This window comes from Aliivibrio sp. S3MY1, assembly GCF_028765575.1.
In the GTDB taxonomy this organism is placed as follows: domain Bacteria; phylum Pseudomonadota; class Gammaproteobacteria; order Enterobacterales; family Vibrionaceae; genus Aliivibrio.
Genome location: NZ_JARACO010000020.1, coordinates 1 through 57,671 on the forward strand (window position 1 = coordinate 1; position 57,671 = coordinate 57,671).

Here is a 57,671-nt window from a genome sequence, read left to right on the forward strand (position 1 = left end):
GTTAATAACTAAAAAGGATAGTATTGCTAGTTTGTACCAGTCGGGGGCTTTACCAAGAAAGTTTTTGATAAATGCATTCCCTAGCGAAATAGACATGTGATTTTCTCTACATTGTTACATTAAACACTATAAAAATAAGGTTAAGTCGGGAGTTGATAATAATCGCCTAACATATTGTTATTAGTAAGGATAAACAACTATTTAGAAAAACAACAAAAACATGTTACTGCTTTGCCAAATAACTACCTATTAGTACCTAACCTTATACCAAACGGGGGGAACTTTACTCTTTATTAATGAATAGTCAATATTCGAAAAGAGGTAAATTGATCAAAATGTGCCTTTGGTCGATTTTATGATTAAAACTAAAGAAATGTATATAAAAAAACTATTGTTAGGCTTGAATATTCAAGTATTAATAAGCTTAAAAGTGAGGGTTATATGCCTAGTTAGCTGGTTAATTTAATAAGTGGTTAAGAAATTATTGAACTGGTGGTATGATGAGTGCAGTTAATTTATATAAAGAACGGATTGTAAACTTGTATGGTTATTAAGGCTAAAAGTCCTGCTGGATTTGCTGAAAAATACATTATTGAAAGCATTTGGAATGGCAGATTCCCTCCTGGTTCAATTTTGCCAGCAGAGCGTGAGTTATCTGAATTAATCGGGGTTACAAGAACAACGCTTCGCGAAGTATTGCAGCGTCTTTCCCGTGATGGTTGGTTAACGATCCAGCATGGTAAACCAACCAAGGTTAATGACTATATGGAGACATCAGGTCTGCATATTTTAGATACCTTAATGACATTGGTTGATGCGAATAATGCAACATCAATTGTTGAAGATTTATTGGCAGCACGTACGAATATTAGTTGTATTTTCATGAGACAAGCGTTTAAAACGAATAAAGAGGGCTCTTTGTGTACTCTTGATCGTGTGATTGAATCTTGTGAGCATTTATTAGCAGCTGATAATTGGAATGCGTTTATTGAAGAGTCCCCTTTTGGCGCTAAAATTAAAGCTGAAGTAAAAGAAGATAACGAAAAAGATCCAGTAAAACGTGAAGAAATATTGATTGCTAAAACATTTAACTATTACGATTATATGTTATTTCAAGGTGTCGCTTTTAAATCAGGAAATCAAATTTACGGACTGATTTTTAATGGACTGAAAAAATTGTATGCCCGTGTTGGTAGCTATTACTTTTCAAATCAAGAAGCGCGTGAGCTTGCATTGCAATTCTACCGTGATTTAAGACAGATCTGTGAAGAAGAAAGAAAAGACGCAGTAATGCCAAGAATGCGTCAATATGGTATTGAAGGTAATCTTATTTGGAATGAGATGAAATTGAATTTACCAAGTAATTTTAGAGAAGATGATAGTTAAGTATCAGTGTGAAAATATAAAAAAAACAGGCTCACAGCCTGTTTTTTTATACCTGTAATATAATTTTTCGATTTGTATATGACCTACTAACGTTAAACCAGAAGATCCTGATAATACTCATGCAATTATTAGATGAGCGTAACGTTGCAATTTTAGGTGGGATAACTTACCAAGCCACTACATTATTGGCTTATTTGAAATTGGTGGTGGTACAGATATAGGTATCCCCATCATGGTTTATATGCAGAAGCCGTTTGGAAATGACCAATTAGTAGGAGAGATTGGGCAATAACACCATTAATAGGCGACTCATATGATCGTGAACGTCTAAATAACCATTTATATGGTGCATCTACTGACGGAACACTACGAAGTGGTATTGCAGTATTGCAGTATTGCAGTATTGCAGTATTGGGTGTGGATTGGAATGGTCAATTCTTTGTCGGCTTATCTATTTATTTGCATTTAACACCGAATATTCGTGTGAATGGTGGTCTTAGATATGTAAATCTAGAAGAAAATTCAATGATAGAGCATACGACAAGCACAACGAGTAATTTGGGTGTATCATACTATTTATTAGGAGAGTTAAGAGAATAGAGTGGTGGTGAATGAATTTATTATGGTTTTGTTGTTTAACATTTGAGAATGAACATGAAATAATCTTAGAAACATTTAGATACAATAGAAAATACACTAATGATTGTGATATTTACGAATGTTTATGTATTTCTCTATATATCAGGTATAAAAAAACCGCTTATAAAAAGCGGCTCTTTAATATAAAGGTATTAGCTCTACACAAGGAATTCTTCTAAAGACTTACCAGCATCAAGTTGAGTTTGTAGTGCTGATGGGGTACGGCCTTGGCCTGTCCATGTTTTTTCAGCGCCAGCATGATCTAAAAACTTATATTTAGCAGGGCGTGGAGCACGTTTTTGTTTTGTTTTAACAGTAGTAGAAGACATAGTATCTAATAGGTCTTCTGGTGCGATGCCACTCTCGATCATCATTTGACGGAACTCTTCAAGTTTTGCTTGTTTTTCAGCAAGTTGAGAACGTTCTTCAGCTTCTGATTCTTGACGTTCTGCAACAACTGATTGCAGTTTTTCAAGCGCTTCTTCTAATTGTTCAAGTGTCATTTCACGAGAAAGAGCTCGTAGACTACGTAGGTTTAGTAATGTTTTAATAGTATCAGACATGATTGATTCCATATTTATTTTGATAATACATTTATTATATAACAAGAAAATAATATAACAAATATTTTGATAATGAAATAGAAAACGATATTAATAAAAATATTAAGAGTGTTTGTGGTTTATTGAATAGTTAACACAATATCTTTTAAAGTATCTCATTCTAATGATGTTGAGGGCTAATGTTAAAAGACTCATATATAGTATTGCAAAGTTGTGTTCGATCCGTACAATGGTCGCACCTAAACGGGTAGAGGCGCATTGCCTAAGAGTAGATTGTTAGAGGGTGATTCTGATGACAGCAATCGAAAGGAGTCAATGCCGAAGTTAATTACGTTAATCAGACGGATTTAGCTGGGGTTATTTCGAAAAGGAATAACACTGCCATAGTCAATTTTATTTTTTAACTATGGAGCGCTACTGTGGGGAGATGTTTTAACATTCACTTCCTTTAACGGCATTGCCGTATCAACAGTAGATCTCCAACCAAACTGGTTGTTGTAGATCATGAACTTAGCTGATTTTTCAAATTCTCCGATATCGATATTGCCCCCATTGGTTGCATTGGGTTTAGCCATTGTTACTCGTCGAGTACTACTTTCTCTTGGTGTAGGTATCGTTCTAGGCGCAATTTTGCTGTCTAATTTCTCCATTTCAGGCACTGCATCTTATACTTTTAGCTCTGTTAAAGGTGTTTTTATTGATGATGGTTCTATTAATACTTGGAATATGAGTATTGTCGCTTTTCTTCTTTTATTAGGAATGACGACAGCCCTTTTAACGCTTTCTGGTGGTACTCGAGCTTTTGCTGAGTGGGCACAAGCAAGAATTAAAAGTAAACGTGGCGCAAAACTTCTTGCTGCCTTCCTTGGGGTTTTCATTTTTGTCGATGATTATTTTAATAGTTTAGCTGTTGGTTCAATATCCCGCCCTGTAACTGACCGTTTTTATGTATCAAGAGCAAAGCTAGCTTATATCCTAGATTCAACAGCAGCACCAATGTGCGTATTAATGCCTGCATCAAGCTGGGGCGCTTACATCATTACTATTATTGGTGGTATTTTAGTTTCACACGGTGTGACTGAATATTCAGCTTTAGGTGCTTACGTTCGATTAATCCCAATGAACTTTTATGCAGTCTTCGCATTGTTAATGGTATTTGCTGTTGTTTGGTTCCAATTAGATGTTGGCCCAATGCGTGATCATGAAAATGAAGCAGCGCGTGGTAATGGCTTTGATGACCAAGCAGTTAATGCTGAATCTAAAGACCTAAATGAAGAGCTAAATATTAAAGAAAGCGAAACAGGGAAAGTATCTGACTTAATATTCCCTATTATCGTACTTATTGTTGCTACTATTTTCTTTATGATTTACACCGGTGCTCAAGCATTAATTGGTGATGGTAAAGAATTTAATATTTTAGGTGCATTTGAAAATACCGATGTCGGTGCTTCGCTTTGCTACGGTGGATTAATTGGTCTTGCCGCTGCTCTTATTACTGTATTCCGTCAAGATATCTCAGCAAAAGACATTGGAATGACAATGTGGATTGGTGCTAAATCAATGTTTGGTGCAATCTTAATTTTATTCTTTGCATGGACAATTGGTTCAGTAATCGGTGATATGCAAACTGGTTCATATCTATCAAGTTTAGCTCAAGGTAGTATTGGTATTCATTGGATCCCTGTTATCTTATTCTTACTATCTGGTTTGATGGCATTTAGTACTGGTACATCATGGGGTACGTTCGGCATTATGTTACCAATTGCAGGCGACATGGCAGGAGCCACGGATATTGCGCTGATTCTACCAATGTTAGGTGCAGTATTAGCAGGTTCAGTATTTGGTGACCATTGTTCTCCAATATCTGATACGACAATCTTATCTTCAACGGGTGCTCGCTGTAGCCATATTGACCATGTATCAACACAACTACCTTACGCATTATCAGTTGCAGGCGTTTCAGCCATTGGTTATATCGCACTTGGTTTTACAGGTTCAGTATTAATGGCATTTATTGCTTCAGCAGCCTCGTTTATCCTAGTGTGTATAGGCTTAATGGTTCTGTCTAAAAAAAGAGCCGTTACTGCTTAAGATATAAACTATCTGAAAAAAACCGACCTTAATGGTCGGTTTTTTTATTGCTTTTTAACTATGAAATCGCGATCATAACTTCTTATCTATCTTGATTGGAGTGCTTTGTGTCTCGCTATACTTTACCTATTATTGATAAACAATCTCCCTTTCAAAAAGAATTCGAAATCGTTATCCATGATCTTATTGGACATATTCGTTCTGCTGCACCTAAATCGGTTCATAGTATTTATTTATACGGCAGTGTTGCTAGACGAGAAGCAACTCCTGGGCGTTCAAATTTAGATGTTACTTTATTAACCACTGTTCCTTTGACAAATAAAGAGCAGACGTTAATTAATACGATTAAAGTGCGCTTCCAATCCAAATATCCTCAAATAACAGGTGTTACATTTACCATTGGTGAAACAACAGAAGTGTTGCAATTAGAATCCATATTTAGCTGGGGATTTTGGCTTCGCCATTGTTGTGTTTGTATTTTTGGTGATGATCTTTCGACTCGATTTGGTGATTTTGAACCAAGTTGGGAAATAGCCAAAAATATGAATATGGATATTGAAGAGTGGTTAGAGGTATATATAAAGAAAATCTCTGTGAGTCAAAATATCAATACTCAAGTTGAACAACAAAAAACCATTGCGAAAAAACTATTACGCAGCTGCTATTCATTGGTCATGCATAAAGATAAAGGATGGTATGATCATCCAATATTGTGTGCACGGAAATTCTTAGAGTATTATCCAGATAAACAAACAGAGATCGAAAGAGTCGTCATGTTATTAAAAGGACGAAAAATACCTAAGCGTTCAGCTATTGCGTTATTACAAGAATTTGGTAGTTGGGTAGTGAGTGAGTTTAACAAGACTGAAAGAAGAATAGGTTAAGAGTGAATTCACATCAGACTGGATTTTTACTTACCCGACAAAATAAAGAAATAAATTCACAAACCTTAGTTGATTTATGGGTTAAGTGTGATGGAAATATTGCACATTTACTTATTGAGAATGAGCTTGCTGTTGCCTTTATTTTACAAGAAAGATTGTTAGAATATGAGAGTTTATTAAAAAGTTATAATATTTCATACACGCTAAAAAGCACACAATTAACGACCTATCATCATCAACCTGTCCTTGGTATTTATTTTTCATCTACTTACCAAAAGCGACAGGTTGCTCAATATTTTGAGCAAGCTCAATTACCTATTTTTGAAAGTGATATTCGCTTGGCTGATCGTTACCTAATGGAGCGATTTATTTGTGGAGGGCTCTCTTTTATTGGGACGCCAATACAGAGAAAAGATCATATTGAATATCGTAATGTAAAGATTAAAGCCGCGCAGGTGACTCCTGTATTTAGTAAAGTCTCTTTAGATATAGAATGCTCTGAAAAAGGCATTTTGTATTCGGTCGCCCTGCATAGTGATCTAGACACTCGTATTATCATGATTGGAATGCCAGAAGAGAGTGAATTAGCGATTGAGTGGGTAGAGAACGAAAAGGCGCTATTACTATCACTGGAACGTTGGTTCCAAATTTTTGATCCTGATATCGTCATTGGTTGGAACGTGGTTAATTTTGATTTTCGTTTATTAATTCAACGAGCAAAATGGCATAACTTAGCGTTTCGAGTTGGGCGTGGAAACAGCACTTTATATTGGCGAGAGTCAGATAACAATCGTCAACAAGGCTTTCTTTCTTTTCCAGGAAGAGTGGTTCTTGATGGAATTGATGCCCTTAAAACCGCGACTTATCATTTTTCTAGTTGGTCTTTAGAGTCGGTGTCGCAAGAGTTGCTTAATGACGGTAAATCAATCCATGATCCGAGTGATCGTATGGGTGAAATTAACCGAATGTATCGCGAAGATAAACAAGCACTTGCTAAATATAACCTGCAAGATTGCGTATTAGTTACTCGTATATTTGAACATACAAATATCATCGATTTTGTTATTGAACGAACGAAACTCACAGGGGTTGAATTAGATCGTGTCGGTGGTTCGGTTGCTGCATTCACTAATTTATACTTACCTCGATTACATCGTTCTGGCTATATTGCCCCAAATCTTGAAAGTGAAAATTGGATAGCAAGCCCTGGTGGTTATGTTATGAACTCAAAGCCCGGCTTGTATGACTCAGTATTGGTGTTAGACTTTAAATCACTTTACCCTTCTATAATTAGAACCTTTAGGATTGACCCTCTTGGATTGATTGAAGGGCTAAAATTAGAAGTAGGAAAAGGTGAAGAATTCGCTATTGACGGATTCAGAGGTGGGCGGTTCCATCGAACTCACCATTTTCTTCCTGGGTTGATTGAATCTTTATGGTCTGCCAGAGATGTCGCTAAAAAGAATAATGAAAAAGCATTTTCTCAAGCAATAAAAATCATTATGAATTCATTTTATGGCGTATTAGGCTCATCTGGCTGTCGATTTTTCGATCACAGGTTAGCGTCTTCAATAACCATGCGTGGACATGAAATAATGAAAACCACCCGTGAATTAATTGAATCAAAGGGTTATGAAGTTATTTATGGTGATACCGATTCGACTTTTGTGACGTTAGGGCAGGAGATGTCTTCAAAAAAGGCCGATGAGATAGGCAAAGAATTAATTACTTATATTAACCAATGGTGGACACAACATTTACAGGATGCGTACGCCATAGATTCTGCATTAGAACTTGAATATGAAACCCACTATCGTACTTTTTTGATGCCGACTATTCGTGGATCTGAAACGGGGTCTAAAAAACGTTATGCAGGCTTGATTAGAAAAAATGGCAAAGAAGAAATTATTTTTAAAGGATTAGAAACGGTTCGTACTGATTGGACCCCGTTATCTCAAAATTTTCAAAAAGTATTGTTTGATAAAGTCTTTCATCAGCAAGAAGTAAAAGAATACGTACGTAATTATGTAGATGATACGCGCTCAGGTAAGTTAGATGACCAACTTATTTACCGTAAGCGGTTAAGGAGAAAGTTGGACGATTATCAAAAGAACGTCCCTCCGCACGTGAAAGCCGCGAGGTTGGCCGATTATTATCATCAACAAATGGGGAAATCACCCCAATATAAATACGGGGGCTGGATTGAGTATGTTATCACTACTTCAGGCCCTGAACCGGTAGAGTATGTAAAAAATCCAATCGATTACGATCATTATGTCGAAAAACAATTAAAACCGATTGCTGATGGCATTCTTCCTTTTATAGGGTTGGATTTTATGCAATTATCAGCATCGCAATTAGGTCTATTTTAACGATTGCTTTTATTGTATATTGATAAATATTTGATTGGATTTATTTATTTTTAATCGTGTGATATTTCGTTATAGATACCGTGTTAGATGGTAAATAACTACTAAAGTCAATACTATATAAATAGTAAAACTTTGCGTGAAAACACATAATCAATAGGCGACAACCTTATTTTTTAAGGTAAAATAGGCCATAAAATTTACCTCAGTCGAGGTGCGCAGTAAATTTAAGTCGGAGTGTCAGTTGTGATTAAAGTATTCCTTGTAGATGATCATGAGCTGGTTCGCACAGGGATTAGACGTATTCTTGAAGACGTCCGTGGAATTAAAGTAGTAGGGGAAGCTGACAGCGGTGAAGACGCCGTAAAATGGTGTCGAACAGAGCAGGCAGATATTGTCCTTATGGATATGAATATGCCTGGGATCGGTGGATTAGAAGCCACTAAAAAGATTTTACGATTTAATCCAGATATGAAAGTTATTGTTTTAACCATTCATACTGAGAATCCATTCCCAACAAAGGTCATGCAAGCGGGTGCCGCAGGCTACCTTACAAAAGGGGCTTGCCCAGACGAAATGGTTAATGCTATTCGTATGGTTCAAAGTGGACAACGTTATTTATCACCACAGATCGCGCAACAAATGGCATTAAGCCAGTTCACACCAGATTCTGAGAATCCATTTAAAGAATTGTCAGAGCGTGAATTGCAGATCATGATAATGATAACGAAAGGCGAAAAAGTGACGGATATTTCCGAGCAACTTAACTTGAGCCCTAAAACCGTAAATAGCTATCGTTACCGGTTATTCAGCAAGTTGAATATCAGTGGAGATGTTGAATTAACTCACTTAGCTATTCGTCATGGTATTCTAGATGCTGAGACGCTTTAGTGCCTTCTTTTGATTCAAAAGCTTTCTTAAAATCTGTTACCCATCAGCCTGGCGTTTATCGTATGTATAACGCTGAGGCTGAGGTTATTTATGTAGGTAAAGCAAAAGATTTAAAAAAACGATTATCTAGCTATTTTCGCGCAAATATCCCATCAGAAAAAACCAAGGCGTTAGTCAGTCATATTGACCATGTTGATGTTACGGTAACTCATACAGAGACCGAAGCTCTTATCCTTGAACATAATTATATTAAGCAATATTTACCGAAATATAATGTATTGCTTCGAGATGATAAATCTTACCCTTATATTTTTATTTCAAACCATAAGCACCCAAGGATCTCTATCCATCGAGGGGCGAAGCGCAAAAAAGGCGAGTACTTTGGGCCTTATCCTGAGTCCGGCGCAGTACGAGAAAGCCTTCACTTGATCCAAAAACTGTTTCCAATTCGTCAATGTGAAGATTCGGTTTATTCAAATCGTCAGCGCCCTTGCTTGATGCATCAAATTGGTCGTTGTTTAGCGCCGTGTGTAAAAGGCATTGTCAGCGATGATGAATATAAAGAGCAAACGGAATTCATTCGTTTATTTTTACAGGGTAAAGATAGACAAGTTATTCAGACGTTAGTTGAGCAAATGGAAGCGGCAAGCCACTCGCTGAAATTTGAAAAAGCAGCGGTTATTCGAGACCAAATTCAAGCAATGAGACGAATGCAAGAGCAGCAATATGTTTCTGATGACAGTGGTGATGACTTAGATGTATTAGGTTTTGCTATCGAAAATGGATTAGCTTGCGTACATTTATTGATGATCCGCCAAGGAAAGATACTTGGTAGTCGAAGTTTCTTTCCTAAGATCCCTGCGAAGACGGACAAAGAAGAAGTCTTCTCAAGCTTTTTAACTCAGTATTACTTAAACCATTCTCAAGGCCGTACCATTCCTAATCGTGTCGTGACAAGTTTTGAGTTTGATGGCGAAGGGCTAGAACATGCATTAACAGAATTGTCTGGGCGTAAAGTGCAATTTCAATTAAACCCCAAAGGAATAAAAGGGCGTTATTTAAAATTAGCCGATACCAATGCATTGACTGCGCTTACAAGTAAATCGAATCATAAGCTGACGATGTATCAGCGATTTAAACAATTAGAAGAAGCCTTGTCTTTAGTCTCAATTCAGCGAATGGAATGTTTTGATATTAGTCATACCATGGGAGAAAAAACCGTGGCTTCTTGTGTCGTTTTCAATCAGGAAGGACCAGTAAAAGCTGAGTATAGACGTTATAATATCACTGGGATTACGGGTGGCGATGATTATGCTGCGATGGCTCAAGTTTTAGATCGCCGTTACAGTAAGCACCTTGATGTAGATAAAATTCCTGATATTGTATTTATAGATGGGGGGAAAGGGCAGTTAAACCGCGCTTATGAGGTTATTTCTAAGCATTGGAATGATTGGCCAAAGCAGCCACTATTGTTAGGTATAGCCAAAGGGGTTACACGAAAACATGGATTAGAAACCCTAGTTAAAGTATCCGGTGAGGAATTTTCGATGCCAAGTGATTCACCTGCTTTGCATCTAATACAGCATATTAGAGATGAAAGTCATAATCATGCGATCAGTGGACATCGAGCTCAACGTGCTAAAGTTAGAAAAACTAGCACGTTGCAAAATATCGAAGGTGTTGGTCCAAAAAGAAGACAAGCATTATTACAGTATTTAGGTGGTCTACAAGAATTAAAAAGTGCAAGTGTTGAAGAAATAGCCAAAGTGCCGGGAATTAGCCTCTCTTTGGCAGAAAAAATACAGGATGCGTTGAAACACGGATAAAAAAAGCGCACCATAGACCTAGCGGACCAAAACTAAAGAATTATTATGCGATTAACGATACCAAATATACTCACGTTTATCCGACTTGCACTTATTCCAGTGTTTGTTGTTGTTTTTTACTTGCCTTATGAATGGTCAGCAGTTGCTGCAGCAATGATTTTCTGGGTAGCTGGCTTTACTGATTGGCTAGATGGATTATTAGCAAGAAAATTAGGTCAAACCTCTCGTTTTGGTGCTTTTTTAGATCCTGTTGCTGATAAAGTAATGGTTGCAGCCGCTTTAATCTTGATCACTGAGCATTATCATTCTATTTGGATTACGATTCCTGCAATAACAATGATTGGCCGTGAACTTATTATTTCAGCTCTCAGAGAATGGATGGCAGAAATTGGTAAACGTGCAAGTGTTGCGGTTTCGTGGGTTGGAAAGGTAAAAACAGTTTCTCAAATGTTTGCTCTATGGGTTTTGATTTGGCGTTATGATGATTGGATGGTATGGGTTGGTTATATTGCGCTTTATGTAGCGACAATTTTGACATACTGGTCTATGGTCCAATACTTAGCTGCTGCAAAAGATGATCTGCTTAATGCTGACGATTAGTTAGTTAATTGAGATGAAAAGCGAACTTAGGTTCGCTTTTTTTATATCTTAAACATAAATTATGTATAGTGATCTGATATCACAAGCTTTTGTATTGAATATTTTCTTGTAATCAGAGCGATTTCTTCAATTAACTTACTCGTTAAGCAGGCTAAATGTCTTGTTTTCGTTTGTTTTGCACTCACTTTGATCGCATTTTATTCAAACGAAACAAAAACACAAAAATAGTGTTGACTCTAAGTGCTGAATCAGTAAAATGCGTCCTGTACCCAAGAGGACGGCGGCAAATAAGCGGTTGGCCAATTGAGATTACAACGGCGCCTTGGCAGAGTGGCTATGCAGCGGATTGCAAATCCGTGGACCTCGGTTCGACTCCGGGAGGCGCCTCCATTCTCTTTTAAGAGATGACTTTGCGACACTAGCTCAGCTGGTAGAGCGCAACCTTGCCAAGGTTGAGGTCACGAGTTCGAGCCTCGTGTGTCGCTCCAGATTTTGTAAAAAGCAGTCACGTAACATTGGCAGACTGTTTTAAAGATGGTGTCTAACCGTTCTTTTTAGAACACATTGGTTAGGAGCATCGCAATAAAGAATTGCGTGCCCTGGTGGTGGAATTGGTAGACACAAGGGATTTAAAATCCCTCGGCGTTCGCGCTGTGCCGGTTCAAGTCCGGCCCGGGGCACCATCTATTAAAGTCTATATTGAAAAATATAGCATGCGACACTAGCTCAGCTGGTAGAGCGCAACCTTGCCAAGGTTGAGGTCACGAGTTCGAGCCTCGTGTGTCGCTCCAAATTGAGAAGCCCAATCAGAAATGATTGGGCTTTTTGACGTTTACAGCAGAGTAAAAAGAGGCTCGACTCATGATCTCAATAACTATCAACTCAACTGATAGAGCGTAACCTTGCCAAGGTTGAGGTCACGCCTAGCACCTCGAAGATCGGGAGCCTCGTGTGTCGCTCCAGTTTCTTTTTCAAGGTTATAAAAATGAGTGCACTCTTTGGTGAGAGATCTGATGCTGTTATATCGCCGTTATCAGTTCAATTGGTATTTATCTACAACCATGCCGATCACTACCATGTTATTATTGCCTCATGTTCATGCCTCGCGATGCTCAGTTCTGTTAAGCTAAATTTGAAAAGCCATTAATATTAAAAATGGCAGCGTATTAGGCTGCCATTTTATGAAGATGTTTTATTATATCAATACCATTAATTATTAGATAATGGTCACAACCATATCATTACTCAGAGCTTCAATCTCTGCTGCTAAGTTATTTATATTCGCTGATATCGGTAACTTTAAGCTTAATGTAGCGGTAAATACACTGGTGCCATTCGCTGGAACACCAATACGATGACTATCCATATCAATCAATTCAACCGATTCTTTTTGCAGTATATTACTGATGTCATTGACGATACCAGCTCTGTCTTCTGCATCTACTTTCAATTGAGTATGTTGACTCTCAATAATCGTTTCTAATGCGTCTGTAAAAGTAACCTGTAAGTCATCTTGTGAGGCAAAGTAGTCTTGGATCGCTTTTTTATGAGCGGTAGGGACTTCTATTTTAATGACTGCAGAAATATGAGCATCTAGGTAATTGATTTTACTTACTAACCACTTTCCCCCTTCTTCATGAGTCACAGAAGCCAAGCGTTTAATTAGATCTGGGCTAGAAATTCCAACAAAAGCAGCAATAAATACACTTTTCATAGTGAGCCTCCAACAGGGTTATTATTGTTCTATTTCATAAAAAATAACTTTAATATCAGTGTAGACGTCCTATTATGAAAATGTTTGATAAACATCAACATATTAACCGCTCAAATAGATCAACTTCAAAGTTTACTGTTCTATTTTGTCTATTTTGTCTCTTTTGTCCTAGTACTTAATATTTCTGAAAGAGAGTGCATTTCTGGTAAAATTTGATGAATTAAATGCAGTTGTTGCAATACCATTCTTACTGAATCTTCATCTTCATCGCGCCATTCAGAAAGTTTTCTTTCAATGCTCTCTTCTGCAAAAATATTTAATCTATCACTGCAATCTGTATTATTGAGTTGGCATTGAATTTGATTTAAATGCGCATGAATAATACGGTGAGATTCGGCCACTAACTGATGTGTGTCTTCATCTTTTAAGCGCGTACGATGAGCACCAAGAGCTGAAATATAACTTAACATTGCATGGCATAAGCAAAGAAAGCGGAATGATTCATCAACTGCGGTTTGATACTTACCCGGCTCAATCAGCATATTACTAATAGCAGAACTAAGTGCCGCTTCATTATTGTGGGCTTGTCGACGAGACAAACGGTATTGTAAAGAATCTTTTTTGCCTGCTCGATATTGCGAAATTATATTGGCTAAATAATCCTGATGGGCATTCACCGTATCAGCCATAACTTTATGTAAACGTTTAGATTGCCAGTCGGGTAAGATGTAGGTTACTGCAACTACAGCTAAAATACAGCCAACAATAGTATCCCCTAATCGAGGCAGAATAACCGCATAGCCTTCACCTAATTGGTTAAAACAGAACAGAACCAAAATGGTGATAAAGGCCGTTGCAAAGCCATAGTTAGCAAGACGGAAAGTAAAAAATAATACTCCGGCTATAACCATAAGAACCAGTTGACTATCAAGAGATGGAAATAGTACTAAGAGTGCAGTCCCTGCTAATAAACCAATAATGGTTCCTGCAACACGAGCAACAAGTTTTTCTTTTGTTGCACTGTAGTTTGGTTGACAAACAAACAAAGTGGTTAATAAAATCCAATAACCATGTTCTAAATCAAATGCTTGAATAATGCTATACCCAGCAGTGAGAGCGAGAGCCATTCTAATCGCATGGCGGAATAGAACGGAATCAGTTGTCATGTTCGCTTTTAAACGCTGCCACATTGCTTTTGGCGTATGTGCAATTTGATCTGCTAATACTGTATCTTCTTCGAGTTCTAAGCTGTGTTCCGGGTTACTGATATTGGCAAATTGGCGCTCGACTGTCGCTAGATTATTAAATAAATACTCAAGCTGAATAACAGACAATCGCCATTCTGGTCGTTGTTGTTCTTTCAATGCAATTAACGATTGTTGTAACTCATCGAGTGCAAAAATTGACGTTTGAGCATGTTGATAAGGCAAGCCAAGTGATAAGCAGCGCGCAACTTCCTTACAGGCTAGAGATTGACTATGAAGCAAATGCTTAAAACGAAAGAGAATATCACTACGATTAAACATATTTGCAAGATCTTGATAGCGATAGTGGCTAGAGCTAACGCGCTCATGAATATCTTGTGCAATGAAATAGATCTTTAAAAATCGGTCACTGGCACCAACAACATGTCCGCCTTGAGCTCGGGTGAGTAACGACGCTTTACTGTTATTTAATGCAGTTACCATCTGAGCATTATTTTTGGCTTCTTGAAGACGGTAAGGTTGAGGCGTTAAGTTCGTCGCTGGGTGAAACAGTTCACTTTTAATATCTAAATATCTTGCCATGGTTTCAAATACGGTAGAGAGATTTTGTTGCACTGGCTGCAAAGGCCAGAAAATCTGCCAAGTAAGTGATATGGAGTAATACCAAGCGGCACCTCCTAGCAATAGCATCGGTTGATACCAAAGATTTGGACTATCAGCAGCACCCAGCATGGTATAAATAGCAATGAGTAATGAACCAAACGCGATACTGGCGTAACGAGGCCCCAATGCTCCGAGCATAATAAAGGAAACCGTTGAACAGAAAAGCCCAATCGCAAATAAAATAGGGGTGTCAAAAAGTAGCTCGATAGAGAAAGCAGCAATAGCAAAACAGATAAAGGTTAAAAAAAGCGCTTTAAGTCGGCCTGAAAGCTTATCTTCTGTTTCTGCTAAAGCGGCGGCAATTATCCCTAGGATTAAAGGGATAATTGCCGTGTTTTGCTCTAAATACCAACATGGAATGACAGCGCCGACTAAAGCGAGTAATACTCGAACGCTAAAATTGATGGTTTTATTGGCCCAGTATTGGCGAAAAATTTGGCGATAAGTCACAATAGGTATTATCTAACGAGTGGAAAAAATCCATCATAACAAAGTCCTATCGATAAAAAAGTATAAGAGACTAAATCATTGTCTTAATACTGATCTGGGACAACAAAAAAAGAACCTGATATCCTAGGCGCTCTTCGAGTTAACTTATCTTTAGGTAGTATTGAATCATGCAGATCAAAGCAACCACTTTCGCTCAGTGGTTAGTTCAGGGTGACTATTATCAGCTTGAATTAGAAGCAGAGCAGCTGTTGTTTACCTCACATAAATTCCAAGTATCGGTGCCATTTGATAAATGGAGTGGGAAGGTGACTTTTCAAAGAGGGTTAGTTTGGGGTTCTCTTTGTTTTTACAATCGTAATGATCAAATTGCATGGCGAGTTTCAGGCTTACCGTGGCAAGAGTGTGATGCCATTATTAATACGGTTTTAAATGCTTATTCCGATTGGAAAGAATCTAAGATAGCGATGTTAAATCAACTCAAACCACAAATGCTGGACTTGGTAGAGAGTTTTGCTTCTCAACGTCGTTTTCTTAAACAAACTGAAGCCCTAATGATGATTGAAAACCTGTATGATCTTTTTGAGCAAACAGGCCTTTCAATACCTCTGGCCGAACAACTTCAACCAGATTGTATTGCTCCGGTATTAAATTGGCTTACAAAGCCAGAAGAGCAATTAAAAGAGCTGAATGAAACTTGGTTAGAAGCGCAAAAAGTAGAATGGAAAGAATTCTTTTCTGAATGTGAATCTCAACCATTAAATGAATCTCAACAAAGTGCCCTATTATTAAATGAAGATCATACCTTAGTATTAGCAGGGGCGGGTTCAGGTAAAACCAGCGTACTTGTAGCACGAGTACGCTATTTAATTGAAAGTGGTCAAGCCCAAGCTGATGAGATTTTATTGCTTGCTTTTGGTCGCCAAGCAGCTCAAGAAATGTCAGGTCGGATTATTGAAAAGCTGGGGTTTGATATTGGACAAAAAGTAAAAGTAGCCACCTTTCATCAACTTGGCTTAGATATTATTCGTCATGTTGAATATCAACAACCAAAACTATCTTGTTTAGTGAGAGATGTTAAGTCACGTAAAGAGTGGTTTAGTCATGTTCTTGATTCGGAATGGAAAAATTCAACAGCAACCAATCGTTGGAAAACACACCTTAAAAAGTGGCCAATAGCCTACTTAAGAGGTGATGTTGATTTAAAAGAAGAATCGCATAATGAAAAATTGCAAGAATGGTTATATAAACAAATCTGCCAATTGAATGCATTACAGCTTGATAAAAAAGAGATCATTGAACGAATTGAAACGCATATAGATGCTGCTCGTTTAAAAAGTGAGCTAAATATTGTTTGGCCATTTTTTAAAGCGTACGTGCGGACGTTAAAGCATGAAGACGCGATTGATTATGAATTGATGATTTCAAAAGCGAAGCAATACATTAATGACAAAAAATACGATTTGCCTTGGTCTTTTGTGATGGTCGATGAATATCAAGATATTTCGCCTCAACGTTTGGATTTAATTGAAGCGATTTGTCATAATGAAAATGCTCATAATACCAAAGCAACTTTGTTTGCTGTTGGTGATGATTGGCAAGCTATTTATCGCTTTGCAGGGGCAGATGTGTCGCTAACGACTGGATTTGAAAAGCGTTTTCAATCGACTCAAATAGCTCAGTTATCTACAACTTATCGTTTTAATGATCAAATTGGTGCGGTTGCAAATCGCTTTATCCAAGAAAATCCAATGCAGCTTAAAAAAGAGTTGGTCAGCTTCACTAAGCAAAAGAGAAAAGCGGTAAAAGTCATTGAACATAGTTCAATAGAAAAAGAGTTACTGTCTTTATCTAAAAATGCACGTAAAGGTGAAAATGTCATTATTTTAGGACGTAATCATAACCATAAGCCGGATAATTTTGACGAATGGCTGAAATATTACCCAGGGTTAAATTTAGAATATAAAACGTGTCATGCCAGTAAAGGAACTGAGGCTGATTATGTTTTTATTGTAGAGATGACGGATGGTCAGTTCCCAATAAAAGCAAGAGCAGAGTCGCTTGATGGTGCATTACTCCCTCATGAAGAGGAGTTTAGCTATGCTGAAGAGCGTCGTTTATTTTATGTCGCACTAACGAGAGCAAAAAGAAAAGCGTGGGTGGTTTATCATGGTAAACCTTCTCCTTTTGTTCAGGAGTTGGTAGATAAAGATTACCCAGTGATTATTGAATAATATATAGCCATATCATGGTGATAAAAAAAAGCCCTTACTTCTATGACTAACGACGAGTAATAGAAGTAAGGGCTTTTTATTTAAGTGAAATAAAAAATAATTACAGGCGTTCTGTTAAATACGCCTCGTAATCAGGAATTTCAATTTCAACTTCTTTAGTCATGTTTGGTGATGTGATCATTAATTTTGCACTAGAGCGGTTCATTGCAACTGGTACATTCCAAACTGTCGCAATACGTAATAATGCTTTTACATCTGGATCGTGAGGTACTGCATTGAGTGGATCCCAGAAAAAGATCATCATATCGATCTTACCTTCTGAGATTAATGCACCTAATTGCTGATCTCCCCCCATAGGCCCACTTAATAGACTCTTAATTGCCAGTCCTGTTTCTTTGCTAAGCATATTACCTGTTGTGCCTGTGCCAAATAAAAAATGACCTTGTAATGCTTCCTTGTTTTCTTTTACCCAGCGCAGAAGTTCCGGCTTGTAATGATCATGAGCCACAAGCGCGATATTTTTATGGGCAGGGATAATCCGTGTTGTCTTTTTCATTAAGGATCCTTATTTTTAATTTCTTACAGACTAATTCTTTTTTATCTCAATCAAATGACAATGCAATTAGTGTGGTGCTGCCACAAAAAATGTCGGACGGTATTCCGCCGGAGAAAGAGAATCAAGCAATATATTTTTTGGTAAATATTCCGGTGTTAATGCCTCAATGGTGGGCGATAAGTTAAAAGGTAATGGGGACTTATTTAAATAGCCAATAGCTTGTTGGATACTGAGTCGCCCTTGTAACACCATTTTATCAGTAGGAGAAAATAGCACACGTTTACGAAGTAAACCGCGATAGACCGCATGGCTTAGATAAGTTGATACTAGTTTTACTTGGCCTTGCATCTTTCGACTCGCTAATTCACTGATAGCTACTTCAATTGCGACAGCCCCACCGACCAAATAGTCTAATTTTTCACTTTGAAGTGCATCTTGAATAAGATTACGCTGCAGCTCTTTACTGTTATCGCCCCAATAGGTCGCACTAACAATGATGTCACTCTCTTTAATGGCATCATAAAAGCCTTTAGTTACTGGTTTTGTGCCTCCACGAGTTTTAGGTCCAGGAAGCCAGCCGACGTAGGTAACTCCAGAGCCTTTTGGATGCTGCTCTGCAAGAAATTGACCTGTTTTAAACCCCATTTGATACCAATCAACACCGACTTCGCCCAGGTGATAAGGCGTATTTGATGGGTATGAGCTGATTAATTCATTAATTGTTGCAAAAACGGGTATGTTTTCAGTGAGCGCTTTTAAGTTGCCTTGATAAGCAACGGGATCAACCGTCCCTAAAATAATCGCATCTGCACCAAGTGAGACACATTGCTTTATTTGTTCTTTTTGACGTTCCACATTTGGATAGCCACCAGATTCATAGACGGTTAATTCAACGTTATTGAGTCTTGCTTCTTCAACCATGCCGTAATTGACAGAAAGCCAGTAGGAATCTTTTAAGTGTGGATAAATAGCGCATAACTTCCATGGTTCATTTGCACTAGCAAGGGGAGACAGCAAGCTTGAAAATAGTAGAATAATTATGGGATTAAAAGTAAGTTTCATGGTCTCTTCGCACTGACTTAGGTTGGTGATATGATACTCGCATTACTTCTTTTTCTAAAGTGTATTCAAGATTATGTTATTTGCTTCTACAGGGATCGGTCGCAAGCTGTTTCTTACTTTCATGGTAATGATTGCTCTAATGGCTTTTGGGTCTGTCGTGGGAGTTCTAGGCTTCTCATATGTTGAAAAAACCGAAAGAACGGTAATTGATTCTGCTATTCCAGCGGTAATTGAAGCTCGTTATATCTCAGATTTAAGCACTAAGATTATTTCCACATCACAGTTATTGTCTCAAGTCGGTTCTGAACAAGAGCGAAAAACGTATGGTGAAGAGTTATTTAGTTCGATTGAAAGTTTATACGTTCGCTTAAAAGGGCTAGATGTTTATCCGTTTGATAAAGCGCTGCTTACACGTTTGGATCATCAAGTCCAAGAGATCGTCGATAATTTAGCAACAATGGGAAATAATGTTGGTGAAAAGGTTGTTTTGCATCAGCTTATCCAAGAAAAAAGCCAGAAGCTTACAAAAAATGCATTACAGCTAGAAGAACTTTCACGCTCTCAAGTGTTGAATTCTAATACGATTACGATTGCAAATGTCGTTAAAATTTACGATTTAATCGATAGCGATGAGAAAGAGGCGGTTTATAAAGCACTGGATACTTTGGTTGAGATCGATCTTGATTTAGCAGAACGCTTGCATGAATTACGCCTATTAACCTTTAAAGTCGTCAATACCATCGATGATGCACGAAATTGCCAGAATATCGCTAAAGTAGAGAAACTGCGTCAAGATTTTAATCGTGATATGACGATTATCATTCGTCGTGTGCAAGCGGTTGAAGACCCGAGTCGAACTAAACAAATGTTATTGTTAGCGAATAACCTAACCAAAAGTGAACGCCTCTTTAGTGAATTGATTCAATTAATTAATATTAATAATAAACTTAAAGCATTAAGTAATGAGAATATAGATCAGTTTCAAGAGTTAAACCTCACCATCGCTCAGTTGCTTGAACAAGCCAATGATGTAACTCAACAAGCGGTTGCTGATGTGAATTTTGTGCTTAAAGTGGTACAGCAATTACTGATTTCAATTACCCTATTAGGACTATGTTTAGTTATTTATATTATGTGGCGTTATGTTTACGCTCGCGTGATCATGAGGCTAAATCAATATGAACAAGCGATTACCGATGTTGCAAATGGAAAACTGGATATTGAATTAGATACCTCTGGTGATGATGAATTGGCTCAAATGGGGCGTTCAATCTTAGTCGCCCGTGACACAGCACAAGAACTTCAAGATTATAAAGACAGTTTGGAATTACAAATAGCGCAGAGAACTCAAGAATTAAAATCCAGTAATGAATTGTTGAATGTGGAAATTATTAATCATGACAAAGCTCGAAATTTAGCAGAACAAGCGAACCGAGCGAAATCTGCATTCTTAGCGACAATGAGTCATGAAATTCGAACCCCTCTTAATGGCGTACTTGGTACGGGAGAGTTGCTCCGTGGTAGTGGTTTAACGGCACAGCAGAAACAATATGTTGATATCATTAACCGAAGTGGTGAAAACCTTCTTGATTTACTTAATGATATTTTGGACTACTCAAAAATAGAAGCGGGTCATTTATCTATTCGAGCAGTCAACTTTAATGTTCATTCAATGATCACAGATGTTCACCACCTATTTAGTTCCAGAGCACAACAAAAAGGCATTACTTTAGCGTTTAATGTCCCTGATGACTTACCTGTATGGTGGATTGGTGATTGCACTCGAATTAGACAAGTACTCAATAATTTTGTTGGTAATGCGGTTAAATTTACTCATACCGGAAGTGTCACTATTCAATTACACGTTATTTTAGATACCACTCTATTATTTGAGGTTGTAGATACTGGTGTTGGAATTGCTGAACATGAAATTAACAGTTTATTTGAAGCCTTTACTCAAGCTGAAGAAGGGCAGAAGGTGTATGGCGGCACAGGTTTAGGATTAGCAATTAGTCAACGTCTTATTGAAGCGATGGACGGTGAAATCGGTGTGGAATCTAAAGAAGGGGTAGGCAGCACATTTTGGTTCTCTTTAGAGTTAGAGGAAGGGCACTGTATTAGCGTACCTAATGAGGATAGACTTGTCCTCGAAGTCTCTTCTGCTCATTTACTTTTAGTTGAGGATAACCCTGTAAATCAAATGGTTGCAGTTGGTTTTCTTGAGCGTTTAGGGCATAAGGTAACCGCGGTAGATACAGGGTTACTTGCTGAAGAAGCATTGAAGGAAGTCTCGTTTGATATGTTACTTCTTGATATTAATTTACCAGATACGGATGGCGTATCATTACAAAAAAGATTAAGAGAGATTGAGAAAGAAAAAGAAAGTAGTAATGGGTATACTCCAATACTTGCTGTTTCTGCTCATGTATTTGATGAAGATGTAGAAAGCTATTTAGCAGCAGGCTTTGATGGATTTTTAGCAAAACCTTTAGTTGAAAATCAATTAATCAAAATGTTGAATCGCTTTTTGAGTGAGGCGCATCAAACTCAAGGCATTAATGAGAGTATCGAGACTGATAATTGGGCTCAAATGGTTGATGAGACAACAGAAGAGAATGTAATGATATTAAATGAAAATGTGCTTCAAGGTGATTTAGCCGTATTGGGCGAGGAGCGCATGCTTAAAATTATGGGCTTATTTAAACACTCTTCTAAAGAAAATGTTCTTCAATTACAAGAAGCGATTAATAGTGGAGATGCGTACCAAGTAAATCAATTGGCTCATAAGTTGAAAGGTTCTGCAGGTAGTTTAGGACTAATGCAGCTTCATGCTCTTTGTCATACTTATGAAGAAAATGGAAAGAAAGGGAACGTCTCTGACTGTGATTCAATCGTGTTAAATGAGGTTTATGAAGGCTCATTGATAGCGATTGAGCAGTTTTTCAATAAATAACACTAAGCTCATTACAGTAATTATTGTTGTTATAATAAATAGTCCTGAGAGTGTTTGTGTTGCTTTATCTGAGCAATTAGAGGATTTAGTCTCTCAATGTAAAGTGCCGTATTTATATTAATTGCTAGACCAGGTTATAAATAAAACAGCCCATAATACGTTATGGGCTGTTTTTTTTGCTTATGGCAGAGAGTTATTGATTCTCTAAGACTGATGAAATAAAACGCGCTTTTGTTTCTTTATCTGCTTTTTCATACCAATAATGCAGCATTTGCTCTGCAGTATTTTCACCTTGTTCGTTTTTAATCTCTTTATGAGTAACGGTTACCATGCCTTCTTTGAAAGCGGCAGGGTGACTTGTGGTATTAAATTGTGCTAATTCAAATTGAATATTACGACCGACTTGAACGCCATGGTGAATGAGTTGAGCCTGCGTAAATGGGATTGTTTTTTCGTTTTTATCAATTAAGTTCCAATTTAGCTCTGTATTAAATGCGGCTGCTTTTTCTGGTGAATTATAGGTTGGGAATTTAAATGTAACGTCTGTATCTGACGCTGAAAATTTAGAAATGATAATGTCACTAGATACAATGATATTATCTTTTCCTTGCTTAAATACGGGGTTGTATCTGAATGCAATTTGGTGTTCGCCATTGTCTAATTCAAGCGTAGATGATGTTGAGAAAAAAGAACTTTCAAGTTCCATTTCTTGGTTATCAACCAGCAATAGCTCAACGTCATCAGGTACGGTTAATTGAATCGCAGCTTGTACACTGACAGAAGAGAGAATACAAATGCAGGCAGCAAAGAGAGAATGGATTTTCATTTTAAGTACACCTAATCATGATAATTAGATTAAGTGTACTTAGATTATAAGTCTAATGGAATGATAATATTAATTTAGACATTGCGCCTAATTCCAGCATCAGTGGTGCCAAAATTATAATCAGATTTACTTGCTTTGACTGGTGGCGCGAATGCATTGAGTAATTTACTAACAAAACCAAAATACGTTATATTAGAGTTATCTCGCTCTATAAACGTGTTTGGAATTATTTTATGTCAACAATTCGAGTGCTTATTTCTACTTCTTATGATCCTTGGTTTAACTTAGCCGTTGAGGAAAGTATTTTTCGTTCGATGCCTAGCGATCAACGTGTGCTTTTTTTGTGGCGCAATACAGATAGTGTCGTCATTGGCCGAGCGCAAAATCCATGGAAAGAATGTAATACTCGTAAAATGGAAGAAGATGGAATTACTCTTGCTCGCCGACAAAGTGGTGGTGGGGCGGTATTTCATGATTTAGGTAATACTAATTTTACGTTTATGGCAGGTAAGCCTGAATACAATAAAGAACAGTCGACTCGTATTATCTTAGATGCACTTAACACACTGAACATAGAAGCAAAAGCGACGGGGCGAAATGATCTCGTAGTTGAAAGTAAAGAAGGGGAAAGGAAGTTTTCAGGCTCAGCGTATCGAGAAACAATGGATCGAGGCTTTCATCATGGTACTTTGCTATTAAATGCCGATCTCAGCCGACTGGCTAATTATTTAAATCCAGACCCTAAAAAACTTCAAGCAAAAGGGATTACGTCAGTACGTTCTCGCGTGACTAATTTAAGTGAAATCAATCCAGAGATTAGTCATGAAAGTGTTTCAAATGCTATTTTGTCGGCTTTTTTCTCTTATTATAATGAAACGGTAGAACCTGAATATATCTCACCAGATTCATTACCAGACTTACCTAATTTTATCGTTAATTTCGAACAGCAGAGCAGCTGGGATTGGAATTTTGGTCGTAGTCCTGAGTTCACGCAAACATTAAGTGAGCGTTTTGTATGGGGTGGTGTAGATCTTCATCTAGACATAAAAAAAGCCCAGATAGTTAACGCAAAACTCTTTACTGACAGCCTTGATCCTGCACCATTAGAGCTGTTAACGAATGCTTTGATTGACCAACCTTACAACGTTGAAACGTTCAACCAAGTGATTAGTCAAATAGGCGATGCTTTCCCTAATAATGTAAATGAACTCGCTGAGCTAAAAGCGTGGATAAAAATGGCTATTGCTTAACTAGAGAGTAATAAAAAAGCCCCTAGCTAGTAGGGGCAAAAGTTTCCATCGCTTTGTTATTATTTGGTATTCAATTAACCAAAGTCGCCGTTTACGTAACCTTGCGTGCGGTCGTCTTTAGGGTTTGAGAAAATAACGTGTGTGTCATCGTGTTCAACTAATTCACCCATTAAGAAGAAAGCTGTTTTGTCTGAGATACGACGCGCTTGCTGCATTGAGTGAGTCACAATCACAATGGTGTAATCTTTCTTTAGGGTTTCCATTAGTTCTTCAATTTTATGGGTTGCTATTGGATCCAGTGCCGATGTTGGTTCATCCATTAGAATAATATCTGGTTCCATTGCAATCGTGCGTGCAATACATAGACGTTGTTGTTGGCCGCCAGATAATCCAAAGGCATGAGATTTTAAGCGATCTTTAACCTCATCCCACAAAGCAGCGCTGCGTAATGATTTCTCTACTACCGCATCTAATACTTTCTTATCTTTCACGCCTTGTGCTTTTAAGCCGTACGCGACATTTTCATAAATGCTCATTGGGAATGGATTCGCCTTTTGGAAAACCATTCCGACCTTGATACGCAGGTTGGCAACATCAATGTTACCGTAGATATCATCACCATCTAGACTTACAAGCCCTGTGATTTTTACGCCTTCAATCAAATCGTTCATGCGGTTTAAACAACGAAGTAAGGTTGATTTACCACAACCAGATGGACCAATTAATGCCGTCACTTGTTTTGCTGGAATAGGTAAGTTAATGCTTTTTAGTGCTTGGTTTTGGCCGTAAAAAAGATCTAGATTTTCAATATTAAATTTGTTCATTGTCGTTTCCTTACTGACAGCATCTTATGCCGTGCAATCAGCGAATAATAAGTGATAAATAATAAGTTGATTAATAAATTAGTAAGACGCTTTGCTGATTTTTCGAGCCAATAACTTGGTTAGCGTGTTAATTATTAATACAAGCACAATCAATACTGTTGCTGTGCCGTAAGCTTGGTTCCACTCTTCAATCGTAAATAGCTCAGTGGTTAGCTTGTATAGGTGAACCGTTAACGTTCGGCCTGAATCAAGCAGTGAATCTGGAATACGAGCAACCATACCTGCCGTTAAGAATACAGGAGCTGACTCACCAATAACGCGACCAATACTCAAGATAACAGAGGTGATGATACCCGGCATCGCACTTGGTAAAATCAGACGCCAGATAGTGTAGATTTTTGATGCGCCTAGTCCGTATGATCCTTCACGAAACGTTTGCGGTACTGCCATCAATGCTTCTTCGGTTGTACGAATAATTACTGGTAGTATCAAGATACTGAGTGTTAATGCGCCCGATAAGATAGAGAAGCCTAAGCCTAAGATGCCGACAAAGAAGGTCATACCAAATAGACCAAAGATAATCGATGGAATACCCGCTAATGATTCAGTACAAAAACGGATAATCTTGACTAGTTTACTGCCGACTTTGGCATATTCTGTTAAGTAAATGGCGGTCATGATCCCTAGTGGCGCAGCAACCGCAATCGATGCTAATACCATATAAAGAGTCGCGACAATCATTGGGAAGATACCGTGTTCTTCACCTGTACGAGTATAATTATCAGTAATGAATGACCAGCTTACGTGTTGTAGACCATTCGATAGGATGTACCAGATAATCCAAAATAAGAAACCGACGGTAACGGCTGCGGATAACCAAATGAATCCTGCGGCAATTTGGTCTTTAATATGACGTTGTTTTTTTAATTTATTCATTGTCTTATCTCGCTGTTTCACGATTTAGATAAAGAAGGATGCCGTTAAGAGACATGATAAATACAAGAAGTACAACACCGGTTGCATACAATGCACTTGCGTGAATGCCACTTGCATAAGACATTTCAATCGCGATATTTGCTGTTAGGGTTCGAGCTGAATCTAAGATACCTTCAGGCATTGCTGGTGCATTACCCATAACCATGATAATTGCCATGGTTTCACCAAGGGCGCGAGCGATACCAAGAATAACGCCGGTCATGATGCCTGAACGAGCAGCAGGAAGAAGAATACGGAAGATGGTGAATATTTTAGAAGCCCCTAACGCCAATGAACCTTCTTTGTACGTTGCAGGAACCGCTCTAATCGATGTTTCTGATACCGTAATTACAGTAGGTAAAATCATGATGCCTAGTACGATAATACCAGCAAGGATTGTGTTACCCGCAGGGACTTGGAATACGTCTTGGATTAATGGAACAATAATAACCAGACCAAAAAAACCATAAACAACGGATGGGATACCAGCAAGTAGTTCAACGGCTGGGCGAATAATATTGGCCACGCGCTTTGGTGCGATTTCAGCGATAAAAATGGCGGTTAATATCCCAACCGGAACACCAACAACGACAGCACCAAGAGTAGACACTACTGACGCTACAATCATGGTGAAGACACCATACAATGCCGGTGGTAGCCAATCTTGTCCTAGGACGATGCCACTTACGCCAGCTTGTTGAAATGCAGGGATACTTTCTTTAACGATAAAGTAGGCAATAGTAGCCAAAGATAGCGTACCGATGATGGCACAGCTAAGAAATAATGCGTGGAAAATACGCTCTCGCCAATCTACGCATTTCTTTTGGCGTAGTGGATTTTTAGACTGTTTATCTTGCTTGAGTGTATTTTGATTATTCATTGCGATGGTCATAATAAATACTCACATGTCGAAAAATTCGAAATGGAAAAAGTGCCTGACCTTCGCAGGTCAGGCAAAAGGGTAATAATTAGTTAACTGAGATGTAGCCTTTCTTTTCTACCAAGTTTTGAGCGGTTTCTGATGTCATCCAATTTAGGAATTTGTCAGCTTCAGCAGATGGCTTGCCTTCTTTGTAAAGAACAAGGAAAGGACGAGATACTTTGTATGTGCCATTTTTAATGTCAGCAACACTTGGCTCTACGTTATCAATAGCCAGTGCGTGAACCGAGTTATCAACGGTACCTAGAGAGATGTAGCCGATCGCGTATGGATTGCTTGCAACCATTGTCTTTAGTGCGCCGTTACCATTAGCAACTTGAGCACGTTGTGAAATAGCAGAAACTTTCATTCCAGATATTTTCTTCTTAAGGCTCATGATGTCTTCAAATGCGCCACGTGTACCTGATGCGGTATCACGAGTGATAGCAACGATTGGTTTATCTTCACCACCAACGTCTTTCCAGTTTTTAACTTCGCCTTTATAGATAGCAGTCACTTGCTCTGATGTTAGACCTTTAAGTGTATTGCTTGGGTTAACGACAACCGCAATACCATCATGTGCAACAACCAGTTCTTTTAATGTTGCTTCTTTTTCTGATGATTTAAGGTTACGTGATGACATGCCTAAATCAGCAGAACCATTTTTTGCAGCCTTTACACCAGCAGAAGACCCTGGTCCTTGAACCTCGATGTATACGTTTGAATGTTCTTTCATGTAAGTTTCAGAAAACACTTCCATAAGAGGGGTCACGCTGCTTGAACCTACGGCAGAAATAGTTTCTTTCGCTGATGTTGGTAATGCTACTACTGAACTCAGAATTGCTAGTGCGCCGATAACTGACTTTTTCATTTTCATTTCCTTTATGAGGCATACGTGCCGGATTAAGTTGACGAAGCTACTTTAGAAAATTTATGTGACAGCAATATTTCAGTTTTTTTAAATGTGTATTACAGCAGGGGCAGTGTGAGGATGGATGAAATGTTTTTTTTATGTCTATTTGTTTTTAATAGAGATTTTAATTGTTCAAATAAAATAAAGGCGGTGAGCCCAATGGGAACGCCGCCTTTGTTAATAGATAAAAGTGTTTTTTAGTGGCTGCAAATAGAACAATTAGGTGCTTTTGCTAGCTTCATCTCACGCCAGCTCATAGAAAGTGCATCTAGCATTAGTAATTTACTGATTAATGGCTGACCATAGTTCGCTAATACTTTAATGGCTTCTAACGCTTGAGTTGCACCAATAATCCCAACAACAGGAGACATCACTCCCGCTTCTACACAGGTAAGTGCTTGTTGACCAAATAAACTGCTTAGGCATTGATAGCAAGGCTCGTTATCTTGATAAGTATAAACACTAACTTGACCTTCCATTCGAATCGCAGCACCTGATACAAGTGGAGTTTTGGACTCAAAGCATAAACGATTAAGTTGATTACGAGTATCTACGTTGTCTGTACCATCTAAAACCAGATCATGACTTGCAATAAGTGATCGCAATTCATCGTCAGATAAGCGTTTATCAAACGTATCAATCTGGCAATGAGGGTTAATGCGGTTTAATGCCATTTTTGCAGAGATGACTTTTTTCTCGCCAATTGTCTCATCACAATGCAGCACTTGACGCTGTAAGTTAGAGAGTTCAACGGTATCATCATCAACAAGTGTGATCTTCCCAATCCCTGCGGCTGCTAGGTATTGGCTTGACGCACAGCCTAAGCCTCCTGCGCCAATAATAAGTATTGAACTCTCTTTTAAGCGTTCTTGGCCATCAAAATCAAAGTTGCGTAAAATGATTTGACGGTTATAACGTAGCATTTCTTGATCGGTTAATTCAGTCATTGAAAATACTCTTAATATAGAGAGGAATTAAACAATTCAATAGTGACCATTTCACCCGCTTCAACACGGCCACGTTCTCGTTCTAGCACCACAAAGCAGTTAGCCATGCTCATTGAGCTAAACGCACCTGAGCCTTGGTTGCCAGTGGTAGTTACTTCAAACTGGCCTTGATCATTAATCGAGTAAATACCACGTTGGTAGTCAGTACGACCAGGGTGTTTCTTAAATAGAGACGTTGCAACGGCTGGAATGGCTTTTGGTGCTTCCCATTGCGTATGGCCTGCTAATTTCGCTAACATGGGTTGTACTAATACGTACATGGTTAGCATGGCAGAAACAGGGTTACCCGGTAAGCCACAGAAATAAGAGTCTGGTAAATTACCAAATGCAAACGGTTTACCTGGTTTTATTGCTAGCTTCCAGAAACCAATTTGGCCAAGTTCATCTAGAATGTCTTTTGTATAGTCCGCTTCACCGACGCTTACGCCGCCCGAAGTAACAACGACATCCGCTTCTTTATCTGCTTTTAAGAACACTTCTTTTAGTGTTTCAGGACAGTCAGGAATGATGCCTAAATCAATGGCTTCACAACCAAAACGTTCGATGAGTACTTTGATACCATAGCGGTTGCTGTCATAGATCTGACCATCTTCGAGTGGCTGACCTAGTGGTTTAAGCTCATCGCCTGTCGAGAAGAAAGCCACTTTGGGTTTATTAACTACCGGAATGTCATTAATGCCCAAAGAGGCAATTAAGGGGATATCACGCGGCGTTAGGCGGTGACCTTTGGCTAATACCGTTTGACCTTGAGCAACATCATCACCAATTGGGCGAATATTGGTCTGTGGTTTAATATCCGATAAAGCAAGATCAAAGGTAATGTTACCTTCTGAATCAGAAGTCAGTTCTTGCATAATGACGGCATCACAACCTTCAGGGATTTTAGCGCCAGTCATGATTCGAATGGTTGTTTGCTCTGGCCATTGACCTTCAAAAGGAGTGCCTGCAAAAGACTTACCAGCAAGAGGAAGCGTTAAAGAGTGCTCTAAATCAGAGATACGTACCGCATAACCATCCATTGCAGAGTTGGCAAATGGAGGAACATTGATTGGTGAACAAATGTCTTCAGCTAATACAAAGCCAATTGCGTCAGCAAGCGCTAAAGAATGGGTCTTTGATATTGGAGAAACTTGAGATAATAAGTTTTTTAAAGCGGTTTCTACTGGAATTAAACCTTGAGTTGCGCAGCAATCCATTAGGGTACTCTCTATATTAATCGTAATAATGATTAAACATTACCATATTTTGACCTTTAACATCTAATAGACCTAATAAAATCAGGGTGTATTTATTTGGCAGAGCAGGTATCCTTAGCGAAGTTCAATTGATTATGGAATTTGGAGTATACGATGTCATCACTCAGTGAATCAGCCATATTAGTACGTGACGCTCTCGTTGCGCGTGGTCTTGAGACGCCAATGAAAGAAAATGGAATTAGTCGCGAAGAGAAAAAAGAACGCATTGAAGAGCATATGCGTGAAATCTTAACGTTATTAAACCTCGATCTTACTGATGATAGTTTAGAAGAAACGCCTCATCGAATTGCGAAAATGTACGTAGATGAAATTTTTTCTGGTTTGGATTATGCAAACTTTCCTAAAATCACTGTAATTGATAATAAAATGAACTGTGATGAAATGGTACGAGTGAACGATATTACGTTAACCAGTACTTGTGAACATCACCTCGTCACTATTGATGGAAAGGCAACGGTTGCTTACATTCCTCGTGAAAAGATCATTGGTTTATCAAAAATTAATCGTATTGTTCGCTTCTTTGCGCAGCGTCCACAAGTTCAAGAGCGTATGACACAACAAATTTTAGTGGCATTACAAACCTTACTTGGCAGTGATGATGTGGCGATTACGATGGAAGCGACGCATTATTGTGTTAAGTCTCGCGGTGTTATGGATGCAACAAGCAGTACGACAACCACTGCACTTGGTGGGATCTTCAAAAGAAACCCAGCAACAAGACATGAGTTTTTAAGTGGAATTCGCTAGATATTAACTAGTTAAAATAATACGAAGAGAAACAGACAATAAAAAGCCCGTGATTTAATTGATAAGTCACGGGCTTTTTTTATCGTTTAATTTTTATAGTAGGGGACTGAACATTGAGAAGAAGCGCTCAGTAAAGCGATGGGGTAAGTTTCGCTGTTGCCATACCGCAAGTTCGATAGGAGTCGATTGTTCTAGATAACCGTTTAATACCCATGATAGTTGTTTGGTAAATTCAGGATCATCAACAATTAAGCTAACTTCAAAATTTAACCAAAAGCTACGCATATCCAAATTAACGGTACCGATAATACAGTAGCTATCATCAATCACTACCGATTTGGTATGTAGTAGACCGCCATTGAACTCATAAATATGAACCCCTGCTTTTAATAGGGTTTCAAAGAAAGATTTAGAGGCCCAACTAACCATCAAAGAATCATTCTTTTTAGGCAAAATTAGCTTAACGTCAATACCACGATGAGCGGTAGTTCGTAACGTGTGCAACAGTATTTCACTTGGAACAAAATAAGGCGTAGTGATGGTAATTGACTTTCTTGCCTGATTAATTGCCGTAATTAAGACTTGTTGAATAATATCATCTGGCATACCAGGACCTGATGGAACCACTTGTGTCGTATGGTTGAAAGGGTCAATTGAAATAGGGCATTCAGGCAAGGTTGGTAATGCTCTTATCCCTGTTTCTACTTCCCAATCCCATGCGTGGATGGTATTTAATACAGCGACGTTAGGCCCTGTAAGGCGAACCATCACATCCACCCATTGTCCTACGCCTGAGTTTTGTTTGAAGTACTGAGGATCAACCAAGTTCATTGAGCCGGTGTAAGCCACCTGATTATCAATGATAACTATTTTACGATGTAGGCGTAGATCTAATCGACGAAAAAACATACGAAATGGACTAACGCTTAATGCTTCTACGATATTAACACCCGAATCTTTAAGCAGCTTTGGCCAATGACTTTTGAAAAAATCGATACTGCCTGCCGAATCTAAAAGTACGTTAACCGTGACTCCTCGTTTTGCGGCTTTGATTAATGCACTGGCAACACTATCGGCTAACCCACCATGATGCCAAATGTAAAACTCCATATTGATTTCATGTTCTGCTTTTTCAATGTCTCGAACAATAGCGGTCAGAATTTCTGAGGGGGTATTAAGTAAAGATAATGTGTCCCCACTGAGTGCGGGAATTCCTACTCTATTAGAGCAAAGGTTGTGTATTGATGAAATTCGATGAGAGATCGAGTTTGGTTGGTGGTGCTGACAGTGATGAACTTGTGCAAACCACTCTTCATAGGGCGTAAACATTGCTTTCGCTCGCTCGCCTCGAGTACGGCCTAAATTTAGCTCACCAATAAGAAAGTAAGCGATTACCCCAAGGACTGGGATAATGTATATGATCATTAACCAGGCGAGTGAGACACCAACCGATCTTGGTTTGAAAACAACACGTATAGTTACCCCTGCGACTAAAAGCCAGTATAAGATAAAACCGATAAGAGTAAGTGCTTGATAAAATTTATCCATTAGCCTTCGATAACAAGAATAGTAAGTGAATCTATATTAAATCAGGAGTTGTAAGAAATAAGTAGGAATTAAGGAAAATATTTACAAAATAAAGGGTCTTGATGGTTTTGTAAATACTTAAGTTAAAAAAGAGGGTTGTACGTTAAAAAATATAGACATTAGGGTTTCAATTTTATTCTCAAACTGTTTTACTTGCAAATATTGAGCATTACTTAACATTTTTTAGAGTGTACATAATTATATACACCACTTTGATGCTCATATACAAACACAGTGCATATACAACAATATAGAAGAATTGGAGAATTGTGGCTATGAGTAATACCACTACTACGCCCCGTGATACCTGGGGTTCAAAATTAGGATTTGTAATGGCTGCAGCAGGATCTGCTGTTGGTCTTGGTAATATCTGGAAGTTTCCATATACAGCGGGAGAGAATGGTGGTGGCGCATTTGTTGCTATTTATCTGTTCTTTGTTATTTTTATTGGTTTTAGTGTGATGCTAACCGAATTTGCTATTGGCCGTCGTACTCAAAAATCGGCAGTTGGCGCATTTAAGTCAACGGATCGTCGTTGGACGTTTGCAGGTGTTATTGGGGTCGTCAGTGGCTTATTAATCATGGGCTTTTACCCAGTGGTTGGTGGTTGGGCTATCGCATATATTGGTAAGGTAGGTACAGGCCTTTTAGATACACCTACAGCAATCGGAGATAGCTTTGGTACATTTATTTCACACCCTCTTCAGCCGCTTATGTGGATGGGCTTCTACCTACTGCTAAATATCGTTATCGTAATGAAGGGTATTTCTGGTGGTATTGAGAAGGCAGGTAAGGTGTTAATGCCTTTGCTATTTATTATCTTAGTTATCGTTTCAGTAAAAGGTTTAATGCTTCCCGGTGCTATGGCGGGTCTTGATTTCCTATTTAGCCCTGACTTTTCTAAAATCGACAGTAATGTAATTCTTGCTGCATTAGGTCAAGCCTTCTTCTCATTATCTCTGGGTATGGGTTGTATGATGACTTATGGTTCTTACTTGAAGAAGAAAGAAAATCTAGTTCAAACAACCGCAATGGTTACGGCAATGGATACGGGGGTTGCTATCCTTGCAGGTGTGGCAATGTTCCCTGCGATGTTCGCTTTTGGTATGGCACCCACAGCTGGTCCTGGCTTGGTGTTTGTTGTTGTTCCGCAAATATTTTCTGAAATGGGCGGCTTGATTGGCCTTCTACTGGCTTTATTATTCTTTATTGGTTTAAGTGTTGCGGCATTAACGTCTTCAGTATCTTTGCTAGAAGTTGTTGTTTCTTACTTAATTGATGAGAAGAAATTTACTCGAGTCAAAGCTGTCATTGCAGCAAGTACTATAATGGCTATTTTATGTGTGTTTGCTTCTTTATCATTAGGCGGCTTAGGACCAACACTGTTTGATACTGGTGCATTTGATATCTTTGATTTATTAACAGACAAGATCTTCCTAGCGGTAGGCGGTATGTTGGTATGTATCTTTGCTGGTTGGAGACTGAAGCGTGAGGATCTTGAAGATGAGATCACGAACGGCGGCGAAGTGAAGTTCCCACTGTTTGGTTTATGGTACGCTTTAGTTAAGTTCATTATCCCTGTTGCAATCGCAATCGTTGCATTCATGGGGATCTCATCTGGATTTGATGGTGGCAAAGGCCCTATCATGTTACTAGGTGTTGGTATCATTGCTGGTTCAGCGCTAATCTCGAAGAAATTCTAATCTAGATAGCAGTAGCAGCAAATATATAAATAAAAACGAGAGCCTCATCGCTCTCGTTTTTTTATGTCTAAAATTAGGGGATATCAATTCAAGTACTATTTGATTAATCATTAATTGCATCGCTATAAACAAAACATAAAAGTTATAAATATAAAAAAGCCTGATAAATAATCAGGCTTTAATTTTTAACTATATGCGTTCGAATTCAGATTATTCAACCTCGCCATCAATGTAATACCACTTGCCATTTTCTTTTAAGAAACGAGAGTGCTCTTTTAATTGATGTAGTTGATTATCTTCAGAATAGGTTGCTTTGAATGATACAAAACCTTCATCGTCAGTTTGATTAGATAAGTGCGCGGAGATCACTTTTAGTTTACGCCAGTTAAGTTGGATTGAATCCTCAATACCGTCTCTAAATTCTTCCGCTTTACATGATGGATGATAAGTATCAATAATGTATTGGGTGAGCTGTTTTACATGGGCACTGTAACGAGAGCGCATTAATAGCTCAGGTGTTGTTGCTAAGGCATGGTTGTTGTGAATCGGCTCACAGCACACTGAGTAATTCTTTTTTGTGCCACACGGGCAATGATTTATTTTAGACATATATAACGCCGTTTTTAAGAGGCTACATCATCTACCCATTCGGCAGATTCTTGATAGTAGGTGGTGAATTCTTCTTCAGTTATTTTTAATGCCGCACAGCATTGAGTAATAGTCAGCCAATCGGCTTTTTCATAACTTTCAATGGCTAAAAGTAACATGCCAAGTGATCCTGTACGTTTCGTGAGTGCTAATTTTATTTCTGTTGAAATAGGTAAGCGTTGAAGTAGCTCATCTAAAGGTTGGTCTAACAATGGTTCTAATAATGAAAATAGGCCAACTAGGAAAGCTTGACTTGGCTCTAGATCAATGCTTGTTTTATTAACGATTAATTCGCATAATTTTGCGCGATGAATTGATAATGTATACAATGAATGTGGTTTGTTTTTTGTTGCATGTGCCACAGCAACCAACGAAATAAATTGGCGTAATTTGTTTTCACCTAAATACACTAACGCTTGTTTAAAAGAATTAATAGGCTGGTCTATTACAGAAGATAAATTGACAAAACGAAGTAATTTATAAGATAAAGAAACGTCTTTAACTAATTGCTTTTCAACGGCTTCAAAATCAATAATCGGCGCTGATATTTCTTTATACAACTGTATTGTAGAAAGTTGATTTGGTCGCATTGAACGCTGTTGAAGCATTTCTGGTTTACTGAAAAAGTATCCTTGAAAATAAGTGAAACCAACGCTTTTAGCGAGTTCAAATTCTTCATAGTTTTCGACTTTTTCAGCAAGAAAAGATATGTTGTATTTTTTACAATGGCGAATAAATAACTTTGCTTTTAAGATTGGCGTAGCTTGAATATCAAATTTAATAATATTGATATAAGGTAAAAAAGGCGTCCAATCAGGGTGTGGTTCAAAGTCATCTAATGCTAATTTGTAACCACGTTCAGAGAGTGTTTTAACCGCAGCAAGCAACTCTTGATTTGGGATGCAGTCTTCAAGAATTTCAACAACTAAGTTATTGCTATTAAATAATGTAGGTACTAAATTTATCAAACTCTGATGAGGAAAATTCACAAAGCCTAATTTGTCATTTGTTGCGTTACAATGTGCGCTGATAAAATGGTCAGAGAGTAATCGGCTTGTTGCCTCTTCCGCTTCAACGGCTGGAAACGTATTTTTTGGTCCATCACGGAACAGTAATTCGTAACCAATTGTATTTTTCTTTATATCTAAAATTGGCTGACGGGCAATATATGAGTACATAACAACTATTCTCTACAGCGTGTTGAATCGAAACTTGAGTCATCATAATCCCTTTACCACCAAAAGACTATTATTCTCCTCATGGCAAGGATAAAGAGGGGCAGTAATGTGATTTATTTAAAACTTTTATTGTAAAGTGTATATTTATTGTTCTTATATTCAAGAACCGAACCTTGTGTATACCAGTCACCTAGCACTATACGGGTCATTTTTTGAGTATTGTGATTAAAAGTATGTACATTAGGGCGATGAGTATGGCCATGAATCAGTCTTTCTACCCCTTCTTCTAGCATTACTCTTTCAACTTCGCTTTGTGTCACATCCATTATCGTCAATGTTTTGTGCTGTTTCTTTGCTTTGATTTTGTCTTGGACGTTTTTAACTATGCGCTGGCGTATAAATAGGGGGATGCGATTGAATATCCATTGCAGCCATGGTTTATGTACTTTAGCGCGAAACTCTTGATATTTAATGTCATCAATGCAAAGAGTATCCCCATGCATGATAAGAACTTTTTCACCATCTATATCAATAACGGAGTGATCCGCTAAAAGTTGAACACCTGTTTCCTTGCAAAAACGTTTATTTAATAAGAAATCACGATTGCCTTGAATAAAGTAACATTCAACACCTTGTTGAGTGAGAGTTTTAAATGCATTTTTAATGACAATATTAAATGGTGAGTTATCGTCATCACCAATCCAAAATTCAAATAAATCACCTAAGACATACAATTTATCAGCGTGAATAGCTTCATTCTTCATAAAGTCGATAAAACAATCAGTGATATCAGGGCGCAGAGGGGAGAGGTGGAGATCTGAGATAAATAAAATAGTCATAAAATGCTTTTAGTTATGAAAAAGATGCCAGCTCGAGAGCTGGCATAAAAACAGAATTATTCTGTAATTGTAGTACCAGTGATAAATACTTCTTCAACTGGAACATCTTGGTGTACATAACCGTAGTTACCTGTTGTAACACCTTTGATTTTATTTACTACGTCCATGCCTTCAACAACTTCAGCGAATACACAATAGCCCCAACCATCCATAGACTCAGATTTAAAATCTAGGAATTTGTTGTCGTTTACGTTGATGAAGAATTGAGAACTTGCAGAATGCGGTTCCATAGTACGAGCCATCGCTAATGTACCTACTTTGTTGCTTAGGCCATTATTTGCTTCGTTTTTGATTGTTGCACGGCTTGTTTTCTCTTCAAGACCAGAAGTCATGCCACCGCCTTGAACCATGAAGCCATCAATTACACGGTGGAATAGAGTATTGTCGTAAAAACCATCTTGACAGTATTGTAGGAAGTTAGCACAAGTTGCTGGTGCTTTATCTTCATGAAGCTTAACTGTGATGTCACCAAAAGATGTGTGAAGGATGATCATTGAATTACCTTTGTAATTGTATTAAATAGAATTTGATTTTACCTAAGATTAACGAGGATCTACAGGGAATTTTCTTGCTATCATTACTTAATATAGGTTTAATAGCCTTTATATATCCTTTAAACAAATAATGAGTAAAAAAAGAGCATGTTGAAAATATATAACTCAATTACACGTCAAAAAGAAGAGTTTAAACCAATTACCGAAGGTAAAGTCGGTATGTATGTGTGTGGGGTTACCATTTACGACTTGTGTCACATTGGTCACGGTCGTACATTTGTCTCTTTTGATGTGATTTCTCGTTATTTACGTTTCTTAGGTTACGATCTAACTTTTGTTCGTAATATTACTGATATTGACGACAAAATCATTAAACGTGCTGCTGAAAATGGCGAAACGTGCGATGCATTAACAGAACGCTTAATTGCCGATATGCATTCTGATTTTGATTCGTTGAATATGAAACGTCCAGATGTTGAACCAAGAGCAACAGAATATATTGCTGAAATTGTCGCTTTGGTTGAGCGTCTAATCGAGCGTGGTTTTGCTTATGTTGCGTCAAATGGTGACGTAATGTTTGAAGTAAAGAAATACGATGAGTACGGTCGTCTGTCGCGTCAAGATCTTGAGCAGCTTCAAGCGGGCTCTCGTGTAACGATTGAAGAAGCAAGTGTAAAACGCAGTAGCATGGACTTTGTTTTATGGAAGATGTCTAAGCCAGGTGAACCAACATGGGAATCTCCATGGGGAGCGGGTCGTCCTGGTTGGCATATTGAATGTTCTGCAATGAACTCTTCGATTTTAGGCAATCATTTTGATATTCATGGTGGTGGCTCTGATTTGATGTTCCCACACCATGAAAATGAAATAGCACAATCATGCTGTGCTCATGACTCTAAGTATGTAAATACATGGATGCACAGCGGCATGGTTATGGTTGATCGTGAAAAGATGTCTAAGTCATTAGGTAACTTCTTTACTATTCGTGACGTATTAGCACATTACGATTCTGAAACCGTGCGTTACTTCTTAATGTCTGGTCATTATCGTAGTCAATTAAACTACAGTGAAGATAACCTGAACCAAGCTCGTTCATCACTAGAACGTTTATATACCTCTTTACGTGGTCTTGATCTAAGTGTTACCCCTGCGGGCGGAGAAGAGTTTGTTACTCGTTTCTCTATGGCAATGAATGACGACTTCAATACACCAGAAGCTTATTCTGTTCTGTTTGAAATGGCTCGTGAAGTAAATCGCCTGAAGACAGAGAATGTAGAATCCGCTTCTAAATTGGGTGCGTTAATGCGCGAATTAGCTGATGTGTTAGGTTTGTTATCACAAGAGCCAGAAGCTTTCTTACAAGGTAATAATGGCAGTGATGATGAAGTTGCTGAAATTGAAGCCTTAATTAAAGCGCGTAATGATGCTCGTGCCGCAAAAGATTGGGCAGCAGCGGATGCGGCTCGTGATGCGATTGCAGCATTAAACATTGTTTTAGAAGATGGCCCAGAAGGGACGACATGGCGTCGTAAGTAATCTTAACTAATTTTATTAAAGGGGCTGGTTTTCCAGCCTTTTTTATTGCCAATTTTATAAATTTTTAAACTTTAATAGAGGACACATTTGTGGCTCAAATGTACTTTTATTACTCAGCAATGAATGCGGGTAAATCAACGACACTTCTTCAATCGTCTTTTAATTATCAAGAACGCGGAATGAATCCTGCTATTTTTACCGCAGCGATTGATGACCGTTACGGTGTGGGAAAAGTCAGTTCTCGTATTGGCCTAGATGCAGATGCACATTTATTCAATACAGAGATGAATTTATTTGAAGCAATTAAAACGCTTCATGAAAAAGAGAAACTTCATTGTGTGTTAATCGATGAATGCCAATTCTTAACGAAAGAGCAGGTTTATCAATTGACTGAAGTCGTTGATAAATTAGATATTCCAGCATTGTGTTATGGTTTAAGAACGGACTTTTTAGGTGAGTTGTTTGAGGGCAGTAAATACTTATTGTCTTGGGCTGATAAATTAGTAGAGCTAAAAACGATTTGTCATTGTGGGCGTAAAGCAAACATGGTTATTCGTACTGATGAGCATGGAGTTGCTATTGCTGATGGCGATCAGGTTGCTATTGGTGGTAATGAGTTGTATGTATCTGTTTGCCGTTTGCATTATAAAGAAGCGCTAGGTAAGTAAAGTGTAATAAAGTCGTTTCTATTGTTTTGAAAAGAAAGACCAAGCTCAGATTAATGAACTTGGTCTTTTTATTATTTATAAGGTTAATGTCGAGGGTTAGTTACAAGTCGAAATACCGACTTCTTTCCATACTCCCCACTCACCAGATTTTGATGGGTCATCACCTTTTGTCCACCATTTCGCTTCCCATACTTTACCTGTTTGTGATACTTGATCACCACCAGTATAAACGGCTGAAGCATCCCATGCGTTGTCACAAGTTAATGGTGGATCCCCAGCATCTTTCAGAACAGTTACGGTAACATTTGAAGTATCTGATGCTTGATTATCAGTAACGGTTACAGAGAAAGTGAAAGGCGTATCTACAGTATAAGAGCCTGCTGTAAAGGTTACTCGAGAGCCAACAACAGCAGCATCAACACCCGCAGGGATTACCCATGAATAGGTTAATGGGTCACTGTCTGCGTCAGTTGATGTTGATGCATCAAGTGTAACCACATCGCCTTTGTTTACTGATGTTGGAGCAACGATAACAGCTACCGGTGGGGTATTTATCGGCCCTGTGCCTTCAACAGTTACTGACACGGCTACAGAATCAGATGCTGTTGCACCTTTATCATCTATAACGGTTAACGTGAACTGAAGTGTTTCAGATTGAGCAAAGGTATCTGTTGTAAAGCTTGGATTGACTGAGTCTGCACCTGTTAATGTCACTGTTGGTCCAGAAGTTTGTGTCCATGCATAAGAAACAATAGAACCGTCACTGTCAGATGATAATGAACCGTCAAGTTGTACAAATGCAGGCGCAGTCACTGAAAGATCTACGCCGGCTTTAGCTATAGGCTTTTTGTTTACAGGAGGCGTAACCGTACCATCGCCAGCAAGACCTTCTTGCATCGCATTTAGAATGTCACCATTATCGGCATCGATTTCCCATGCAAATAAACCACCTAAGCCGAGTGAACGAACATACTCACCTTTAGCTAATACCGATTTTTTATTATCGTAAGTAACAAGATCACCATTACTAGGATCATAAGCATAAGCGGCTTGAGCTACTTCATCATAGCCAACTTCAACGCCGGCTTTCTCTACGTAGCGAGTCACGACATCTTTGTAGTCAATGACACCTGCTTCCCATGAGCCAGCAACTTTACCATTACCAACCCCTGTCATAGGATTTGTTGCATCAGTCATGCTGTCACGTGTAACACCAGTCCAGCCACGTGCATACATAGCAGCACCTACGACTAATTTTTTAGCGTCAACACCCTGTGCAAGCAGTAAATCGATAGCATTTGTAATTGTATAAGCTGGACCTTTACGAGGCTCACCTTTGTCGTCTAAGCCTGTACCATCACATTCGCCTTGCGACATATGAGAACCACAATTTAATGCAGTTTGGTGGCCTACAACATTATTCCAACCGCCGAAGAAATCATATGTCATAGCAAAAATATAATCCATGTACTGCGATGCAGCAGCATAGTCAACATCTTCAATCTTGTCATAGCCAGCACCGATTGCAGAGGTTAGCTCATAAGTTTTTCCTGTTTCTGCACTTAGTTCATCAAGCATAGCTCTTAGTTCTTGCATTAAAGCGACATAAGCAGGACCGTCATTAACTGGATCACCACCAGTTGCGCTTGCACCATCACCACCAGGGAATTCCCAATCAATATCTACACCATCATAAAACTTCCATGTTTTAAGGAATTGTTTAACTGACGCGACAAAAACATCTCGTTTGGATTTATCAACAAAGTCATAGAAAGGGTCTGATAAAGTCCAACCACCGATTGATGGAACAATTTTAAGATCTGGATAGCGTTGCTTAAGTGCCATCATTTGACCGTAAGTTCCTTTATAGGGAGTACTATGAACGTGACCTGATTGAGGTTGTGGCATTTGAACAGCAGCCCATGGGTCATGAATAACAACTTCATAGTCAGGAGTTCCAGCACAAGCACGATTTAATGCTGCGAGGCTATTACCATTTTCAATTTCACCTAAAGAAGGGTTAGGGCCACAGATAGGAATAAAGCCATAAAGAATATGGGTTAGATTCTGTGCAGGAATTTGGTCAACGGCAAATTTACGGCCATAAACACCCCATTCAACAAAATAAGCCCCAGAAACCATTCCATCTGGTGTGGTGTAATTTCCATTAGCAGGATCGACATTCATTGGCAGTGGCTCTAAATGGCTACCATCAGTATCGGCAACAATAATTGCTTTGGCTGCACTGGTGCTGCATTCTTCTGTTGCACCGGAACCATTACAAAGTTCTACCGTCATTTTGTATTGACCACCTTGACGAACTTGTAGAACGGTAGAGGCTTTTTGTGAAGCAGTAGGAGAAACGGTTTCTTCATGAACAACAACGCCATTTAATAACACGCGCCATTTTTCTGCAGATCCACCAGACCAGCGATCCCAAGTCACAGGGACTTCAGCAAAATCTTTTACCGTGACAAGATTTTTATATGATGTGGCAGCTTGGTCTACTTCAATAATGGCAAAATCGGTTTCCATCCAAGAAATAATGGCTTTTCCTGGGGCTGCAGCATAAGTTGGGGCTGAGAGGGCAAGAGTAATTGCCGCAGAACATAGTCCCAGTTTATTTTTAAACATAAATAACATCCTTGATTGATTCATCCAGTTGGATTAACGCTGAAATATTCAGCGTTACTATTCATGTTTGTATATATTTTATAAACTTCCAGTTGCTCTATGTAGTTTGGCAGCAGACTTATATATTCAATACGCTCAAAATGTAATCGTATTCAAATAGTACAACCTCACTCGAAAATATTGTTTTTACACATTGCGTAATATGAGAAAGATATTTTTGGAGTGAAATTAATGATTTTTTAGGCAAAGCACCCGATTAAATAACGAATTATCGGTTGTTTTATTGGTTATGCGTTGCTTTTTGTAATGAAAAACGTAACTAAAACGTTATTAACGGTGCTAGATTCTAACGATTGTTAGTTTTTCATATGTTTGAATGTAGTTAGAGGCTAATAACTGGTCGTTTATGCTATAAAATGTGATTATTTTAAAAATTATCAGGTGTTTTGTGACAAAAATGTGGCAAATTACTTCAATGATTGATAATGTTTCCCACAATTCTTCGAAGGTTTTTATGTTTTTTAAGCGTATTTCACGTTTTTAGATAATAAATGATTGGCAAGTCGTTTTGCCCGAAGAGTGTCATGGATGCAAAATAGAATGTATTGGAGTTAATGCATGTATAAGAATAAAATTACACAAGCAATCTTGCTTGGTGGCCTGTCACTAACACTCGCTGGCTGTGGAGATAAAACCGCAGAGCAACCAGTTAAAGAAACAAAACCTGCTGAAAAACCAATGTCGACAGAAGTGGTTTATGCTGATGTTCAAGAACTGACACGTGGTAACGGTACTGAAGTTGCTACTCTTGATCCTCACAAATCTCAAGGTGTCCCTGAATCTCATGTAATCCGTGATCTACTAGAAGGTCTTGTAAACCAAGATGCTGATGGAAATACGATCCCAGGTGTTGCTAAAAGCTGGGAAACTGCAGACAATAAAAAATTCATTTTCCATTTGCGTGAAGATGCTAAATGGTCAAATGGTGATCCAGTAACAGCAGATGACTTTGTATACAGCTTCCAACGTGCTGTTGATCCTGCTACCGCATCTCCATACTCTTGGTATATGGAATATACTAAGATGGTAAATGCAAAAGAGATTATTGCTGGTAAAAAAGACAAGAGTGAACTAGGTGTTAAAGCGATTGATGCAAATACACTAGAGATTCAACTTGATACCGCAGTACCATATTTTGTAATGATGATGGGTCACACAACAGTGAAACCTGTGCATCAAGCAACGGTTGAAAAATTCGGTGACAAGTGGACTAAACCAGGTAACTTTGTTGGTAATGGTGCATTTGTTGTAAATAGTTGGGTTGTAAATGAGCGTTTAGAACTGCTTCGTAACGAACAGTACTGGGATAATCAAGATACAAAACTTGATAAAGTAACGTACCTACCAATTGAAAATCCAGTAGCAGAGATGAACCGTTTCCTTTCTGGTGAAATCAGCTTTACATCAACACTGCCTACTGAGCATTTCAAGCGTTTACAAAAAGAGAACCCAGAGTCTGTTTCAGTTGAAGGTAGCTTGTGTACTTATTACTACTCATTCAATACTCAAAAGAAACCATTTGATGATGTTCGAGTTCGTAAAGCAATTTCTTACGCAATCGATCGTGATATCGTATCTGGTGCAATCTTAGGTCAAGGCCAAAAACCGGCTTACTTCCTAACACCTGAAATCACAGCTGGCTTTAACCCTGAGCTACCAGCTTACGGTAAAATGACTCAAGATGCGCGCAATGCAGAAGCAAAACGTCTACTAGCAGAAGCGGGTTTTGGTCCTGAAAATCCACTGAAATTTACTCTTTTATATAACACATCTGAAAACCATAAGAAAATTGCAGTTGCAGCTGGTTCTATGTGGAAGAAGACACTTGGGCTAGAAGTTTCTCTAGAAAACCAAGAGTGGAAAACCTACCTAGATTCAAAAGACCAAGGTCAATTTGAAGTAGCACGTGCTGGCTGGTGTGGTGATTACAACGAAGCGTCTTCTTTCCTTACTCTAATGGTAAGTAAAAATACGACGGGTGGTAAACACTACTTAAGTGCTGAATACGATGCGTTAATCGAAAAAGCCCTAAAATCAACGTCTGAAGAAGAGCGTACTGCTATCTACATGCAAGCTGAACAGCTGCTAGCTAAAGATATGCCAATCGCCCCTATCTATCAGTATGTTCGTTCTCGTCTACTTTCTCCACAAGTAGGTGGCTTCCCAGCTGAAAATGCGGAAGAGAAAATCTACTCAAAAGATCTATATATCAAAGCTAAGTAATCATTAGCAAATAAAACTATAAAAAAAGTCACTGCACGCAGGATAGCGTGTAGTGGCTAGATCCATCTTTATTTTATTTTTTGTCACAGACTGGAAGAGTGAATTATGTTTCAATTCATTATCAAACGGATCCTTGAAGCAATTCCAACGATGTTGGTATTGATCACCATCTCATTTTTCTTAATGAGATTTGCCCCTGGTAACCCATTTTCTACTGAGCGCCCACTTCCACCAGAAGTAATGGCGAACATCAATGCAAAATATGGTTTAGATAAGCCTGTATTTGAACAATACACAACTTACCTTGGAAATATTCTACAAGGTGATTTTGGGCCATCATTTAAATACCAAGATTACACAGTTAATGAACTTGTTGAAGCGGCATTACCCGTTTCTGCAAAAGTGGGTTTTTTTGCCTTTATCTTTACGGTAGTACTTGGTGTATCAATTGGTACGTTAGCCGCATTGAGGCAAAATACCTGGCTTGATTACAGTATAATGTCCACTGCTATGGTTGGAGTGGTAATGCCCTCCTTTGTACTGGCCCCAGCACTGATTTATTTATTCTCTATTGAGCTTGGTTGGTTCCCTGCAGGTGGCTGGCATGATGGTTCATTTAAATACATGTTCTTACCAATATTGGGTATGTCATTCCTTTACGTTGCAACCTTTGCTCGTATTACCCGCGGTAGCATGATTGAAACTCTTAACAGTAACTTTATCCGTACTGCTCGTGCAAAAGGGTTAAGCTACCGCTACATCGTTCTAAAACATGCGTTAAAACCAGCAATGCTGCCTGTGGTTTCTTATATGGGGCCCGCATTTGTAGGTATCATCACCGGTTCAGTTGTTATCGAAACTATTTTTGGTTTACCAGGTATTGGTAAGTTATTCGTAAACGCTGCTTTTAACCGTGATTATTCGTTAGTAATGGGAATTACCATTTTAATAGGTTTCCTATTCATCTTATTCAACGCGATTGTTGATGTATTACTAGCGGTAATTGACCCGAAAATTCGTTTTTAATAGGGGACGGACGTATGTTAACTAAAAAAGAAAATTTAGAAGCGATCGAAAAGTTCTCAGAAAATCTTGAGATTGAAGGTCGTAGCTTATGGCAGGATGCTCGTCTACGTTTTATGCGAAATAAAGCGGCGATGATCAGCCTTTGTGTACTTACGGTAATGACGCTGGCGGTAATCTTCTTACCAATGTTTAGTCAGTACGCTTATGATGACACCGATTGGTATGCACTGCACCAAGCGCCAAGTGCTGCTCACCTTTTTGGTACGGATAGTTTAGGGCGTGACTTATTTGTTCGTACCCTTGTTGGTGGCCGTATCTCATTAATGGTGGGTATCTTAGGCGCATTAGTTGCGGTACTTATCGGAACGCTTTATGGTGCAACATCAGGATTTGTTGGCGGTAAAGTTGACCGAATTATGATGCGTTTCATTGAAATTTTATATGCGGTTCCATTTATGTTCCTAGTCATCGTACTAGTGACTTTCTTTGGCCGTAATATTGTACTTATCTTTGTTGCTATTGGTGCAATTGCTTGGTTAGACATGGCTCGTATTGTACGAGGTCAAACATTGAGTTTACGCAGTAAAGAATTCATCGAAGCAGCCCACGTTTGTGGTGTAAGCAAGTGGGGTATCATCACTCGCCATATCGTTCCAAACGTATTAGGCATTGTTGCGGTTTATTCTACACTACTGATCCCAAGTATGATCTTAACGGAATCTTTTCTATCTTTCCTAGGTCTTGGTGTTCAAGAGCCAATGACTAGCTGGGGTGCTTTGCTTCAAGAAGGTGCTCAAACAATGGAAGTAGCGATTTGGCAGTTAACTTTCCCCGCTTTATTTATGGTTGTTACCTTATTCTGCTTTAACTATGTAGGTGATGGTTTACGTGATGCGCTGGATCCAAAAGACAGATAACCCTCTGTATGGACAGTTAGTTATTAAACAAATTTGAGCAGGAAAGAATTATGAGTTTATTAGATGTAAAAGATTTGCGTGTAGAGTTTACAACTCAAGATGGCAACGTAACCGCAGTCAATGATTTGAACTTCTCACTACAACAAGGTGAGACATTGGGTATCGTAGGCGAATCAGGTTCTGGTAAATCACAGACAGTATTTGCATTAATGGGCCTTTTGGCTAAAAACGGTATCATTACTGGTAGTGCAAAATTTGAAGGGAAAGAAATTCTTAACCTTCCTGAAAAAGAGTTAAACAACATTCGTGCTGAGCAAATGGCGATGATTTTTCAGGATCCAATGACGTCACTTAACCCATATATGAAAGTTAGTCATCAGCTAATGGAAGTATTAATGCTGCATAAGGGCATGGGCAAAGCTGAAGCGTTTGAAGAATCAGTTCGCATGCTAGAAGCGGTTAAAATTCCAGAGGCTCGTAAGCGTATTACTATGTACCCTCATGAGTTTTCGGGTGGTATGCGTCAACGTGTAATGATTGCGATGGCATTATTATGTCGCCCTAAGCTGCTTATTGCAGATGAACCTACAACAGCACTAGATGTAACTATCCAAGCACAAATCATGCAGCTATTGAATGAGCTAAAAAGCGAATTTAATACCGCTATCATTATGATTACCCATGACTTGGGGGTGGTTGCAGGCTCGTGTGATAAAGTATTGGTAATGTACGCAGGTCGTACCATGGAATATGGTTCAGTGAATGAAATTTTCTATGAACCAAGCCACCCATACGCAGAAGGTCTACTAAAAGCGATACCTCGTTTAGATCAAGAAGGTGAGATTTTACCAACAATCCCTGGTAACCCACCAAACTTACTTCGTTTACCTACTGGTTGTCCTTATCAAGAGCGTTGCCATCGTGTAATGGACCGTTGTAAGCAAGAAGCTCCGATCCTGCAACCATTTGCAGCAGGTCGTTTACGTGCTTGTTTTTCTGATCAGGAGACGTGGTAATGTCAGCAGATAAAAAATTAATACTAGATATAAAGAACTTAAAAGTTCACTTTAGCATCCCATCAAAATCAGTATGGCCTTGGGCTAAACCTGCCAATTTAAAAGCCGTAGATGGTGTTAATGTTCGCTTATATGAAGGCGAAACACTGGGCGTTGTAGGTGAATCTGGTTGTGGTAAATCAACCTTTGCTCGTGCGATTATTGGGTTGGTAGAAGCGACAGAGGGGGAGGTTGTTTGGCTAGGAGAAGATCTAACCAAATTAGATGACGAGCCTTTGCGTCAAAAACGTAAAGAGATCCAAATGATCTTTCAAGACCCATTAGCATCTCTTAACCCACGTATGACCGTGGGCGATATCATTGCTGAGCCACTACAGACTTTCTATCCGAAACTGACAAAAGATGAAGTGAAAAATAGAGTAAAAGAGATGATGGCAAAGGTGGGGTTATTACCTAACGTCATTAACCGTTACCCTCACGAATTCTCTGGTGGACAGTGTCAGCGTATCGGCATTGCTCGAGCGTTAATCCTAAAACCTAAAATGATCATCTGTGATGAGCCTGTATCAGCTCTTGATGTATCGATCCAAGCACAGGTAGTAAACCTACTGAAAGAACTGCAAAAAGAGCTTGGTCTAAGTTTAGTATTTATAGCCCACGATTTGTCTGTCGTTAAGCATATCTCAGATCGCGTATTGGTTATGTATTTAGGCAATGAAGTAGAGTTGGGTGAGTCGGATGCGTTGTTTAGTGATCCTAAACACCCATACACTAAAGCACTAATGTCTGCGGTTCCAATTCCAGATCCAAAGCTTGAGAGAGCTAAAGTGATTGAGATGCTAGAAGGAGATTTACCTTCACCGATTAATCCACCATCTGGTTGTGTATTCCGTACACGTTGTCCACAAGCAAATGAAGTATGTGCGCAAACAAGACCTGAGCTAAAAGGAACAGATGTACATGCTGTTTCTTGTTTGGCGGTCACTGATATCTAATATAAAAAGCCATCATAAGTAGACAGTTTATGATGGTTAATTTCAGTTTTTAATCATTCAGCCTGTGACAGGCTTAAGCGCGATAATCTATTTATATCGCGCTTTTTTTATATTTATTCTGCTTCGTCGTCAATGTCGGCAAACCAGTAACCGATATTTACAAATTGCAGTAAATTAGCCACTGAATGTGGATCTTGCAGTAAATTCTCGACATCAAGCAGTGTAAACTCTGATGTTTCACATAAAGCGATTACATCATTTTTTACCGTTAATGGGAAAACATAACTTTCGCCATCAATATAAAGCGTCATGTTATCTTCACACGCTTCTGTTTCATGATAGAAAGCACGAAGACCTGCAACTTTGATCAAAGCTTGACCTGACTGTAAGTAACCAAGTAATTCTTCAGTCGTCCATTTTTCAGAATCAGCAAGGATATTTAAATGATGACGAGAGTTACTTAAATATTCACCCATAAATTGCTTTAAAGTGTGCTCATTAGACATGGCATTTAACATCATTGCTTTTAAGTCTTCAAAGTTTTGCGTTGTAATCTCTGTTCCGTGAGTTTGCGCTTTAAGCTCAGGATTGTGGTAATGCACATCACTTTGTTCATTTTCAATAATGAAATCCGCAAAATTACTTACTAGCTCTTGCTCTTTTGGAGAACGAAAGCCCGCTGAGTAGCTCATTGATGGTTCTAATGCATAGCCGTCATGTGGAAAGCCTGGTGGAATATAAAGAATGTCACCGGGTTCTAGAATTTGATCGATGATAGGATCAAACCCAGTGATTTGCTTTAATGCACTATGGCGGTGCTCTTCTTGATATTCACCGATATCACCCACACGCCAATGACGCTTGCCTTGGCCTTGAATGATGAAAACATCGTATTGATCAATATGTGGACCAACGCCACCATCTGGCACAGAATAACTGATCATGATGTCATCAAATAACCAGTTTGGCATCTGTTTGAATGGCTTAAATAGCTCAGCAGCTCCTTCGTGCCAATGGTTAGCTGCTTGAACGATAATAGACCAATTGGTTTCACCCAGCGTATCGAATAGTTCTTCGCTTAATGGCCCGTGTTCTGCATTCCATTCGTTGTTTAAGTTAGAAATAAAGCGAGAATCCACGTCATTTTCTAGTGTTAAGCCAGCGAGTTCTTCAGGCGTTACTGGATCTTGAAAGTTTTCAAAACCGCCTTTGATGATAACGGGTTTTTTCTGCCAATATTCAGAGAGAAATTCTTGTAGTGAAAAGCTTAATTGATACATGATTATTTCCAATAAAAATGCCCGATAGTCGGGCATTCAGAATAAATTTAGGGTGAAGTTCGAGCTTAGAATCTCACGTTGTTATGGTACTGGCTTAGGATCTCTACCATTTTTTCCATGGTTTCTTTAGAAGGAGGGGTTACTCCATCAAGAGGGTACTCAAGCCCCATCGCTTCCCACTTATGCGCACCTAATTGGTGGTAAGGAAGTAGTTCAATTTTCTCGATATTATCCATGTCTTTAATGAATTCACCAAGTAGGTGTGCTGATTCTTCATCGTCAGTATAGCCAGGAACAATAACGTAGCGGATCCATGTTTTCTGACCAACTTTATGCAAATAACGTGCGAAATCTAGAACTCGAGTATTTGATACACCAATTAGTTCTTTATGAACGTCATCTTTCATCTGTTTAAGGTCAAGCATAACAAGATCAGATACGTCTAAGACTTCATCGATTACATCGGTGTGCTTACGAATATAACCATTTGTGTCTAGACAAGTATGCATGCCTTCAGCTTGTGCTGCACGGAAGAAATCACGAACAAATTCAGGTTGAAGCATTGCTTCGCCGCCAGAACAAGTAATACCGCCGCCAGACGCTTTCATGAAGTGGCGGTAGCTTTTAGCTTCTTCAATTAATTCAGTTACGGTAACTTCTTTACCTTCATGGGTATCCCAAGTATCGCGGTTATGACAATACATACAACGCATTAAACAGCCTTGTAAAAAGATGATAAAGCGAATACCGGGACCATCAACAGTACCACAAGATTCAAAAGAGTGAATACGACCTACAGACATGACGACATTTCTCCGAACTATAATTATGCGGCCATTTTATTACACTTTGCACTAATTAAGTAGGGTAAACCAGAGAGAAATAGGGGGAATTATGAGTAAAGTAGAAATAAAAAAGCCCCACCAAAATGGCAGGGCTTAATGCTACTTAATTAACGCTGAAATTATAAAGTTTCAGTGAAAGTACGTGCGATTACGTCTTTTTGTTGTTCAGTAGTTAGAGAGTTAAAACGCACAGCGTAACCCGATACACGGATTGTCAGTTGTGGGTAGTTCTCTGGGTGCTTAACTGCGTCTTCTAGAGTTTCACGGTTAAGAACGTTTACGTTAAGGTGTTGACCACCCTCTACGTTAGCTTCGTGGTGGAAGTAACCATCCATTAGGCCTGCAAGGTTAGAACGACGGTTGTCATCATCTTTACCTAGTGCGTTAGGAACGATAGAGAATGTGTAAGAGATACCATCTTGTGCATCAGCAAACGGTAGTTTACCTACTGATGTTAGTGATGCTACAGCACCTTTCTCATCACGGCCGTGCATTGGGTTAGCACCAGGAGCAAAAGGAGCACCTGCTTGACGACCATCTGGTGTATTACCAGTTTTCTTACCGTATACAACGTTAGATGTAATAGTAAGAATTGATTGAGTAGGGATAGCGTTACGGTACATTTTAAGCTTACGGATTTTACCCATGAACGTAGAAACTAGTTCACATGCGATATCATCAACGCGAGCGTCGTTGTTACCAAATTTAGGGTAATCACCTTCGATGTCGAAATCGATAGCGATGCCGTTTTCGTCACGAATTGGTTTAACTGTAGCGTATTTGATTGCAGCTAGAGAATCGGCTGCAACAGATAGACCAGCAATACCACAAGCCATTGTACGACGAACGTCACGGTCATGAAGAGCCATTAGAGACGCTTCGTAGCTGTATTTGTCGTGCATGTAGTGGATAGAGTTCAATGCTGTAACGTATTGAGTTGCTAACCAATCCATGAAGTGATCTAGACGATCCATTACTTTAGTGTAATCAAGAACTTCATCAGTCATTGGCGCTTCTTTAGGGCCAACTTGGATTTTCAGCTTCTCATCAACGCCGCCATTGATTGCGTAAAGCATAGTTTTCGCAAGGTTAGCACGAGCACCGAAGAACTGCATTTGCTTACCAACGATCATTGGAGATACACAACAAGCGATTGCGTAGTCATCTGATGCTAGGTCAGGGCGCATTAGGTCATCATTTTCGTACTGGATAGAAGAAGTATCGATCGATACTTTTGCACAGAAACGTTTGAAGCCTACAGGCAGTTGCTCAGACCAAAGAACCGTGATGTTTGGCTCTGGAGAAGGACCCATAGTGTAAAGGCTGTTTAGGAAACGGAAGTTAGTACGTGTAACTAGTGTACGACCGTCAAGACCCATACCACCCATAGATTCTGTAGCCCAGATAGGGTCACCAGAGAATAGTTCATCGTATTCAGGAGTACGTAGGAAACGAACCATACGTAGCTTCATTACGAAGTGATCGATCATTTCTTGAGCTTGTTCTTCAGTTAGAAGACCCGCTTCGATATCACGTTGGATGTAGATGTCTAGGAAAGTCGAAGTACGACCTAGAGACATTGCTGCGCCATTTTGAGATTTAACAGCAGCTAGGTAGCCGAAGTAAGTCCACTGAATTGCTTCTTGAGCAGTAGTAGCAGGCTCAGAGATATCACAACCGTATTTAGCTGCCATAACTTTGATTTGACCTAGAGCGCGGTGTTGTTCAGCAATTTCTTCACGAAGTTGCATTGTTGCTGTTAGGTCTTCGCCTTTTTCAAAACGTTCTTGTAGAGAAGCGAATTGAGCTAGCTTGTCTTTGATTAGGAAATCAATACCGTAAAGTGCAACACGACGGTAATCACCAATGATACGACCACGGCCGTATGCATCAGGAAGACCAGTTAGAACACCTGATTTACGACAGTTTAGAATATCTTTAGTGTAGATATCGAAAACACCAGCATTGTGTGTTTTGCGGTATTCAGAGTAGATTTTTGAAACCATAGGATCAAGTTCACGATCATATGCTTTACAAGAACCTTCAACCATACGTACGCCACCGTTAGGGATGATTGCACGTTTTAGAGGAGCATCAGTTTGAAGACCAACGATTGTTTCTAGGTCTTTGTTGATGTATCCAGCGTCGTGAGCTGTAATGGTAGAGATAAGAGAAGTATCAAAATCAACAGGTGCATGGGTTGCGTTTTCCTGTTTGATGCCTTCCATTACTTTAGCCCAAAGCTTGTTAGTTGCTTCAGTACCTTCAGAAACTAGGAATTCTTCGTCACCTTCATAAGGTGCATAGTTCTTTTGGATGAAATCGCGAACGTTAACTTCGTTTTGCCACTCACCGTCTGCAAAACCTGTCCAAGCTTTAGCAAATTGCTCTGCCATGATATACCTACCTTTCTTAGTAGAAAAAATACGTACTATTTATAATGAGTTGAGTTACTCATATCCTCGTAGAGAGGTTAAATAGTACACTCTAATATTAATAACAATATGGATGGCTATTAAACCTAGCCTATAAGCATTCATATTGCGACTAACCGTTCGATTTTTCAAGGTTACATTAAACTTTTTTTGTAAACCTTAAACTAAATCAATAAATCTTAAAATTTTTTGATAAAAATGGGGCAACTATTGACGCTACCCCATAAGTATTATAGGTCTAAACCTAGATTACCATACAAAGTTACAGAAATGCTTGAATGCCGTACTGGCCTTCAAGCATACCAACCGCCAGCATAGCGATTAAACAAATCACTAATACACCACCAGGAATAACGATACGGTCAATAAAAGAAAGGTTGTTAGGACGTTCTTTATCACCAATTAAACCGTTGTTATCAAGTAGCATTGTCATAGCCCAAGCTAATACTGGGTTTGCAACAGCAGCAGCAAAGATACAAATACCTGCAGATTGCGCGTCTTTGTTCTCTTTAACCATTTGAACACCGGCTTCAAGCATTGGTAAGAATACACCTACTAATAGAGCCATACACATTACTGGTGGCCATACCGCAACATCCATAGGGAAGCCAAGGATAGCAATAATCATTACGATGGTACCAAGAAGAATAGCACCACCTGGGATTGGGCGCTTAGCAATTGCTGCTGGGATCATGTACGTTCCCCAAGATGATGTAATATTACCACCACCAACAGCAGTACCTACCATTTGACGAATAGAACACATGGTCATTGTATCATCAACGTCCATTAATACTTTTTCAGTACGACGTGGGTAGTTTAGTTCTTGGAAAATACGGTGACCAAGGAAATCAGGTGACCACATTGCAACCGCTAGGATAGCAAACGGTAGAGACGCTAAGAAGTGCTGCAGGTTTGGTAAACCAAGCATCCAACCTTCTTCAGTTGAACCCCACCAGTAAACAGGGTTTAGGTTAGGGATACCCATCTGAGTTTCAAATTTAAGGTCAAAACCAGCACCAAGAGCAAGTGCAACAGCTAAACCAGCAAACGCACAAGCAGGGATGGCTAACCAGCGCTTGTTAATACGAGCAAGATAAGCGTATAGAACAATGTTTACTGCTAATACGATTAAACCAATGTAGCCTAACTCGCCTTCAAGGCCTGTAGACCAAGCTTGTATATTGCTAATCTGACCCATTGCCCCACTGAAGCCAAGGAAGACAAGCAGACCACCAGCAACCCCTTCTGAGGTTAAGTTGACTAATTTGGAACCACCTTTGAAATAACTCAATAGTAAGCCGAATACACCTAATAAAATGGCAAGAGCAAGGGGGTGTGCACCAGCTAACGCGATCGCACCGATAAGTGGGATCATTGGGCCATGGTTACCTGCAAGGTTAGCGCGAGGGTTAAAGAAACCAGACGCTAAAATACAGAATAAAAAAGCAGGGATAAGCATTTCAACACGAGCAACTTCAATGGCAAATTCTTTACCTAAGTTGATATGTGGCCATGCTTGTGTAAGGCCATCGGCCCAAGACATCATTACCGCAGAGTACATAGCGATGATACCAATAGTACCTGCTAATGCTGGAACAAGATCTTCAAGTTCGAAACGAAAATCACGCCCAGGTAGGTTTAAACCAAATCGACGCGGCTTCATTATTTGCAGTTCATGGTCTAAATAGTCTGAACGGCTACTGAACTCGGAAGCTGGGCGATGTAACTCGCTATAGCTTTTTTCGTTCTGCTCTTTGTCTATAGACATAGAATCCTCATAAATAGAATTTTAAGTAATTAAAAATCAATAAATAGATATTGATGTTGATTTTGTTATTTTCGCCGAGTGTAGCACACGAAAATTAAGCCAATGATTGATCTTGATCACTATATGATTGTATATGAAAGAAAACTACAAAATGAGACGGTGAGTGATTTGACTTTATTATATTGATGATATGGCTTTAGGTTTTTTATGCTTTTAAAAAACAGTGGCATACAGTGTTTTTGATGCATAATCACAATGGTATCAACAATATTGAACTTGTTCATATCTTTTAATAAACTATAAATAATAGCAGTAATTCATTTACATGTACCACGAGTATTACGTACTTCAAGGCTCGTACTTAAACATAAATTGCCGTAATTCAATGTTTCATTATTGTTGAATTGGTTGTGCGTAAAAATGTCTCAATAAAGATAATAAGTGAGTAATAATTATTTTTATATGAATTAAAATTCTTTATGCGTTTGAATTGTGTTTGAGTGTCATGGTTTGGTTAATAAATTGTTGCTTGTGGTAATGTTGAGTGTTAAATTCTAACAATAAAGAGAAAAGCAAACGATTAATGTGTGATTGAATTAGGAGTATATGGCGCATGAAGGATGCAGTCGCACTAGAAATAAAAGATTTACACAAGCATTTTGGACAAAATGAAGTGCTAAAAGGTATTTCATTAGAAGCGAATAAAGGCGATGTGATTTCTATTATTGGGTCATCGGGTTCCGGTAAAAGTACCTTCCTACGTTGTATTAATTTGCTTGAAACACCGACTCAAGGGGAAATTTGGGTTAATGGTGAATTGATTGAAATGAAAAATAATCGTTTAGGGGAGGCTATTCCTGCGAATGAAAAACAAGTTCAACGAATTCGCTCACGTCTTGCGATGGTTTTTCAAGGCTTTAACTTATGGTCACACATGACCGTACTTCAAAATGTTATAGAAGCACCGATACATGTTTTAGGCGTCCCTAAAGCAGAAGCTATTGAAAAAGCAGAACAAATTTTAAAGCAAGTTGGTCTTTATGAACGTAGGGACTATTACCCTGGGCATTTGTCTGGAGGGCAACAGCAGCGAGCAGCAATCGCACGGGCATTAGCGGTTGATCCTGAAGTGATGCTATTTGATGAGCCAACCTCAGCGCTTGACCCTGAGTTGGTTGGGGAGGTTCTCGGAGTAATGCGAGATCTTGCTGAAGAGGGACGCACCATGTTGGTAGTAACACACGAAATGGCGTTTGCTCGTGATGTATCAAATCATGTGATGTTCTTACATCAAGGTTTGGTTGAAGAGCAGGGCGATCCCGCTAAGCTTTTTATTAATCCAGAATCTGAACGTTTAAAACAGTTTATTTCATCTATTTATTAGACGTTAATGAATATCTGAGTACGAAAGAAATACAGCAAACAGTATAAATATAAAAATCGTTAGTCACAGGAGCAAGGAAATGAAGAAGTGGTTATTAGCAGCCGTTGTTGCATCTACAGCCGTTACTGGCGCAGCTCAAGCAAAAGAATGGAAGCAAATTCGATTTGGTATTGAAGGAGCTTACCCTCCTTTTAGTTGGACAGAGCCATCAGGTGAACTTAAAGGTTTTGATGTTGATATAGCAAACGCACTGTGTAAAGAGATGGAAGCTCGTTGTAAGATCGTCGCACAAGATTGGGATGGCATTATTCCATCACTGCTTGCTCGTAAATATGATGCCATCATTGCAGCAATGTCGATTACTGAAGAGCGCAAAAAGAAAATTGATTTCACTGAAAAATACGCACTCATTCCAAATAAATTTGTAGCTAAAAAAGGCACAGATTTAGTCATGACAAAAGCGGGTCTTAAAGATGTAACTGTCGGTGTTCAGCGTGCAACAACACATGATAAATACCTAACAGATAACTTTGGTAAGGGGGTAGATCTAAAACGTTATGGTTCATTTGATGAAGCTTATCTAGATCTTAAAGCAGGTCGAATCGATACTGTTCTTGGTGATGCATCGGCATTAGAAGAAGGTCTTCTTAATAAACCAGGCGGTAAAGCGTATGAGTTTGTTGGACCATCATTAACCGATCCAAAATGGTTTGGTGACGGTTTTGGTATTGCGACTCGTAAGCAAGATAAAGACTTAACTAAACAGCTAAATATAGCGATTCAATCACTGCGTGAAAAAGGCATTTATCAAGAGATTGCCGCTAAATACTTCAACTATGATGTTTATGGTGAGTAAGCAACAGTAAGTATAAAAAGGGAAGAGACACGTTGAGTGTCTCTTTCATTATTTCTAATAGTTATATCCACTCCAATAAATAGCGACTGATTTTTATTGGAGTAGGTAGTAAAGCGAACGCTTGGAAGCAGTATGTTAGATTTACAAGGATATGAATCCTCCATCTTAGACGGAGCGATAGTGACGCTACAAGTTGCATTATTGTCTCTTATTTTAGCCGTGTTTCTAGGGTTACTAGGCGCATTAGCTAAAATGGCGCCTTATCGTTGGGCGAGAGGAATCGCAACTATTTATACAACGGTTGTTCGTGGTATTCCCGATCTTGTGTTAATGATGTTGTTATTTTTTGGCGGTCAGATGCTGCTTAATAACGGGTTGTACGCAACGAATGAGTGGATAAATGAGTGGATGACTAATTCTAATCCAGATCATGAATGGTTTTCTTACCTTCCAGACTATATTGAAATTAGCCCATTTATCGCCGGTGTTTTAACCATTGGTTTTATCTTTGGCGCTTACATGGCTGAAACCTTCCGTGGTGCAATCATGGCCGTTGACCGTGGTGAGATGGAAGCAGCAAAAGCGTATGGAATGAGTGGCGCGATGGCATTTCGTCGTATCCTCTTTCCTCAAATGATCCGTCATGCCTTACCTGGATTTGGTAATAATTGGTTAGTTTTATTAAAAACAACCGCGTTAGTTTCGATTATCGGTTT

At 38.8% G+C, this 57,671-nt stretch carries 46 protein-coding genes, 4 tRNA genes and 1 riboswitch (1 of these 51 running past the window's edge); of the genes, 27 read left to right on the forward strand and 23 right to left on the reverse strand.

What is annotated here, in order from left to right:
* The coding region (locus PVK62_RS12980; protein ID WP_274445306.1) for a hypothetical protein at positions 1-96 on the reverse strand (96 nt) is incomplete at its 3' end.
* Positions 97-543: 447 nt separating this feature from the next.
* Between PVK62_RS12980 and fadR the strand changes: the two genes are divergently transcribed.
* Both fadR and PVK62_RS12990 read left to right on the forward strand, forming a co-directional pair.
* Positions 544-1,386 (forward strand): fatty acid metabolism transcriptional regulator FadR, encoded by an 843-nt coding sequence (fadR, locus tag PVK62_RS12985; protein ID WP_274445283.1) that lies wholly within the window; start codon positions 544-546, stop codon positions 1,384-1,386.
* Between the two features lie 387 nt (positions 1,387-1,773).
* Positions 1,774-1,986 (forward strand): hypothetical protein, encoded by a 213-nt coding sequence (locus PVK62_RS12990; protein ID WP_274445284.1) that lies wholly within the window; start codon positions 1,774-1,776, stop codon positions 1,984-1,986.
* A gap of 197 nt (positions 1,987-2,183) precedes the next feature.
* Here PVK62_RS12990 and PVK62_RS12995 read toward each other — a convergent pair whose 3' ends face one another.
* Complete coding sequence (locus PVK62_RS12995) at positions 2,184-2,588, reverse strand: H-NS family histone-like protein (RefSeq protein ID WP_274445285.1); 405 nt, start codon at positions 2,586-2,588, stop codon at positions 2,184-2,186.
* Positions 2,589-2,828: 240 nt separating this feature from the next.
* Positions 2,829-3,013: riboswitch (Lysine riboswitch) on the forward strand.
* Between the two features lie 79 nt (positions 3,014-3,092).
* On the opposite strand from PVK62_RS12995, the gene PVK62_RS13000 reads away from it, so the two are divergent.
* The 10 genes from PVK62_RS13000 (at position 3,093) to PVK62_RS13045 (ending at position 12,040) form a co-directional block, all read left to right on the forward strand.
* Positions 3,093-4,679: a Na+/H+ antiporter NhaC family protein gene (locus tag PVK62_RS13000; RefSeq protein ID WP_274445286.1), complete on the forward strand. Its 1,587-nt coding sequence runs from the start codon at positions 3,093-3,095 to the stop codon at positions 4,677-4,679.
* Between the two features lie 107 nt (positions 4,680-4,786).
* Complete coding sequence (locus PVK62_RS13005) at positions 4,787-5,563, forward strand: nucleotidyltransferase domain-containing protein (RefSeq protein ID WP_274445287.1); 777 nt, start codon at positions 4,787-4,789, stop codon at positions 5,561-5,563.
* Positions 5,564-5,565: 2 nt separating this feature from the next.
* A complete protein-coding gene (locus PVK62_RS13010) occupies positions 5,566-7,935 on the forward strand; it encodes a DNA polymerase II (protein WP_274445288.1) in 2,370 nt (789 codons plus the stop codon).
* A 243-nt stretch (positions 7,936-8,178) separates the two neighbouring features.
* Positions 8,179-8,823 (forward strand): UvrY/SirA/GacA family response regulator transcription factor, encoded by a 645-nt coding sequence (gene uvrY / locus PVK62_RS13015; RefSeq protein ID WP_274445289.1) that lies wholly within the window; start codon positions 8,179-8,181, stop codon positions 8,821-8,823.
* Positions 8,823-10,649, forward strand: a complete 1,827-nt coding sequence (gene uvrC / locus PVK62_RS13020) for an excinuclease ABC subunit UvrC (protein ID WP_274445290.1) — start codon at positions 8,823-8,825, stop codon at positions 10,647-10,649. The genes uvrY and uvrC overlap by 1 nt, the downstream gene beginning before the upstream one ends.
* 45 nt (positions 10,650-10,694) lie before the next feature.
* Positions 10,695-11,249 (forward strand): CDP-diacylglycerol--glycerol-3-phosphate 3-phosphatidyltransferase, encoded by a 555-nt coding sequence (gene pgsA, locus PVK62_RS13025; RefSeq protein WP_274445291.1) that lies wholly within the window; start codon positions 10,695-10,697, stop codon positions 11,247-11,249.
* A 316-nt stretch (positions 11,250-11,565) separates the two neighbouring features.
* Positions 11,566-11,639 (forward strand) — tRNA-Cys (locus tag PVK62_RS13030).
* A gap of 22 nt (positions 11,640-11,661) precedes the next feature.
* Positions 11,662-11,737 (forward strand) — tRNA-Gly (locus PVK62_RS13035).
* 108 nt (positions 11,738-11,845) lie between these two features.
* Positions 11,846-11,932 (forward strand) — tRNA-Leu (locus PVK62_RS13040).
* A 32-nt stretch (positions 11,933-11,964) separates the two neighbouring features.
* Positions 11,965-12,040, forward strand: a tRNA-Gly gene (locus tag PVK62_RS13045).
* A 425-nt stretch (positions 12,041-12,465) separates the two neighbouring features.
* Here PVK62_RS13045 and PVK62_RS13050 read toward each other — a convergent pair.
* Together PVK62_RS13050 and yccS are read right to left on the reverse strand one after the other, a co-directional pair.
* A complete protein-coding gene (locus PVK62_RS13050) occupies positions 12,466-12,963 on the reverse strand; it encodes a glycine cleavage system protein R (RefSeq protein WP_274445292.1) in 498 nt (165 codons plus the stop codon).
* A gap of 149 nt (positions 12,964-13,112) precedes the next feature.
* Positions 13,113-15,281, reverse strand: coding sequence for a YccS family putative transporter (yccS, locus tag PVK62_RS13055; protein ID WP_274445293.1), 2,169 nt, complete (start codon positions 15,279-15,281; stop codon positions 13,113-13,115).
* 167 nt (positions 15,282-15,448) lie between these two features.
* Here yccS and helD point away from each other — a divergent pair, with 167 nt between their 5' ends.
* The gene (gene helD, locus PVK62_RS13060) at positions 15,449-17,512 is read left to right on the forward strand and encodes a DNA helicase IV (RefSeq protein ID WP_274445294.1); all 2,064 of its coding nucleotides are present in this window, start codon (positions 15,449-15,451) and stop codon (positions 17,510-17,512) included.
* A gap of 100 nt (positions 17,513-17,612) precedes the next feature.
* Here helD and PVK62_RS13065 read toward each other — a convergent pair whose 3' ends face one another.
* On the reverse strand, positions 17,613-18,068 hold the full coding sequence (locus tag PVK62_RS13065; RefSeq protein WP_274445295.1) for a methylglyoxal synthase: 456 nt from the start codon (positions 18,066-18,068) through the stop codon (positions 17,613-17,615).
* A gap of 66 nt (positions 18,069-18,134) precedes the next feature.
* A complete protein-coding gene (torT, locus tag PVK62_RS13070) occupies positions 18,135-19,130 on the reverse strand; it encodes a TMAO reductase system periplasmic protein TorT (RefSeq protein ID WP_274445296.1) in 996 nt (331 codons plus the stop codon).
* A 73-nt stretch (positions 19,131-19,203) separates the two neighbouring features.
* Between torT and torS the strand changes: the two genes are divergently transcribed.
* Positions 19,204-22,083, forward strand: coding sequence for a TMAO reductase system sensor histidine kinase/response regulator TorS (torS, locus tag PVK62_RS13075; protein ID WP_274445297.1), 2,880 nt, complete (start codon positions 19,204-19,206; stop codon positions 22,081-22,083).
* A 193-nt stretch (positions 22,084-22,276) separates the two neighbouring features.
* Here torS and PVK62_RS13080 read toward each other — a convergent pair whose 3' ends face one another.
* A complete protein-coding gene (locus PVK62_RS13080; protein ID WP_274445298.1) occupies positions 22,277-22,909 on the reverse strand; it encodes a YccT family protein in 633 nt (210 codons plus the stop codon).
* 233 nt (positions 22,910-23,142) lie between these two features.
* On the opposite strand from PVK62_RS13080, the gene PVK62_RS13085 reads away from it, so the two are divergent.
* A complete protein-coding gene (locus PVK62_RS13085; protein ID WP_274445299.1) occupies positions 23,143-24,159 on the forward strand; it encodes a lipoate--protein ligase in 1,017 nt (338 codons plus the stop codon).
* 74 nt (positions 24,160-24,233) lie between these two features.
* On the opposite strand, the gene pstB is transcribed toward PVK62_RS13085, so the two are convergent.
* The 6 genes from pstB to moeA all read right to left on the reverse strand — a co-directional run bounded on the left by pstB (position 24,234) and on the right by moeA (position 29,993).
* On the reverse strand, positions 24,234-24,983 hold the full coding sequence (gene pstB / locus PVK62_RS13090) for a phosphate ABC transporter ATP-binding protein PstB (RefSeq protein ID WP_274445300.1): 750 nt from the start codon (positions 24,981-24,983) through the stop codon (positions 24,234-24,236).
* 78 nt (positions 24,984-25,061) lie between these two features.
* Positions 25,062-25,919, reverse strand: a complete 858-nt coding sequence (pstA, locus tag PVK62_RS13095) for a phosphate ABC transporter permease PstA (RefSeq protein WP_274445301.1) — start codon at positions 25,917-25,919, stop codon at positions 25,062-25,064.
* A gap of 4 nt (positions 25,920-25,923) precedes the next feature.
* Complete coding sequence (gene pstC / locus PVK62_RS13100; RefSeq protein ID WP_274445302.1) at positions 25,924-26,850, reverse strand: phosphate ABC transporter permease subunit PstC; 927 nt, start codon at positions 26,848-26,850, stop codon at positions 25,924-25,926.
* A 76-nt stretch (positions 26,851-26,926) separates the two neighbouring features.
* Positions 26,927-27,748, reverse strand: a complete 822-nt coding sequence (locus PVK62_RS13105; protein ID WP_274445303.1) for a phosphate ABC transporter substrate-binding protein — start codon at positions 27,746-27,748, stop codon at positions 26,927-26,929.
* Positions 27,749-27,987: 239 nt separating this feature from the next.
* On the reverse strand, positions 27,988-28,737 hold the full coding sequence (gene moeB / locus PVK62_RS13110) for a molybdopterin-synthase adenylyltransferase MoeB (protein ID WP_274445304.1): 750 nt from the start codon (positions 28,735-28,737) through the stop codon (positions 27,988-27,990).
* A gap of 11 nt (positions 28,738-28,748) precedes the next feature.
* Positions 28,749-29,993 carry a molybdopterin molybdotransferase MoeA gene (gene moeA, locus PVK62_RS13115; protein ID WP_274445305.1) on the reverse strand — a complete coding sequence of 415 codons (1,245 nt, stop codon included), beginning with the start codon at positions 29,991-29,993 and terminating at the stop codon, positions 28,749-28,751.
* 153 nt (positions 29,994-30,146) lie between these two features.
* Here moeA and folE point away from each other — a divergent pair, with 153 nt between their 5' ends.
* Complete coding sequence (folE, locus tag PVK62_RS13120) at positions 30,147-30,800, forward strand: GTP cyclohydrolase I FolE (protein ID WP_274445282.1); 654 nt, start codon at positions 30,147-30,149, stop codon at positions 30,798-30,800.
* Positions 30,801-30,893: 93 nt separating this feature from the next.
* Here the strand turns inward: folE and cls are convergent, their stop codons facing one another.
* Positions 30,894-32,348 carry a cardiolipin synthase gene (cls, locus tag PVK62_RS13125; protein WP_274445281.1) on the reverse strand — a complete coding sequence of 485 codons (1,455 nt, stop codon included), beginning with the start codon at positions 32,346-32,348 and terminating at the stop codon, positions 30,894-30,896.
* Between the two features lie 314 nt (positions 32,349-32,662).
* Between cls and PVK62_RS13130 the strand changes: the two genes are divergently transcribed.
* Positions 32,663-34,090: a sodium-dependent transporter gene (locus PVK62_RS13130; RefSeq protein ID WP_274445280.1), complete on the forward strand. Its 1,428-nt coding sequence runs from the start codon at positions 32,663-32,665 to the stop codon at positions 34,088-34,090.
* A 210-nt stretch (positions 34,091-34,300) separates the two neighbouring features.
* Here the strand turns inward: PVK62_RS13130 and PVK62_RS13135 are convergent, their stop codons facing one another.
* The 4 genes from PVK62_RS13135 to PVK62_RS13150 all read right to left on the reverse strand — a co-directional run bounded on the left by PVK62_RS13135 (position 34,301) and on the right by PVK62_RS13150 (position 37,309).
* Entirely contained in the window at positions 34,301-34,699 is a 399-nt protein-coding gene (locus PVK62_RS13135) for a YchJ family protein (RefSeq protein ID WP_274445279.1), read from the reverse strand.
* Between the two features lie 14 nt (positions 34,700-34,713).
* Entirely contained in the window at positions 34,714-35,916 is a 1,203-nt protein-coding gene (locus PVK62_RS13140; protein WP_274445278.1) for an EAL and HDOD domain-containing protein, read from the reverse strand.
* A gap of 113 nt (positions 35,917-36,029) precedes the next feature.
* Entirely contained in the window at positions 36,030-36,755 is a 726-nt protein-coding gene (lpxH, locus tag PVK62_RS13145) for a UDP-2,3-diacylglucosamine diphosphatase (RefSeq protein ID WP_274445277.1), read from the reverse strand.
* Positions 36,756-36,811: 56 nt separating this feature from the next.
* Complete coding sequence (locus tag PVK62_RS13150; protein WP_274445276.1) at positions 36,812-37,309, reverse strand: peptidylprolyl isomerase; 498 nt, start codon at positions 37,307-37,309, stop codon at positions 36,812-36,814.
* A 147-nt stretch (positions 37,310-37,456) separates the two neighbouring features.
* On the opposite strand from PVK62_RS13150, the gene cysS reads away from it, so the two are divergent.
* Positions 37,457-38,845, forward strand: a complete 1,389-nt coding sequence (cysS, locus tag PVK62_RS13155) for a cysteine--tRNA ligase (protein ID WP_274445275.1) — start codon at positions 37,457-37,459, stop codon at positions 38,843-38,845.
* Positions 38,846-38,934: 89 nt separating this feature from the next.
* The gene (locus PVK62_RS13160; protein ID WP_274445274.1) at positions 38,935-39,513 is read left to right on the forward strand and encodes a thymidine kinase; all 579 of its coding nucleotides are present in this window, start codon (positions 38,935-38,937) and stop codon (positions 39,511-39,513) included.
* Between the two features lie 96 nt (positions 39,514-39,609).
* Here PVK62_RS13160 and PVK62_RS13165 read toward each other — a convergent pair whose 3' ends face one another.
* Entirely contained in the window at positions 39,610-42,147 is a 2,538-nt protein-coding gene (locus PVK62_RS13165; protein ID WP_274445273.1) for a glycosyl hydrolase family 18 protein, read from the reverse strand.
* A 618-nt stretch (positions 42,148-42,765) separates the two neighbouring features.
* Between PVK62_RS13165 and PVK62_RS13170 the strand changes: the two genes are divergently transcribed.
* From PVK62_RS13170 to oppF, 5 genes are all read left to right on the forward strand, one after another.
* The gene (locus PVK62_RS13170) at positions 42,766-44,430 is read left to right on the forward strand and encodes an ABC transporter substrate-binding protein (protein ID WP_274445272.1); all 1,665 of its coding nucleotides are present in this window, start codon (positions 42,766-42,768) and stop codon (positions 44,428-44,430) included.
* Positions 44,431-44,535: 105 nt separating this feature from the next.
* The gene (oppB, locus tag PVK62_RS13175; protein WP_274445271.1) at positions 44,536-45,456 is read left to right on the forward strand and encodes an oligopeptide ABC transporter permease OppB; all 921 of its coding nucleotides are present in this window, start codon (positions 44,536-44,538) and stop codon (positions 45,454-45,456) included.
* A gap of 14 nt (positions 45,457-45,470) precedes the next feature.
* A complete protein-coding gene (gene oppC, locus PVK62_RS13180; RefSeq protein WP_274445270.1) occupies positions 45,471-46,373 on the forward strand; it encodes an oligopeptide ABC transporter permease OppC in 903 nt (300 codons plus the stop codon).
* A gap of 50 nt (positions 46,374-46,423) precedes the next feature.
* Positions 46,424-47,389: an ABC transporter ATP-binding protein gene (locus PVK62_RS13185; RefSeq protein WP_274445269.1), complete on the forward strand. Its 966-nt coding sequence runs from the start codon at positions 46,424-46,426 to the stop codon at positions 47,387-47,389.
* Positions 47,389-48,384, forward strand: a complete 996-nt coding sequence (gene oppF / locus PVK62_RS13190; protein WP_274445268.1) for a murein tripeptide/oligopeptide ABC transporter ATP binding protein OppF — start codon at positions 47,389-47,391, stop codon at positions 48,382-48,384. The genes PVK62_RS13185 and oppF overlap by 1 nt, the downstream gene beginning before the upstream one ends.
* 113 nt (positions 48,385-48,497) lie before the next feature.
* Here the strand turns inward: oppF and PVK62_RS13195 are convergent, their stop codons facing one another.
* From PVK62_RS13195 to PVK62_RS13210, 4 genes are all read right to left on the reverse strand, one after another.
* Complete coding sequence (locus tag PVK62_RS13195) at positions 48,498-49,664, reverse strand: cupin domain-containing protein (protein ID WP_274445267.1); 1,167 nt, start codon at positions 49,662-49,664, stop codon at positions 48,498-48,500.
* A 65-nt stretch (positions 49,665-49,729) separates the two neighbouring features.
* The gene (gene pflA / locus PVK62_RS13200) at positions 49,730-50,467 is read right to left on the reverse strand and encodes a pyruvate formate lyase 1-activating protein (protein ID WP_274445266.1); all 738 of its coding nucleotides are present in this window, start codon (positions 50,465-50,467) and stop codon (positions 49,730-49,732) included.
* A gap of 161 nt (positions 50,468-50,628) precedes the next feature.
* Complete coding sequence (gene pflB, locus PVK62_RS13205; protein WP_274445265.1) at positions 50,629-52,905, reverse strand: formate C-acetyltransferase; 2,277 nt, start codon at positions 52,903-52,905, stop codon at positions 50,629-50,631.
* A gap of 301 nt (positions 52,906-53,206) precedes the next feature.
* A complete protein-coding gene (locus PVK62_RS13210) occupies positions 53,207-54,715 on the reverse strand; it encodes a DUF3360 family protein (RefSeq protein WP_274445264.1) in 1,509 nt (502 codons plus the stop codon).
* Positions 54,716-55,328: 613 nt separating this feature from the next.
* On the opposite strand from PVK62_RS13210, the gene PVK62_RS13215 reads away from it, so the two are divergent.
* From PVK62_RS13215 to PVK62_RS13225, 3 genes are all read left to right on the forward strand, one after another.
* The gene (locus tag PVK62_RS13215; protein WP_274445263.1) at positions 55,329-56,099 is read left to right on the forward strand and encodes an ABC transporter ATP-binding protein; all 771 of its coding nucleotides are present in this window, start codon (positions 55,329-55,331) and stop codon (positions 56,097-56,099) included.
* Between the two features lie 79 nt (positions 56,100-56,178).
* Positions 56,179-56,955 carry an ABC transporter substrate-binding protein gene (locus PVK62_RS13220; protein WP_274445262.1) on the forward strand — a complete coding sequence of 259 codons (777 nt, stop codon included), beginning with the start codon at positions 56,179-56,181 and terminating at the stop codon, positions 56,953-56,955.
* Positions 56,956-57,087: 132 nt separating this feature from the next.
* On the forward strand, positions 57,088-57,671 hold the 5' portion of the coding sequence (locus tag PVK62_RS13225; RefSeq protein WP_122033083.1) for an ABC transporter permease. The gene runs 157 nt beyond the window's last position; 584 of the gene's 741 nt are visible here — the first part of the coding sequence; it begins with the start codon at positions 57,088-57,090; the stop codon falls past the right edge of the window.

What these genes read in the sequence shown, in the direction of transcription:
- fadR (WP_274445283.1), top strand. Translation starts at nt 544, where the DNA reads ATGGTTATTAAGGCTAAAAGTCCTGCTGGATTTGCTGAAAAATACATT.
- PVK62_RS12995 (WP_274445285.1), bottom strand. Translation starts at nt 2,588, where the DNA reads ATGTCTGATACTATTAAAACATTACTAAACCTACGTAGTCTACGAGCT.
- PVK62_RS13000 (WP_274445286.1), top strand. Translation starts at nt 3,093, where the DNA reads ATGAACTTAGCTGATTTTTCAAATTCTCCGATATCGATATTGCCCCCA.
- pgsA (WP_274445291.1), top strand. Translation starts at nt 10,695, where the DNA reads ATGCGATTAACGATACCAAATATACTCACGTTTATCCGACTTGCACTT.
- PVK62_RS13050 (WP_274445292.1), bottom strand. Translation starts at nt 12,963, where the DNA reads ATGAAAAGTGTATTTATTGCTGCTTTTGTTGGAATTTCTAGCCCAGAT.
- helD (WP_274445294.1), top strand. Translation starts at nt 15,449, where the DNA reads ATGCAGATCAAAGCAACCACTTTCGCTCAGTGGTTAGTTCAGGGTGAC.
- PVK62_RS13065 (WP_274445295.1), bottom strand. Translation starts at nt 18,068, where the DNA reads ATGAAAAAGACAACACGGATTATCCCTGCCCATAAAAATATCGCGCTT.
- torT (WP_274445296.1), bottom strand. Translation starts at nt 19,130, where the DNA reads ATGAAACTTACTTTTAATCCCATAATTATTCTACTATTTTCAAGCTTG.
- torS (WP_274445297.1), top strand. Translation starts at nt 19,204, where the DNA reads ATGTTATTTGCTTCTACAGGGATCGGTCGCAAGCTGTTTCTTACTTTC.
- PVK62_RS13080 (WP_274445298.1), bottom strand. Translation starts at nt 22,909, where the DNA reads ATGAAAATCCATTCTCTCTTTGCTGCCTGCATTTGTATTCTCTCTTCT.
- PVK62_RS13085 (WP_274445299.1), top strand. Translation starts at nt 23,143, where the DNA reads ATGTCAACAATTCGAGTGCTTATTTCTACTTCTTATGATCCTTGGTTT.
- pstB (WP_274445300.1), bottom strand. Translation starts at nt 24,983, where the DNA reads ATGAACAAATTTAATATTGAAAATCTAGATCTTTTTTACGGCCAAAAC.
- pstA (WP_274445301.1), bottom strand. Translation starts at nt 25,919, where the DNA reads ATGAATAAATTAAAAAAACAACGTCATATTAAAGACCAAATTGCCGCA.
- pstC (WP_274445302.1), bottom strand. Translation starts at nt 26,850, where the DNA reads ATGACCATCGCAATGAATAATCAAAATACACTCAAGCAAGATAAACAG.
- PVK62_RS13105 (WP_274445303.1), bottom strand. Translation starts at nt 27,748, where the DNA reads ATGAAAAAGTCAGTTATCGGCGCACTAGCAATTCTGAGTTCAGTAGTA.
- moeB (WP_274445304.1), bottom strand. Translation starts at nt 28,737, where the DNA reads ATGACTGAATTAACCGATCAAGAAATGCTACGTTATAACCGTCAAATC.
- moeA (WP_274445305.1), bottom strand. Translation starts at nt 29,993, where the DNA reads ATGGATTGCTGCGCAACTCAAGGTTTAATTCCAGTAGAAACCGCTTTA.
- folE (WP_274445282.1), top strand. Translation starts at nt 30,147, where the DNA reads ATGTCATCACTCAGTGAATCAGCCATATTAGTACGTGACGCTCTCGTT.
- cls (WP_274445281.1), bottom strand. Translation starts at nt 32,348, where the DNA reads ATGGATAAATTTTATCAAGCACTTACTCTTATCGGTTTTATCTTATAC.
- PVK62_RS13130 (WP_274445280.1), top strand. Translation starts at nt 32,663, where the DNA reads ATGAGTAATACCACTACTACGCCCCGTGATACCTGGGGTTCAAAATTA.
- PVK62_RS13135 (WP_274445279.1), bottom strand. Translation starts at nt 34,699, where the DNA reads ATGTCTAAAATAAATCATTGCCCGTGTGGCACAAAAAAGAATTACTCA.
- PVK62_RS13140 (WP_274445278.1), bottom strand. Translation starts at nt 35,916, where the DNA reads ATGTACTCATATATTGCCCGTCAGCCAATTTTAGATATAAAGAAAAAT.
- lpxH (WP_274445277.1), bottom strand. Translation starts at nt 36,755, where the DNA reads ATGACTATTTTATTTATCTCAGATCTCCACCTCTCCCCTCTGCGCCCT.
- PVK62_RS13150 (WP_274445276.1), bottom strand. Translation starts at nt 37,309, where the DNA reads ATGATCATCCTTCACACATCTTTTGGTGACATCACAGTTAAGCTTCAT.
- cysS (WP_274445275.1), top strand. Translation starts at nt 37,457, where the DNA reads ATGTTGAAAATATATAACTCAATTACACGTCAAAAAGAAGAGTTTAAA.
- PVK62_RS13165 (WP_274445273.1), bottom strand. Translation starts at nt 42,147, where the DNA reads ATGTTTAAAAATAAACTGGGACTATGTTCTGCGGCAATTACTCTTGCC.
- PVK62_RS13170 (WP_274445272.1), top strand. Translation starts at nt 42,766, where the DNA reads ATGTATAAGAATAAAATTACACAAGCAATCTTGCTTGGTGGCCTGTCA.
- oppB (WP_274445271.1), top strand. Translation starts at nt 44,536, where the DNA reads ATGTTTCAATTCATTATCAAACGGATCCTTGAAGCAATTCCAACGATG.
- oppC (WP_274445270.1), top strand. Translation starts at nt 45,471, where the DNA reads ATGTTAACTAAAAAAGAAAATTTAGAAGCGATCGAAAAGTTCTCAGAA.
- PVK62_RS13185 (WP_274445269.1), top strand. Translation starts at nt 46,424, where the DNA reads ATGAGTTTATTAGATGTAAAAGATTTGCGTGTAGAGTTTACAACTCAA.
- oppF (WP_274445268.1), top strand. Translation starts at nt 47,389, where the DNA reads ATGTCAGCAGATAAAAAATTAATACTAGATATAAAGAACTTAAAAGTT.
- PVK62_RS13195 (WP_274445267.1), bottom strand. Translation starts at nt 49,664, where the DNA reads ATGTATCAATTAAGCTTTTCACTACAAGAATTTCTCTCTGAATATTGG.
- pflA (WP_274445266.1), bottom strand. Translation starts at nt 50,467, where the DNA reads ATGTCTGTAGGTCGTATTCACTCTTTTGAATCTTGTGGTACTGTTGAT.
- pflB (WP_274445265.1), bottom strand. Translation starts at nt 52,905, where the DNA reads ATGGCAGAGCAATTTGCTAAAGCTTGGACAGGTTTTGCAGACGGTGAG.
- PVK62_RS13210 (WP_274445264.1), bottom strand. Translation starts at nt 54,715, where the DNA reads ATGTCTATAGACAAAGAGCAGAACGAAAAAAGCTATAGCGAGTTACAT.
- PVK62_RS13215 (WP_274445263.1), top strand. Translation starts at nt 55,329, where the DNA reads ATGAAGGATGCAGTCGCACTAGAAATAAAAGATTTACACAAGCATTTT.
- PVK62_RS13220 (WP_274445262.1), top strand. Translation starts at nt 56,179, where the DNA reads ATGAAGAAGTGGTTATTAGCAGCCGTTGTTGCATCTACAGCCGTTACT.